General features: G+C 58.8%; 49 protein-coding genes (2 of these 49 cut by a window edge). 18 read left to right on the plus strand and 31 right to left on the minus strand.

The features are described 5' to 3' along the window. The 12 genes from AA74_RS0103105 to AA74_RS0103165 form a co-directional block, all read right to left on the minus strand. Nucleotides 1–750: the 5' portion of an alkylhydroperoxidase domain protein gene (locus AA74_RS0103105; RefSeq protein ID WP_025910985.1), read on the minus strand. It extends 342 nt beyond the left edge of the window; only the first 750 of its 1,092 coding nucleotides appear in the window; its start codon is at nt 748–750; its stop codon lies off the left edge, out of view. A 10-nt stretch (nt 751–760) separates the two neighbouring features. Next, nucleotides 761–1,750 carry a putative FMN-dependent luciferase-like monooxygenase gene (locus tag AA74_RS0103110; RefSeq protein ID WP_025910987.1) on the minus strand — a complete coding sequence of 330 codons (990 nt, stop codon included), beginning with the start codon at nt 1,748–1,750 and terminating at the stop codon, nt 761–763. After that, entirely contained in the window at nt 1,747–3,354 is a 1,608-nt protein-coding gene (locus tag AA74_RS0103115) for an ABC transporter ATP-binding protein (protein ID WP_025910989.1), read from the minus strand. The genes AA74_RS0103110 and AA74_RS0103115 overlap by 4 nt, the downstream gene beginning before the upstream one ends. Continuing rightward, nucleotides 3,351–4,202: an ABC transporter permease gene (locus AA74_RS0103120; protein ID WP_025910991.1), complete on the minus strand. Its 852-nt coding sequence runs from the start codon at nt 4,200–4,202 to the stop codon at nt 3,351–3,353. Before AA74_RS0103120 ends, AA74_RS0103115 begins: the two co-directional genes overlap by 4 nt. After that, a complete protein-coding gene (locus AA74_RS0103125; protein WP_025910993.1) occupies nt 4,199–5,143 on the minus strand; it encodes an ABC transporter permease in 945 nt (314 codons plus the stop codon). The genes AA74_RS0103120 and AA74_RS0103125 overlap by 4 nt, the downstream gene beginning before the upstream one ends. A 10-nt stretch (nt 5,144–5,153) precedes the next feature. Continuing rightward, on the minus strand, nt 5,154–6,773 hold the full coding sequence (locus tag AA74_RS0103130) for a TIGR04028 family ABC transporter substrate-binding protein (protein WP_025910995.1): 1,620 nt from the start codon (nt 6,771–6,773) through the stop codon (nt 5,154–5,156). Between the two features lie 149 nt (nt 6,774–6,922). After that, nucleotides 6,923–7,933 (minus strand): alcohol dehydrogenase AdhP, encoded by a 1,011-nt coding sequence (gene adhP / locus AA74_RS0103135; RefSeq protein ID WP_023327537.1) that lies wholly within the window; start codon nt 7,931–7,933, stop codon nt 6,923–6,925. Between the two features lie 196 nt (nt 7,934–8,129). Continuing rightward, nucleotides 8,130–9,839, minus strand: coding sequence for an ABC-F family ATP-binding cassette domain-containing protein (locus AA74_RS0103140; RefSeq protein ID WP_025910998.1), 1,710 nt, complete (start codon nt 9,837–9,839; stop codon nt 8,130–8,132). A 773-nt stretch (nt 9,840–10,612) separates the two neighbouring features. Continuing rightward, nucleotides 10,613–12,310 (minus strand): NAD-dependent malic enzyme, encoded by a 1,698-nt coding sequence (locus tag AA74_RS0103150; RefSeq protein WP_008501715.1) that lies wholly within the window; start codon nt 12,308–12,310, stop codon nt 10,613–10,615. A gap of 176 nt (nt 12,311–12,486) precedes the next feature. Further along, nucleotides 12,487–12,624 (minus strand): stationary-phase-induced ribosome-associated protein, encoded by a 138-nt coding sequence (sra, locus tag AA74_RS0103155; RefSeq protein WP_008501714.1) that lies wholly within the window; start codon nt 12,622–12,624, stop codon nt 12,487–12,489. A 95-nt stretch (nt 12,625–12,719) separates the two neighbouring features. Continuing rightward, complete coding sequence (gene bdm / locus AA74_RS0103160; RefSeq protein ID WP_013096534.1) at nt 12,720–12,935, minus strand: biofilm-dependent modulation protein; 216 nt, start codon at nt 12,933–12,935, stop codon at nt 12,720–12,722. Nucleotides 12,936–13,167: 232 nt separating this feature from the next. Continuing rightward, on the minus strand, nt 13,168–14,019 hold the full coding sequence (locus AA74_RS0103165) for a Vmh family MBL fold metallo-hydrolase (protein WP_025911005.1): 852 nt from the start codon (nt 14,017–14,019) through the stop codon (nt 13,168–13,170). Between the two features lie 110 nt (nt 14,020–14,129). On the opposite strand from AA74_RS0103165, the gene AA74_RS0103170 reads away from it, so the two are divergent. Beyond that, on the plus strand, nt 14,130–15,005 hold the full coding sequence (locus AA74_RS0103170; RefSeq protein WP_025911007.1) for a LysR family transcriptional regulator: 876 nt from the start codon (nt 14,130–14,132) through the stop codon (nt 15,003–15,005). A 19-nt stretch (nt 15,006–15,024) separates the two neighbouring features. Here AA74_RS0103170 and AA74_RS0103175 read toward each other — a convergent pair whose 3' ends face one another. Beyond that, nucleotides 15,025–15,984 carry a hypothetical protein gene (locus AA74_RS0103175; protein ID WP_025911009.1) on the minus strand — a complete coding sequence of 320 codons (960 nt, stop codon included), beginning with the start codon at nt 15,982–15,984 and terminating at the stop codon, nt 15,025–15,027. A 115-nt stretch (nt 15,985–16,099) separates the two neighbouring features. Here AA74_RS0103175 and AA74_RS0103180 point away from each other — a divergent pair, with 115 nt between their 5' ends. Continuing rightward, a complete protein-coding gene (locus AA74_RS0103180) occupies nt 16,100–16,528 on the plus strand; it encodes an OsmC family protein (protein WP_008501708.1) in 429 nt (142 codons plus the stop codon). A 23-nt stretch (nt 16,529–16,551) separates the two neighbouring features. Here the strand turns inward: AA74_RS0103180 and AA74_RS0103185 are convergent, their stop codons facing one another. After that, nucleotides 16,552–17,457 carry a LysR family transcriptional regulator gene (locus AA74_RS0103185; RefSeq protein ID WP_025911012.1) on the minus strand — a complete coding sequence of 302 codons (906 nt, stop codon included), beginning with the start codon at nt 17,455–17,457 and terminating at the stop codon, nt 16,552–16,554. Nucleotides 17,458–17,573: 116 nt separating this feature from the next. Between AA74_RS0103185 and AA74_RS0103190 the strand changes: the two genes are divergently transcribed. After that, nucleotides 17,574–18,323: an SDR family NAD(P)-dependent oxidoreductase gene (locus AA74_RS0103190; RefSeq protein ID WP_025911014.1), complete on the plus strand. Its 750-nt coding sequence runs from the start codon at nt 17,574–17,576 to the stop codon at nt 18,321–18,323. Here the strand turns inward: AA74_RS0103190 and AA74_RS0103195 are convergent. The 7 genes from AA74_RS0103195 to AA74_RS0103225 are packed head-to-tail and all read right to left on the minus strand — an operon-like array spanning nt 18,320 to nt 25,153. After that, a complete protein-coding gene (locus AA74_RS0103195) occupies nt 18,320–19,249 on the minus strand; it encodes an ABC transporter ATP-binding protein (protein WP_025911016.1) in 930 nt (309 codons plus the stop codon). The genes AA74_RS0103190 and AA74_RS0103195 overlap by 4 nt on opposite strands. Then, nucleotides 19,242–20,228, minus strand: a complete 987-nt coding sequence (locus AA74_RS0103200; RefSeq protein ID WP_023327531.1) for an ABC transporter ATP-binding protein — start codon at nt 20,226–20,228, stop codon at nt 19,242–19,244. Before AA74_RS0103200 ends, AA74_RS0103195 begins: the two co-directional genes overlap by 8 nt. Continuing rightward, nucleotides 20,228–21,121 (minus strand): D,D-dipeptide ABC transporter permease, encoded by an 894-nt coding sequence (gene ddpC / locus AA74_RS0103205; RefSeq protein ID WP_025911018.1) that lies wholly within the window; start codon nt 21,119–21,121, stop codon nt 20,228–20,230. The genes AA74_RS0103200 and ddpC overlap by 1 nt, the downstream gene beginning before the upstream one ends. Further along, nucleotides 21,118–22,140 (minus strand): ABC transporter permease, encoded by a 1,023-nt coding sequence (locus AA74_RS0103210; protein WP_025911020.1) that lies wholly within the window; start codon nt 22,138–22,140, stop codon nt 21,118–21,120. Before AA74_RS0103210 ends, ddpC begins: the two co-directional genes overlap by 4 nt. A gap of 22 nt (nt 22,141–22,162) precedes the next feature. Continuing rightward, nucleotides 22,163–23,695, minus strand: coding sequence for an ABC transporter substrate-binding protein (locus AA74_RS0103215; protein WP_025911021.1), 1,533 nt, complete (start codon nt 23,693–23,695; stop codon nt 22,163–22,165). 15 nt (nt 23,696–23,710) lie between these two features. Next, entirely contained in the window at nt 23,711–24,286 is a 576-nt protein-coding gene (gene ddpX, locus AA74_RS0103220; protein ID WP_025911023.1) for a D-alanyl-D-alanine dipeptidase, read from the minus strand. Nucleotides 24,287–24,298: 12 nt separating this feature from the next. Then, nucleotides 24,299–25,153 (minus strand): MurR/RpiR family transcriptional regulator, encoded by an 855-nt coding sequence (locus AA74_RS0103225; RefSeq protein WP_023327526.1) that lies wholly within the window; start codon nt 25,151–25,153, stop codon nt 24,299–24,301. A 266-nt stretch (nt 25,154–25,419) separates the two neighbouring features. Here AA74_RS0103225 and AA74_RS0103230 point away from each other — a divergent pair, with 266 nt between their 5' ends. The 8 genes from AA74_RS0103230 (at nt 25,420) to AA74_RS0103265 (ending at nt 36,405) form a co-directional block, all read left to right on the plus strand. Next, nucleotides 25,420–26,901: a carboxylesterase gene (locus tag AA74_RS0103230; RefSeq protein ID WP_025911026.1), complete on the plus strand. Its 1,482-nt coding sequence runs from the start codon at nt 25,420–25,422 to the stop codon at nt 26,899–26,901. A gap of 95 nt (nt 26,902–26,996) precedes the next feature. Next, a complete protein-coding gene (locus AA74_RS0103235) occupies nt 26,997–28,208 on the plus strand; it encodes a diguanylate phosphodiesterase (RefSeq protein WP_025911029.1) in 1,212 nt (403 codons plus the stop codon). Nucleotides 28,209–28,296: 88 nt separating this feature from the next. Next, nucleotides 28,297–29,187, plus strand: coding sequence for an aminoimidazole riboside kinase (locus tag AA74_RS0103240; RefSeq protein ID WP_025911030.1), 891 nt, complete (start codon nt 28,297–28,299; stop codon nt 29,185–29,187). A 172-nt stretch (nt 29,188–29,359) separates the two neighbouring features. After that, a complete protein-coding gene (locus AA74_RS0103245; RefSeq protein WP_025911032.1) occupies nt 29,360–30,877 on the plus strand; it encodes a carbohydrate porin in 1,518 nt (505 codons plus the stop codon). Between the two features lie 66 nt (nt 30,878–30,943). Then, nucleotides 30,944–32,314 carry a sucrose-specific PTS transporter subunit IIBC gene (locus tag AA74_RS0103250; protein WP_008501693.1) on the plus strand — a complete coding sequence of 457 codons (1,371 nt, stop codon included), beginning with the start codon at nt 30,944–30,946 and terminating at the stop codon, nt 32,312–32,314. After that, the gene (locus AA74_RS0103255) at nt 32,314–33,720 is read left to right on the plus strand and encodes a sucrose-6-phosphate hydrolase (protein ID WP_025911035.1); all 1,407 of its coding nucleotides are present in this window, start codon (nt 32,314–32,316) and stop codon (nt 33,718–33,720) included. The genes AA74_RS0103250 and AA74_RS0103255 overlap by 1 nt, the downstream gene beginning before the upstream one ends. Nucleotides 33,721–33,748: 28 nt before the next feature. Continuing rightward, on the plus strand, nt 33,749–34,765 hold the full coding sequence (locus AA74_RS0103260; protein WP_023344186.1) for a LacI family DNA-binding transcriptional regulator: 1,017 nt from the start codon (nt 33,749–33,751) through the stop codon (nt 34,763–34,765). Between the two features lie 89 nt (nt 34,766–34,854). Next, nucleotides 34,855–36,405 carry a methyl-accepting chemotaxis protein gene (locus tag AA74_RS0103265; protein WP_025911038.1) on the plus strand — a complete coding sequence of 517 codons (1,551 nt, stop codon included), beginning with the start codon at nt 34,855–34,857 and terminating at the stop codon, nt 36,403–36,405. 332 nt (nt 36,406–36,737) lie between these two features. On the opposite strand, the gene AA74_RS0103270 is transcribed toward AA74_RS0103265, so the two are convergent. Beyond that, nucleotides 36,738–38,327, minus strand: a complete 1,590-nt coding sequence (locus tag AA74_RS0103270) for a DUF262 domain-containing protein (protein WP_025911040.1) — start codon at nt 38,325–38,327, stop codon at nt 36,738–36,740. Nucleotides 38,328–38,877: 550 nt separating this feature from the next. Here AA74_RS0103270 and AA74_RS0103275 point away from each other — a divergent pair. The 6 genes from AA74_RS0103275 (at nt 38,878) to dsbG (ending at nt 43,814) form a co-directional block, all read left to right on the plus strand. Then, nucleotides 38,878–39,297: a hypothetical protein gene (locus AA74_RS0103275; protein ID WP_008501687.1), complete on the plus strand. Its 420-nt coding sequence runs from the start codon at nt 38,878–38,880 to the stop codon at nt 39,295–39,297. 5 nt (nt 39,298–39,302) lie between these two features. Beyond that, a complete protein-coding gene (locus AA74_RS0103280) occupies nt 39,303–39,863 on the plus strand; it encodes an RNA polymerase sigma factor (RefSeq protein ID WP_045410249.1) in 561 nt (186 codons plus the stop codon). 87 nt (nt 39,864–39,950) lie between these two features. Then, entirely contained in the window at nt 39,951–40,322 is a 372-nt protein-coding gene (locus AA74_RS0103285; protein ID WP_025911044.1) for a hypothetical protein, read from the plus strand. A gap of 48 nt (nt 40,323–40,370) precedes the next feature. Then, on the plus strand, nt 40,371–42,395 hold the full coding sequence (locus tag AA74_RS0103290; RefSeq protein ID WP_025911046.1) for a protein-disulfide reductase DsbD: 2,025 nt from the start codon (nt 40,371–40,373) through the stop codon (nt 42,393–42,395). Between the two features lie 7 nt (nt 42,396–42,402). Beyond that, entirely contained in the window at nt 42,403–43,014 is a 612-nt protein-coding gene (locus AA74_RS0103295; RefSeq protein ID WP_023292370.1) for a DsbA family protein, read from the plus strand. A 41-nt stretch (nt 43,015–43,055) separates the two neighbouring features. Then, nucleotides 43,056–43,814, plus strand: a complete 759-nt coding sequence (dsbG, locus tag AA74_RS0103300; protein WP_023292371.1) for a thiol:disulfide interchange protein DsbG — start codon at nt 43,056–43,058, stop codon at nt 43,812–43,814. A gap of 38 nt (nt 43,815–43,852) precedes the next feature. Here dsbG and AA74_RS0103305 read toward each other — a convergent pair whose 3' ends face one another. The 9 genes from AA74_RS0103305 to AA74_RS0103345 form a co-directional block, all read right to left on the minus strand. Next, entirely contained in the window at nt 43,853–45,145 is a 1,293-nt protein-coding gene (locus AA74_RS0103305; protein WP_025911049.1) for a glycoside hydrolase family 10 protein, read from the minus strand. A gap of 7 nt (nt 45,146–45,152) precedes the next feature. After that, on the minus strand, nt 45,153–45,440 hold the full coding sequence (locus AA74_RS0103310) for a VF530 family DNA-binding protein (protein ID WP_008501679.1): 288 nt from the start codon (nt 45,438–45,440) through the stop codon (nt 45,153–45,155). A gap of 94 nt (nt 45,441–45,534) precedes the next feature. Beyond that, complete coding sequence (locus AA74_RS0103315) at nt 45,535–47,709, minus strand: glycoside hydrolase family 2 TIM barrel-domain containing protein (RefSeq protein ID WP_025911051.1); 2,175 nt, start codon at nt 47,707–47,709, stop codon at nt 45,535–45,537. Continuing rightward, the gene (locus tag AA74_RS0103320; RefSeq protein ID WP_025911053.1) at nt 47,706–50,372 is read right to left on the minus strand and encodes a PAS domain-containing hybrid sensor histidine kinase/response regulator; all 2,667 of its coding nucleotides are present in this window, start codon (nt 50,370–50,372) and stop codon (nt 47,706–47,708) included. Before AA74_RS0103320 ends, AA74_RS0103315 begins: the two co-directional genes overlap by 4 nt. A gap of 10 nt (nt 50,373–50,382) precedes the next feature. Then, nucleotides 50,383–50,808 carry a hypothetical protein gene (locus tag AA74_RS0103325; protein ID WP_025911055.1) on the minus strand — a complete coding sequence of 142 codons (426 nt, stop codon included), beginning with the start codon at nt 50,806–50,808 and terminating at the stop codon, nt 50,383–50,385. After that, nucleotides 50,805–52,199, minus strand: coding sequence for a DUF3131 domain-containing protein (locus AA74_RS0103330; protein ID WP_025911057.1), 1,395 nt, complete (start codon nt 52,197–52,199; stop codon nt 50,805–50,807). Before AA74_RS0103330 ends, AA74_RS0103325 begins: the two co-directional genes overlap by 4 nt. After that, nucleotides 52,184–53,731 carry a DUF3131 domain-containing protein gene (locus tag AA74_RS0103335; RefSeq protein ID WP_025911059.1) on the minus strand — a complete coding sequence of 516 codons (1,548 nt, stop codon included), beginning with the start codon at nt 53,729–53,731 and terminating at the stop codon, nt 52,184–52,186. The genes AA74_RS0103330 and AA74_RS0103335 overlap by 16 nt, the downstream gene beginning before the upstream one ends. Then, the gene (locus AA74_RS0103340) at nt 53,728–55,047 is read right to left on the minus strand and encodes a DUF3131 domain-containing protein (protein WP_023292377.1); all 1,320 of its coding nucleotides are present in this window, start codon (nt 55,045–55,047) and stop codon (nt 53,728–53,730) included. Before AA74_RS0103340 ends, AA74_RS0103335 begins: the two co-directional genes overlap by 4 nt. After that, nucleotides 55,044–56,861 (minus strand): glycosyltransferase, encoded by a 1,818-nt coding sequence (locus tag AA74_RS0103345; protein ID WP_021240158.1) that lies wholly within the window; start codon nt 56,859–56,861, stop codon nt 55,044–55,046. Before AA74_RS0103345 ends, AA74_RS0103340 begins: the two co-directional genes overlap by 4 nt. Before the next feature lie 281 nt (nt 56,862–57,142). Between AA74_RS0103345 and opgC the strand changes: the two genes are divergently transcribed. Further along, nucleotides 57,143–57,671, plus strand: partial view of an OpgC domain-containing protein gene (gene opgC / locus AA74_RS0103350; RefSeq protein WP_025911063.1) — the beginning only. It continues 689 nt past the right edge of the window; the window shows 529 of its 1,218 coding nt (coding positions 1–529); its start codon is at nt 57,143–57,145; its stop codon lies off the right edge, out of view.

Below are 57,671 nucleotides of genomic sequence, written 5' to 3' on the forward strand. Positions count from 1 at the left end.
CAGCTCGCGCTCGGCGCGCGGCAACCCCCCCGGCGTATAAAAAATCCCCCTATCCGTTAGCGTGCGCTGTTCAAGCACCGGCAGGTTGCGCCCCAGCAGGCGGAAATAGTCGGAATCGGTGTGGCCAAACTTCGCCAGGATCGCAACCTCGTCATCACGAAAATCCGCCAGCGGTTTGGCGGCGATCCACGGCTCCCAGCCCAGCTCCTGCTGGGTGAAGGCGACGGGAGCCGCCTTCCCGGTGGCCGTGGTGGCGGTCGTGTGCCAGACGCCAGCCGCCACCGGCGCATCGCTTTTGGCGACGGGCCTGTCGTTCAGCAGCCGCAGCCCGGCAATCAGTCGGCTCTGGAAGCTGACAAAGGCGATAAGCTGCGCCAGCGTCACGATGCCTTCCTTGCTCCAACCCGCCTGGGTCAGCGCCCTTAACGATGTCGGCGTGGCTTCAACGGGCGAGAAGGTCAGCAGACGCGCGAAATTGAGCGCCGGGGTCAGACGGTCTGAGGTCGGGTCTGCCAGGCCAAACCCCGCATAGTGCGCGGCCAGCGCCTCCGCGTTGTGCCACCTGGCAACTTTTGCCGCGACGGCGAAGCGCTCGTCCAGCGCAAAATCGCTATCCTGCTGGGTAAATAAGATTTCGTAGCTGCCCTGGGCGTGGCGCGTGGCGGCGTCCCGCGTGGCGCGCGCCTCTGCCAGAGGGGAACCGGGTTTGATTTCCGCCAGCTCGGCGAGAATGTCGTGACTTAATGACATAGGTGTCTCCTCAAAGGATGTGGGGGGCAATATGTTCGGCGATCAGTTCGATGGAGCGCAGCGTGTCTCGATGGGTGGGCTCGACCGAATGGACCTGGAATGAGATGTCCGTGGCGCGCCGGAGAACGGAATCGGCCTGCAGCGAACGCAGCACCGTCTCGGGCGAACCGATGTGGGCGTCGAACTGGCGACGAAAATCGGTGACGGTGTCACCTTTAACCGCGTGTCCGGCAGCGCGATGCTGCTGGGCCTGTCTGGTGAGACCCGGCGTCGCAACCTTCAGCGCATAGTCATCGCTGTCGGCGACGAATGCCGTACGGGAGGCCAGAATGCGCGGTGCGATACCGGCAGGCAGGGCCTCAAGGTAGGCATCCACAATCGGGTTCTGGATCGCGTCGAGCGTGAGATCCAACTGGTCTGCCGGACGCGGCTGCGTGCGGGAGAGCATTAACCCGTGTCCGGCCCGCGCGGCGCGAGCGGCGCCGTCGACGGAAAAGGTGGCAATCCAGATCCTGTCAGCCAGCTGTGGCGCTGGCGGGTAGAGGTGGTTATCCGGATGGGTGAGCGAATCCCCGCGCCAGGCGCTCTGGATCACATGTAAATGGTCGGCAAAGGCCGCGCCGCGCTGTTCAAACGTCAGTCCGAACGGCAGGAAAGAGGTCGGCGTGCCGCCCGAACCAAAACCGACTTCGAGACGTCCATCGGCGAGTAAATCCAGCACCGCCGCATCTTCCGCCACGCGCAGCGGGTTTTCCATCGGCAGGGTGATGATGGCCGTGCCCAGCCGGATGGTTTCGGTATGCGCCGCAACGTGGGCCAGAAACAGCAGCGGCGACGGCAGGCCGCCTTCACTTTCGTGGAAGTGGTGCTGGGCAATCCAGGCGCTGTCAAAACCGTGGCGTTCAGCGTGGCGGATCTGTTCTGTAGCCAGTCGATAGCGCTCTTTCGGCGTGGCGTCGTCAAGCAGGCGGGTGAAAAATCCCAGGCGTTTTCGCGTCATGCGAACTCCTCCGTAGCGGGTGAAAAATGGGGAATGGCGGCAATCAGCTCGCGGGTATAGTCGTTCTGCGGTGACGTGAATAAGGTCTCGACGTCACCGTGTTCGACCACCTGACCGCTGCGCAGCACCGTGACGCTGTGGGCGATCCGGCGAACGGTAGAGAGATCGTGCGTGATGAACAGGTAGGTTAATCCCAACTGCTGCTGCAGCTGCTGAAGCAGCGCCAGAATTTGCGCCTGGACGGTGACGTCCAGCGCGGAGGTGGCTTCGTCCAGCACCAGAATGGTCGGTTCCAGGATCAGCGCCCGGGCGATGGCTACGCGCTGGCGCTGTCCGCCTGAAAGCTCTCTGGCGGTGCGGGTCAGGAGTTCGACGGGCAGGGCAACCCGCTGCGCCACGGTCTCCACCCGGGCCTTTCGCTCCGCCTTCGCGAGGCGGGAAAAGTTCTTCAGGGGCTCTTCGATGATCTCAAACAGCGTCTGACGCGGGTCGAGAGAGGCGAACGGGTTCTGGTAAACAAACTGGATCTTCTGGCGCAGCTGACGACGGGCCTCGCGGCTGAGCGCGGTGGCATCAATGTCATCAATAATGACCTGTCCGCTGTCGGCCTGTTCAAAACCCAGCAAAATACGGGCGAGGGTGGTCTTCCCGGAGCCGGATTCACCGACCAGCGCGTGCGTGCTGCCGCGTCTGACGTCAAACGTCACCCGATCCAGCGCCTGCAGCTGATGACCTTTACCCAGCGAGAACCGTTTGCTGATGGCGCGGGCGCGAATGGCCGGTGACGCGAGCGGGAGACCGGCTACCGGGGCGATGGTCAGGCGCTGGCCCTGAAGATCGCTCAGCAGCTGACGGGTGTAGGCGTGCTGCGGCGTGCGGACGATATCGGCTGTGTCGCCGTGCTCCTGAACCTCGCCGTTGCGAAACACCAGCAGCCTGTCCGCGCGCTGGGCTGCCAGGGCCAGATCGTGGGTGACAAACAGAACGGCAGTACCCGATTCCCGGCGCAGGATATCCAGCAGATCGAGAATGCGTTTTTGCACCGTCACGTCCAGCGCGCTGGTGGGCTCATCGGCAACGATCACGTCCGGGCGCAGGGCAATGGCGATGGCAATCAGCACGCGCTGTTTCATCCCGCCGGAGAGCTGATGCGGATACTGCGTCATGCGCTGTTCGGGGTGGCTCAGGCCGACCTTTCTCAGCAGGGCGAGCACCTGCTCGTCACGCTGGAGAGCCGTTACCTTTTGGTGCAGCTGAATAATTTCCCCGACCTGCACGCCGATCGTCTTCACCGGATTGAGTGAATTACCCGGATCCTGCGGAACCAGGCTGATTCGCGCCCCGCGAAGGGTATCGAGACGCTTCGCTGACCACTGGCTAATCTCCTCGCCGTTGAGAATGATTTTCCCCGCATCGCGCCGGGCGTTATCCGCCAGCAGACCGATGATTGCCTGTGCCGTGGTCGTTTTGCCGGATCCGGATTCGCCGACAAAGGCCAGCATTTCCCCTCGCCTGAGGGTAAAGCTGACGTTATGTACCACCTCGCGCCACCGGCGCGCGGTACGGTAGCTGATGGTCAGGTTTTCTACCGAGAGTACGGTCATTTCAGGCCTCCGCTGAACTGCTGGCTGATACGGTTGGTGGCAAGCACCACGGCGATGACGACCACGCCGGGGAAGGTGGTTAGCCACCATGCGGTAGAGAGATAGTTACGGCCTTCGGCGATCAATAAACCCCATTCTGGTACGGGCGGCGGGGTACCGTAGCCGAGAAAGCTCAGCGTGGAGAGGGCCAGGATAGCCTGACCAAACTGCAGCGTGGCAAAGGCGAGGACGGCGGTTAAGGCATTGGGCAGGATGTGTCGCCACAGCACCGCCAGGAACGTCCCGCCGCTGCCGAACGCTGCCTCGACATAATCCGTATGGCGGATGCGCACCACTTCACCGCGCGCGAGGCGGGCGAAGCTGGCAATGGAGGCCACGCCGACGGCAATCGCGGCATTAACGGTGCCAAATCCGAGCAGAATAATGACCGTCAGCGAGAGCAGCAGAGACGGAATGGACAACAGCACGTCGACAAAACGCATCAGGAAAGACTCGACGCGTCCGGCGAACGCCCCGGCAATGACCCCCAGGCCGGTGCCTGCCACCAGCCCCATCGTGACGGCAGCGAGCGCCGCGCTCAGGGAGTGGGACGCACCGTACACAATACGGGTGTAAACATCGCGGCCAAGCTGATCGGTGCCGAGCCAGTGGCCCGCCTGCGGCGCCAGACGTTGCGCTCCGGCGATGCCCTCAATCGGGCTGTAGTGGGTTAACAGGCCGGGCGCCACGGCGGCAAAAAGCGCAATAATAATGACCGCCCATGCCAGCCACAGTCCCGGCTGCCACGCGACGCCCTGCCAGCCGGGAACGCGTTTTCGCGCGGCGGCAGCGTAATCGACCAGGCTCATGATGCACCTCCGGTAACGGTTTGCAGACGGGGATCCAGCAGCGGCATCAGCAGATCCACCAGCAGATTGATCAGGACAAAACCGAGAGCGGAAATCATGACCACCGCCTGAAGCACGGCGATGTCCTGGTTATTCACCGCCTGCTGGGTCAGCTGCCCGAGCCCGCTGCGGCCAAAAACGGTTTCCGTGATCAGCGCCCCGGCAATCAGCTCGCCCAGCAGCAGCCCGGCAATGTTCAGGACCGGCAGCAGGGCGTTGCCGGTGACGTGACGCCATAGCACGGCGGTTTCACTCAGCCCTTTAGCCCTGGCCACGGCGACAAACGGCTGTGTCGCCACCTGGTCGAGGCTGCGCATCAGGATTTGTGCCAGCGGGGCGGAGATCGGGATCGCGACGGTCACGATCGGCAGGATCAGCCCCTGCAGCGGCGTCGGGTTAATCACCGGGATCAGCCGCAGCTGGAAAGAAAAGAGCTGGATGAGGGCAATCCCCAGCCAGAACGTCGGTAAGGAGATAAACAGGACCGGCAGAGACTGGAGGGTATTACTTAGCCAGCGCAGACCCGGCAGGCGCGACGCAAAGGCCAGCGCAAACGCCAGCAGGACCGCAAGTAAAAAGGCGGGCAGGGCGAGGCTCAGGGTATCCGGCAAATTGCTGGCAATCAGCGCGCTGACCGGCACCCCGGCCTGTAACGAGTAGCCGAAATCCCCGCGCAGCATCGCCAGCAGCGTGTGGCCGTATTGCTGCCAAAGCGGGCTGTCCGCGCCGTAGGCCACGCGCATCTCCTCGATTTGCGCCGGGCTTAAGCCCAGGTCCGGGTTCTGAAATTTAATCAGCACCGCGTCGCCCGGCAGCACCTGGAGCAACACGAACGAGAGGGTAAAGGCGGCCCACAAGACCAGCAGCCCGTGCCCAAAACGTTGAAGAAGTGCGTGGCGCATCGTCAGCTCCTCAGTGTTTCTCAAGCCACGCGCCGTAGAACGACGGGCGGCCGACCGCTTCAAAATTCACGCCTTTCAGCCATGGCGCACCGGCAAAGACCTGCGGCTCCTCGAAAATCGGAATGACGTAGGCGTTATCCAGCAGGTAGCGCTGGGCATCGCCGGTCAGCTGCAGGCGTTTTTGCGGGTCGACTTCGGCGGAGATATCCACCAGCAGCGCATTCAGCTTGTCGTCACGGAAGCTTTTGACCTTGTCGCTGGAGCCGCCTTTTTGCAGCAGCGCGTCGCGGTTAGCGGGGTAGAACATGCTTTTCACCACGTCAGGATCGGCGCGGCCCACTTCGGAGACGGTTAACGGGGTCTTCAGCGGATCAAGGTTATCCAGCGTGCGGCTGCCTGCGTCACCGGCTTTCACGCTCAGCGCCACGCCCACCTGACGCCACTGCTGGGCAACCAGCTGCAGCACCTCTTTATTTTGCGGCTGCGGCAGGGATTCATATACCGTCAGCGCCAGCCGCTGGCCGTCTTTGGCGCGGATGCCGTCGCTGCCCGCTTTCCAGCCCGCCTCGTCCAGCAGCTGGTTAGCTTTAGCCGGGTCAAAGGTCAATTTGTCGCTGAGATCGACAAAGCCAGCGGCGGAATTGGCAATCACCGACTTCGCCTGCGGATAGTTAGCCGAGAAGAGGGTCTCAACCACCTGTTTTGCATTGGTGGCATGCAGCAGCGCCTGGCGGACGCGAATATCGGAGACCAGCGGGTTATCCGGGCGGAAGCTGATGCTGTCGTTCACCCCGCGCGTTGGGGCAGCGTAGATCTTATAGCCCTGATCGGTCGCCTGCTTTTCGTCATACGCCTGCACCTGGCGAATAAAGTCGGCCTGACCGGCCAGCAGGGCGCCGACGCGCACGCTGTCTTCCTGAGTCACGATAAACTTGATGCCATCAAGATTGGCTGGCCCCTGTTGCGCCAGATTTTTGGGCCCCCACTGGTAGTCCTTTCGCGCTTCCAGCGTCACTTCGCGCCCCAGTTTCTCGTCCTTCACCACAAACGGGCCTGAGCCAATGATATGCCGGGCGTCACCCAGCTCTTCAAAATTGCGCTTGAGCGTGCTGAGCGAGACCAGGCCCGACCCGATGGTGGCGGTGCCCTGCAGGAATCCCGGTGACGGTTTTTTGAAGTAAAACTTCACGGTCAGCGGGTCGACCACTTCGCTGCGATCGTAGTTATTGATCACTTCTGACACCGGCAGGCGCTGCGCCTTGTTACCTAGGCCGTAGGTATCAAAGTTTTTCGCTACGGCGTTGGCGTCGAGCGGCGTGCCGTCGGAGAAGGTGATCCCCGGGCGAATTTTGAAGGTGTATTCGGTTTTATCGGCGTTGGTGGTCCAGCTTTCGGCCACCCACGGTTCGACCTGCAGCGTCTTTGGGTTTTGCCACGTCAGTTTGTCGGTGATCTGGTTCAGGATGCCGCCGTTCGGGTAGAAGCCGCCGGCGGGCGGATAGAGGTTAGTGTGCGCCTGTTGCTCCAGATAAATCAGCGTGCCGCCTTTGACCGGCGCATCGGCGGACCAGGCTGCGGTGGTCGTCAGAATCAGCGCCGTCAGCAGCGGCAGACGAAATGGGGTTTGCATGGTGAATTCCTTTGTTATCTTCTTGTTAGCGTCGGATTCATCATCGGGCGCGGGGGAAAACAAGGGAACAAAGGAATTAAGATAAGGATTGCCGGAAAATGGCTATAAAAAAACCGCTCCGGAGAGGAGCGGTGATGAAAGGTGGACGATTATGAACGTAAGTCGATCACCATACGGCCACGGATCTGGCCCTGTTCCATCTCTTTAAAGATGGCGTTGATGTCCTCAATAGGACGCATCGTCACTTTCGGCACCACTTTGCCCTCGGCTGCAAACTGGAAGGCCTCCTGCAGATCCTGACGGGTGCCAACCAGCGAACCCACCACCTGAATGCCGTCCAGCACCAGACGCGGAATATCGAGGCTCATCGCTTCCGGCGGCAGGCCAACCGCGACCACGCGGCCACCGGCACGCACGGCATCAACGGCAGAGTTGAATGCTGCTTTTGCGACGGCAGTGACGACGGCGGCATGCGCGCCGCCGGTTTTTTCCTGCACAATTTTAGCGGCATCTTCGCTGCGGGAGTTAATGGTGAGGTCCGCGCCCATGCTGGCCGCCAGCTTCAGCTGTTCGTCGTTAACGTCCAGGGCGATAACTTTGGCGTTAAAGACGTTTTTGGCGTACTGCAGCGCAAGGTTGCCCAGCCCGCCCAGACCGTAAATCGCAATCCACTGGCCCGGCTTAATACCCGATACCTTCACCGCTTTGTAGGTGGTCACGCCAGCGCAGGTAATGCTGCTGGCCGCCGCCGAATCCAGACCGTCCGGTACTTTTACCGCGTAATCCGCGGTGACGATGCACTCTTCCGCCATGCCGCCGTCGACGGAGTAACCGGCGTTTTTCACGTCACGGCACAGGGTTTCATTGCCGGAATTACAGTATTCGCAGTGGCCGCAGCCTTCAAAGAACCAGGCCACGCTTGCGCGGTCGCCGACTTTCAGCGACTTCACGCCAGGGCCGACTTCTTTCACGATACCAATTCCTTCATGGCCCAGGATAACCCCGGTCTTGTCGCCAAAATCACCGTTCTTCACGTGAAGATCGGTATGGCATACGCCACAGCACTCCATCTTCAGCAGGGCTTCCCCATGCTTTAGCGGGCGTAAGGTTTTTTCGGTGACGCTGACCTGGTGGTCCTGAGTGACAACAGCAGCCTTCATGTGTATCTCCTTGTTCATGATAAGAATCTGCATAGCAGGTGTAATACCCCTTAAGGATTAATACATTAGCCTGGTAATGCAAGGCTGCGGCAACATAATGTCATCATTTGATTCGATTTCAGATTAAGAATACGGCGATCCTCTAATAATTAAGGGGGAAAATGCTGGCCCGGCGAGGCGCTCGCCGGGCGCAGACTTACAGCTGGGCTTCTATCTCCTCTATCTCTTTACGCCATTGTGCCTGGAGCTGCGGCTTTTGATGCTTCGGCTTGCGCGCCAGATCGTCTTCCAGCAGCGTTTCCAGCGCGATCAGCCGCTCAAGCAGATCGTCATGCGGCGAGGGGTGAACCGTCGCGGCGACAGCGGGCGCAGTGGCTGTCACCAGCCCCGCGCGTTCACGCAGCCGCTCAAACACCGCTTCTGCATCGTGCCATTCGCTCAGCGTACCGTCCTCAATTAGCCAGAAACGGTTGCAGCTTTGGCTAATTAACTGACGGTCATGGCTGACCAGCAGGACGCCGCCTTCGAACTGCTGAAGGGTGTGCGCCAGCGCCTCTTTGCCTTCCATGTCCAGGTGGTTAGTGGGCTCATCCAGCATCAGCAGGCTGTAGCGGGCAAGCGTCAGGCCCACGAACAGCAGGCGCGAACGCTCGCCGCCGCTGAGCGTGCTGACCGTTTGTCCGTGACGCGCCCATGGGAAACCGGCGCTTATCAAGGCCATTTTGCGGTTCTGCGGATCCGGTGCAAAAGGCTCCAGCGCGTCGAGCAGCGTGGCGTTGTCCGGCAGCTGATGCAGCGTCTGGTCGTAGTAGCCTGGCGAGACGCGCGGATGGATTTTCAGCCCGCTGTCCGCCGGTTCATCCGTAAAATGTCGCCAGATAAGCTTCATCAACGACGATTTACCGCAGCCGTTACGACCGACAATCGCCACGCGATCGCCGCTTTTCAGCCGCGCCGTTTCGATGTTAAACAGCGGCGGTAGCCCAGGCGCGGGCGGGACGCCGAGGTTTTCCATCTCCAGCAGACGGTCAGCCCGCAGCGCGTCGCCGCGCAGGGTTAACGTCCACGGGCTGCCCGCCGTGAGCGCGGTCTGGCTCTCTTTGAGCCGTTCGACCTGTTTTTCCATCTGTTTGGCTTTGCGGGCCAGGTCTTCGTTATCGTAAACCTTACCCCAGGTCGCCAGACGTTTGGCGCTGGCGGTCACGCGGTCGATCTCCTTTTGCTCCGCCTTGTGGCGCTGCGCGTCGGTCTCATCTTTGGCTTCCAGCGCCTGACGTGCCGCCGTGCAGGGAAGGGCAAAGTAGTGCAGCGTTTTATCGCGCAGGATCCAGCTGCCGTTGGTGACGGCATCCAGCAGCTGTCTGTCATGCGAGACCAGCACAAAGCTGCCCGACCAGTTCTGTAGGAAGTGTTCCAGCCAGAGCATGGTCGGCAGGTCCAGGTGGTTGCTGGGTTCATCCAGCAGGAGCAGATCCGGCTCGTGAATCAGCGCCCGGGCCAGCAGCAGGCGGGTGTGCTGCCCGCCGCTCAGCGTGGCGGAGTGCAGCATCATATCCTGCGGCGTAAAGTCCATGCCTGCCAGCAGCGTTTCGGCTTTCCAGCGCAGGCTATCGCGCTCAGCAAAAGGCAGCTGTGCGAGTACGGCATCCAGCATGGTGAGCGGTAAAATAGCGTCCGGGAGATGTTGCTCCACACGCGCCATCAGGCAATGCCCGGCCAGCGCTACCGTTCCGGCAGCGGGTGAATCCGTGCCGTCCAGCACCTTCAGCAGCGTACTTTTTCCGCAGCCGTTATCGCCCAGCAGGCCAATGCGGTCGCCTTTTTTCAGCGTAAAGGAGAGTGAGTCGAAGAGCGTGCCAAACGCCGTATCAACGCGTAAAGATTGTGCAGTGAGTAAAGTGCTCATTGTTGCTTACCCAAGAGTTACAGGCATGTTTATGCCTCGTCAAACATCGCTGACGATAACTCAGTAAGCCCGAGAGAAGGGATTTCAGGGGTTGGTGTCTTCGCTCAAGCCGAAGTTATCGCAGCACGATACCGATAACGCTTGAGCGGGTGCGATCGCCAAATGTATGTGAAACATTGAAAATTTCACGATACAGCATAATTGGCCTCCTTATATATTCAGTGGGTTAATGGATGAAAGGAGTGTAGCGGGGGAAAAGGGGTTTGGCTAGGGGGTGGGACGAATGTAATTCCCTCTCCTATGGGAGAGGATTAGGGTGAGGGGAACATACGGCTCTGGTGGTCATTACGTTCACTTTATGTTCCTTGCTACTCTTTAGCGATGTGACCGGTGAACGTGCCAGGGTGGCTCAGTCGCCACCACCCTGGCGACCCGGGCTCCCGGCGGTAAATCGCCGCTTCGCGGTGCCCTCAGCTTATTCCTTCAGGCTATCGGGTCGGGCATGAGCCTGCATCCCTGCAGGCCACGCCCTCTCGGCGCATCCCTGCGCCTCGCCCCGGCCTTACGGAAACGCTTCGGCGATTTACAGCCGGACCAGGGTGTCGCTGTAAGTCATTCATTTTCATGAAGCAACATTCATCGCATCCGGTAAAAAAAATTACTGGGATTCCTGAGCACACAGGGAGAGCCCCCGTAGGCCCGGTAAGCGAAGCGCCACCGGGCGATTGGGCCGCACCGCGTCTCCCACTGGGAGAGGGAACGGTCAAAGCGGATCAAATCGACGTACGGCGATAGCTGCGGTATTCAGGCTTCCAGAAGTTGTCGTCGATGGCCTGCTGCAGCGCGTCGGCAGAGGTTTTCACCGCCACGCCCTGCTGCTGCGCCATTTTACCCACTGCAAACGCGATAGCGCGCGACACCTTGTGAATGTCCTTCAGCTCAGGCAGAACCAGACCTTCGCCGTCGTTGACCAGCGGCGAGTGGCCCGCCAGGGTCTCGCTCGCCGACATCAGCATTTCGTCGGTGATGCGGGACGCGCCGGAGGCGATAACGCCCAAACCAATGCCCGGGAAGATATAGGAGTTGTTGCACTGGGCAATCGGATAGGTTTTATCCTTCCACACCACCGGATCGAACGGGCTGCCGGTGGCAACCAGTGCGTTACCTTCGGTCCAGGCGATGATGTCTTGTGGCGTCGCCTCCACGCGGGACGTCGGGTTAGACAGCGGCATCACGATAGGGCGCTCGCAGTGCTTGTGCATCTCGCGAATAATCTCTTCGGTGAAGAGACCGGTTTGCCCGGAAACGCCGATCAGAATATCCGGCTTCACGTTGCGCACCACGTCCAGCAGGGAAAGGACTTCGTTGTCGGTATCCCAGTTTTTCAGGTTTTCGCGTTTCTGCACCAGCTTGGTCTGGAACGGCAGCAGGTTCGGCATGCCGTCGGTCAGCAGGCCGAAACGGTCCACCATAAAGACGCGGGAGCGGGCCAGCTCTTCGCTTAACCCTTCGCGCTGGGTCTGGGCGATAATCTGCTCGGCAATACCGCAGCCCGCGGAGCCTGCGCCCAGGAAGACGATTTTCTGGTAGCTCAGCTGGCTTCCCGCTGCACGGCTGGCGGCGATGAGCGTACCCACCGTCACGGCCGCGGTGCCCTGGATATCGTCGTTAAAGGAGCAGATCTCATCGCGATAGCGGTTCAGCAGCGGCATCGCGTTTTTCTGCGCGAAGTCTTCGAACTGCAGCAGCACGTCCGGCCAGCGGTGCTTCACGGCCTGAATGAAGTCGTCGACAAACTGATAGTACTCGTCGTCGGTAATACGCGGATGGCGCCAGCCCATATAGAGCGGGTCGTTGAGCAGCTGCTGGTTGTTGGTGCCGACGTCTAGCACCACCGGCAGGGTATACGCCGGGCTGATGCCGCCGCAGGCGGTGTAGAGTGAGAGCTTACCGATGGGGATCCCCATCCCGCCAATGCCCTGGTCGCCGAGGCCAAGAATACGTTCGCCGTCGGTCACCACAATTACTTTGATATTGTGGTTCGGCACGTTCTGCAGAATATCGTCCATGTTGTGACGGTTCTGATAAGAGATGAATACCCCGCGGGAGCGACGGTAGATCTCGGAGAAACGCTCGCAGGCGGCACCCACCGTCGGGGTGTAGATCACCGGCATCATCTCTTCAAGATGGTTTTGTACCAGGCGATAGAAGAGGGTTTCGTTGGTGTCCTGAATGTTACGCAGGTAGATGTGTTTGTCGATTTCCGTTTTGAAACCCTGGTACTGGATCCACGCACGCTCTGCCTGTTCTTCAATGGTTTCAACCACTTCTGGCAGCAGGCCCAGCAGGTTAAAGCTGCTGCGCTCTTCCATGCTGAAGGCGCTGCCTTTGTTGAGCAGGGGAAATTCAAGTAAAACCGGTCCGGCGTATGGGATGTATAAGGAACGATGTTTTTTCAGTTTGTTGTCCATGTCACTCACTCTTTTTATGAAGATCCGTCCCTGACACTGCTGTTTGTCATCTTTCTGGCCTGTGCGATGGGGTGCGGTCCGGCGGTATTATAAAGGAGCTAAATATTAATTACCGCAACACATAAACAAAAACACCATCGGGATTACCGATGGTGTTCTGGATCTCAGTCTGGAACTTACTTGCCGGCGTGGCGTTTTCTGCCGGTGGCGTGAGTGACTTGCGTTTCATGGTCGCCTTCAATCACCACTTTGCGCTGATTAGAAAGCTTGTAGTTCAGTCCCAGAATATGGCGTGCCTGACGGTTCGATTTCATATTAACTCCTCAATCCTGTTGATAGTTTTAAGGACCAGTTTGCTTACGCAAAAGAAATGTAACCCCTTAGGTTGCAGATCCAGCTTAGCAGGTTTTTACAAGGGTGCGTTTTGCCCGCTGACGACGTAGTTAATGGTCTGCTGGTAGATGTCACTGAGGATGTCATTATCTGTGGATTCCACCCACTTAGTGAGTTCCATCAAAATGTCATCTTCAGTCACAGCACCGTGCTCGGCGTGAAGACCCTGTGCAATCGCGTTAACGAGTTCAGGTTGTGCTGCTGCGGTATTTGCCGGGTAATAAGTAAACATGCTGCCTCCGTGTCGTTGTCTGTTTAATGGTACGGCTCGCAAAAAATTTAATTCACAAACAGAATGGCAAATATTTTCCCGGTTGTGGCTCAGATTCATCTTAGAAATAAAAATGACATAAGTGTATGCTTTTGTGTGCTTTTGAAATGCAGGGGTAAATCGACGTGGCGCTGAGAGAATATTATGACGGTGCTCCTGCTATCTCGAAAAAATAGCAGGAGCAGCGTTTAAATTACCACTTCATTTCGCCGGTATTCACCTTAGCGCTTAATTCCAGCGAGCTCTCTTCAGCCAGATTCGGATACTGTTTTTTCAGGGTGCTGATGACGCCCGCAGAATCTTTATGAACGGACAAGGCCTTTTCAAAGCGCTGGAGATAGTCACGGGTAAAATCAATCGCACCCGTCCCGGCTGGCGGGGTACCCAGATAGTGACCCGGGATCACGCGCTCGGGTTTGTGCGCCGCCATGTTCACCAGCGTTTCCTGCCACTGCTTACGGCTTTCCGCTGTCTGGGTGTCCGCCGTCCAGACGTGAATCCCCCAGGCTACGCCAGTGCCGCCGAGGATGGTCTTTGCGGACGGGATCCATACATAGGCCGCATAGCTGTCAGGCTGTTCGATGTCGATCTTCTCCCCGTCAACCATAAACGTGGTGGAGGCGAGCACCTGCGGGACGACCAGCTCCGTTGGCGCGCCGTCTTTCATCTGCGGCCCCCAGAAGGCGAGCTTGGCGTCTTTGGTAGCCTTGATGTGATCAACCACGTGCTGCGTGGCCACCACTTTGGCGTTCGGGAAGGCTTTGACCAGCGGCTGCAGGCCAAAATAGAAATCCGGATCGCCGGAGGTGATCACAATCTTGTTCAGGGTCTTACCGCTTTGACGAATTTTCTCTACCAGCGCTTCGCCATCCTTCACGCTGAACTGCGCGTCAAACAGCACCGCCTCTTTCGGGCCGGAAACCAGCGTGGAGGAGACAGCGAAAATGCCTTTCTCCTGCGGGTTATAGGTATCAATGCTTAACGGCGCGGCAAAAGCAGCCGGCGTGAAAAGGGTGGAAAGCAGGGCAAGGTGAGTGAATTTCATGCTGTTGTCTCTGTTGTTCAGGAATGTCTCTATTGTACGGAAATTCGCATTTGCCAGAATTCCTGAAACAAGACATGCTTAGTTTCATAAATCGAGCAGATGGAGTTGATATGGATCGCGTGATTGCCGCTCAGGTTTACAACCGAATATGCGAGCTGGGAAGTTTGAGCGCGGCGGCCCGGGCGCTGGGTATTTCCCGCCCAATGGTGAGCCGCTACCTTGAACAGATGGAGAAATGGGCGGGCACGCGGCTGGTAAACCGCTCCACGCGCAAGCTGACGCTGACCGTGGCAGGCGAAAAGGTGCTGCAAAAAACGCGGACGCTCTCGCAGATCTCGCAGGAAATTGAAGGCCAGTCGGAAAAAGATCTCCCGTCTGGCACCCTGCGGGTGGCCTGCGCGCACTTTACCGCCATGCACCTGATTGCACCGGTCCTGCCCGGTCTGCTCTCGCGCTACCCGCAGCTGCGCATTGAGCTGGACGTGAATAACCACCCGGTCAGCCTGGTGGGAGAGCGCATTGACGTCGCCGTACGCATTACGGATAACCCTGAACCCGGCATGATTGCCCGCCGGCTGGGGGAGTGTCGTTCGGTCCTTTGCGCCTCGCCGGACTATCTGGCGCAGCACGGCACGCCCGGCAGCCCCGAAGAACTAGCCCGGCATAACTGCCTGCACTACAGCTTTTTTGCCGGGCAGTCCTGGCACTTCCTGACGCCGGAGGGCGAAAGCCTGAGCGTGGCCGTCAGCGGCAACCTGAGCGCCAGCATCTCTTCGCTGCTGATGGACGCTGCGATTAAGCACTGCGGTATCGCCATGCTGCCGGAGCGTGAAGCGCGTGCCGCGCTGGAGCAGGGATGGCTGGTGCCGGTACTGGCGGCGCTGGAGCCGAAGCCGCTGGCCATCCATGGGATTTATCAGTCCCGGGAATACCAGCCTGCCGCGCTGCGGGCGTTCCTTGATGAGCTGGCCCGCTATCTGGCATGAGCGCGGCGTTTGCCGTCGTTTACTTAGCCTTTAGCCAGGGGGAGGCCGTGCTCCAGAAAATAATATCCGCCCCGAGATAATTTTCCGCGAACCGATCAAATTCTGCTTTGGTGAAGGGCTTGCCGGTCTCAGGGTTCTTATAGGTCAGGGTCGGTTCCTGAACCGCCATGGCGATAAGCGGCAGCGTCTGTTTATTTTTATGGAAGAAAGGATAGGCATTCTTCATATGCGCCTTGCGGTTGGGAACAATGTCCGGCCCACCGAGGCCGACACTGTTGGCGCTGGCATACGCAAAAAGACGCCCCATGTAGTTGTGGTCATTATCCCATTCGCACGGCCAGAAGTTCACGTATTGCACCACGTGTGATTTCTGAAAAGCCTTGCGCGCAAAGGCCAGGTTTTCCATTTCTCCCGCAAAATAGCTGTCGCAGGTAAATCCGGCGGGCGGATTTTTTTCGTCAAGATCGATGGCGGTTTCAGGCAGGTTTACGCCATATACCTCGCCATCAAAGCGTTTCGCGAGGGCGGCCAGCAGCGCCTGGTAGCGCTGGCGCACCGCGGGATCCCATTGACGCGCCACCCAGCCTGAACCGACCGGCTTCCCTTCGCCGGGGTTATCGAACTGCGGTGCAATCCCGCCTCCATATTGCTTATCGTGCATCAGATAGTCCGGCACGTAGCGCGCGTCCGGCTCGAAGAAACGATCCTGGATTTGAATAAAGAGCTTTTTTCGGACTGCCTTAACGCGCGCCAGATCTTGCTCAATTCGCGAGAAGTCATAGTTGTCCTTCTCGGGTTCAAGCAAGCGCCAGTTGTAAACGATCTGCACGCCGCCGATATCGCTTCGCACAACGAGCGGGAACGCCGCGTCGAGCTCGCCGGAGCTGGTATAGATAAAGTTCTCGGGCGTTTTCGCCTGCAAAGGCAACGATAGAGCGAGGGTAGCGATCGCAACGGCCATCCTGATTTTTAGCGCCATAGGTTTATCCTTTTTGTCGGTACAGCAGGTGTAAGTCCCGGAATTGTCTGTGTTCCAGGGGCAGTCAGATGCGTAGTCTATACTTAACCCTTTGTAAGCCAAAAGGAGAGCAAGAATGACTATTCATAAGCACGGTTCGGCACACTGGTCTGGCGACATTAAGCGCGGTAAAGGAACGGTTTCCACCGAGAGCGGCGTTCTCAATCAACAGCCTTATGGCTTTAATACCCGTTTTGAGGGTGAAAAGGGGACCAACCCCGAAGAGCTGATCGGCGCGGCACATGCGGCCTGCTTCTCGATGGCGCTGTCGCTGATGCTCGGCGAAGCGGGCTATACCGCCGACGCCATTGACACCACCGCGGATGTCTCCCTCGATAAAACGGACGGCGGTTTTGCCATCACCAAGGTTGCCCTGAAGAGCAAGGTGACCGTTCCCGGCATCGCCCCTCAGCAGTTCGACGGTATTATTCAGAAAGCCAAAGCGGGCTGTCCGGTTTCGCAGCTACTGAAAGCCGAAATTACGCTGGACTATACGCTTAACTAAGCCTCAGCCGGGCTGGTGCCCGGCTATCCCTTCAGCGCGGCGGGAAACACCTCCGCAAGCCAGGCAATAAACACCTTAAGACGGTGCGTCAGATGGCGGTTCTGAGGGTATACCACGTGAAACGGATAGGCGGCAGGGCGCCAGTCGCCCAGGATCGGCGCCAGCGTTCCCGCCTGTAAATACGGCTTTGCCGAATACTCAAACGTCTGCACGATCCCCAATCCTGCCACGGCCGCCGCCAGGTGGGCATTACTTTCATTTATGCCGAGATAATGGGGGATATTGATTTCCATCGCCTCGCCATGCCGCCTGAAGCGAAAGGGAAACGCCCGCCCGGTGACGGGCGAGAGGTAGCTAATGAGCTTGTGGCCGTTGCACAGCTCCTGCGGATAGGCTGGAACGCCATGGTTTTTCAGGTAGCCCGGCGTCGCGCAGGTCACCATTTCGGCGTTACCAATATGGCGAGCGATAAGGGTCGAATCGTCCAGCGGGCCGCCGCGGATCACGCAGTCTACGTTACCGCTGATCAGATCCACCGGACGATCGGCTACCCCAAGGTCGATGCGGATATCCGGGTAGCGCCGCATAAAGTCCGGCAGCAGGGGGATGAGCACGTCCCGGGCGGTGGAGCCGCCCACGTCAACCCGCAAATGCCCTTTGGGCGTCGCGCGGGAAATGCGAAACGCGGTGTCGATATCTTCGATATCTATCAAGACCCTGAGCGCTTTTTCATAGTATTCCATCCCTTCCGGCGTCGCGACCACCCGGCGAGTCGTCCGGTGCAGGAGGCGTATCTCCAGATGCGTCTCAAGCGATTTCACCAGCTTGCTCAGCGTGGCGATCGGCATGTTCAGCGAGTCCGCCGCGCGGGTAAAGCTGCCGGTTTCCACCACCCGGGTAAAGGCGCGCATCGCCATGAGCTGATCCATGAGACTCCCTCTGATTATTTCTGTATGTGAATAGTCATTTTCATTTTTGCTGGTTTTTCACTAATCCCGCAAGGGCTAAAGTTTGTCCAACGCAAACCCAACAAAAGGTAAATGACATGAACACGACTCTCTCAGGAAAAATCGCACTGGTCACCGGCGGCAGCACCGGCATCGGTCTTGCCACGGCGCAGGAGCTGGCGGCACAGGGCGCGAAGGTGTACATCACCGGACGACGTCAGGCCGAGCTGGACGCGGCGGTGGCTGAAATTGCTTCAACGGCAGTGGGCATTCGCGCTGACGTGTCAAAACTGGCGGACCTGGACGAGGTCTATGCCCGGATAGCCAAAGAAGAAGGCCGCCTCGATATTCTGTTCGCCAATGCGGGTGGCGGCGATATGCTGCCGCTGGGCGCGATCACCGAAGAGCAGTTTGACCGGATTTTCGGCACTAACGTCCGCGGGGTGCTGTTTACGGTACAGAAGGCGCTGCCGCTGCTCTCCGCCGGATCCTCGATTATTCTGACCGGCTCGACGGTGTCCATTAAGGGGACGGCAAACTTTAGCGTCTACAGCGCCAGCAAGGCCGCCGTGCGCAACTTTGCCCGCTCCTGGGCGCTGGATTTGCAGGGCCGTGGGATCCGCGTCAACGTGGTAAGCCCGGGCCCAATCAAAACGCCTGGCCTCGGCGACCTCGTGCCGGAAGGACACCGCCAGGGGCTGTACGACGCGCTGGCCGCTCAGGTGCCGCTCGGCCGTTTAGGCGCGCCGGGTGAGGTGGGTAAAGCGGTGGCGTTTCTGGCCTCCGATGCGGCCAGCTTTATTAACGCCACCGAGCTGTTCGTGGACGGCGGGATGGCGCAAATCTAACCCAGACTGCGCCAGCAGCGGACGTCACGGCCCTCGCGAGAGGGCTGTAACGGCTGAGGACGCTCGCACCCCTGCGCGGCCATCGGGCATCGGTCGCGGAAAAAACAGCCTTCGGGCAGACGGCGGTTGCCGGGAAGCTCCGTTTTGCGTAAGGCCAGCGTTTCATCCAGCGGTTCACCGGTGCGCGGAACCGAATCGAGCAGCAGGCGGGTGTAAGGATGGCGCGGCTCGCCAAGCACCTGCGCGGCGCTGCCCAGCTCCACAATCTGCCCAAGGTACATCACCGCCACGCGGTCGCTCATGTGCCGGACCACCGAGACGTTATGTGAGATCAACACGTAGGTCAGATTACGCTGCTGTTGTAGCGTCACCAGCAGGTTGAGGATCTGCGCCTGCACGGAAATATCCAGCGCGCTGGTGGGTTCATCGAGCACGATGATATCCGGATCGGACGAGAGCGCCCGGGCGATGGCAATGCGCTGGCGCTGCCCGCCGGAGAAGGCGTGCGGAAGCCGGTCGAGATATTCCGGGCGAATGCCCACCTGCAGCGCCAGGTTTTCAGCCAGCTGGCGGCGGTCGCGCTCGCTGCTGCGCTTTTGCACCCACACCGGCTCGGTGATGATTCGCCAGACCGGCAGGCGCGGGTCAAGCGAGGAGAGCGGATCCTGAAACACCATCTGCATGCCGCCCGCGTGGTGCGCCCGCTGGCAGGCGCCGGTGCTGGGCTTAAGCATGCCCATCAGCAGCTGGGCGAGCGTGCTTTTCCCACAGCCGGATTCCCCGACAATGCCAAGCGTTTCTCCCCGACGGATCTCAAGGTCGAGCCCGTTGAGCGCATGGACCCGTTCCGTCACGCGACCCAGCCAGTTTTTGCGCGCCGCAAAGTTCACGTGCAGGCTATCCAGTTCCAGCAGTACATCAGACATGGGCTTTCTCCCGTTGTGGATACCAGCAGGCGGCCTGTTGGCCCTCTGCGCCAGTGGGCGCTAAGCGCGGCGTTTCGCTGCATTTCGCCCCGGCGGCAAAGCAGCGCTCGCGGAATGCGCATCCCTGCGGAAGCTGGCTGAGGTTGGGCACCGTGCCGGGGATGGCGGGAAGCGGGGCGCGCGGCTGGCCGTTTTCCGGCGCGCACTGCAGCAGACCAATAGAGTAGGGATGCACGGGCTGGTGGATCAGCGTTTGCGTGGTGCCGCTCTCGATCACGCTGCCCGCATACATTACATACACTCTGTCGCAGAGCTGTGACACCACGGCCATATCGTGGCTGATAAACAGCACCGAGGTGCCGCTGGCCCGCGCCTTGTGCTTCAGCAGGCGCAGCACCTGCAGCTGAACGGTGACGTCCAGCGCCGTGGTTGGTTCGTCGGCGACGATCAGCTCCGGCTCGCAGGAGAAGGCAAGGGCAATCATCACCCGCTGGCGCATGCCGCCGGAGAGTTCAAACGGATAGCGCGCCATGACCGCTTTCGCGTCCGGGATTTGCATCTCTTCCAGCAGGGTAATCGCCTTCTGCTGCGCCTCACGCCGGGAAAGCGGTTGATGCTGGCGGATCACCTCTACCATCTGTTTGCCAATCCGCCGCGTCGGGTTGAGGGCGGTCATGGGCTCCTGAAAAATCATCGCGACCTTTGCGCCGCGCCACTGGCGAAGCTGTTTCTCGGACGCCGTCAGGACATTTTCGCCGAGTAATTTCACCTGACCATGATGAATGCGGTAGCTGCCTTCCGGCAGCAGACGCATGGCGAGCATGGCGGTCACGGATTTACCCGAACCGGATTCGCCCACCACGCCGACAATTTCACCCCTGCCGATCTCCAGCGAGACGTGGTTCAGCGCGTGGACCTCGCCGCGGAAAATCGGGAAGCTCAGATGCAGGTCTTCAATCTTGAGAACCGGGTCGGTCATCACTGTTTACCTCCTGACTTCGGATCCAGCAGATCGCGGATGCCATCCCCAAACAGGTTAAAGCCCACGGCGGTAATCAAAATCGCCGCTCCGGGAAACGCGCAGTACCACCACTGGTCCAGAACGTAGTTACGGCCGACGGCCACCATCGCGCCCCATTCGGCGGTCGGCTGCTGCGCCCCCAGGCCAATAAACCCCAGCGTGGCGGCCATCAGGATGGCGCTGCCGATGTCCAGCGACGCCTGCACGATCAGCGGCGGCAGGGCGTTGCGCAAGATATGCCAGCTGATCACATGCCAGCGGGATGCGCCAAAGGTGCGGGCCGCCTGCACGTAGGTAAACTGGCGCACCACCAGGGTTTGGCCGCGCGCCAGGCGGACGTAAAACGGAATGCGGACAATCGCAATCGCCAGCATGGCGTTAAACAGGCTCGGCCCGAGCGCGGCGGCCAGCGCCATGGTCAGCACCAGGGAAGGTATCGAGAGCATAATGTCCATCACCCGCATGATGACGGCGTCGCCGCGCCCGCCCAGCACGCCGGACAGACAGCCCAGCAGCGAACCGATGCCGCCCGCAATTACCACCACCGCCAGCCCGGCGGTAATGGACTGCTGGCTGCCCGCCAGCACGCGGCTGAACAGATCGCGGCCCACCTCGTCGGTACCAAACCAGTGCTGCGCGGATGGCGCCTGCAGGCGCGCGGTCAGATCCAGCGCGTTCGGGTCGTGCGGCACGATCCACGGTGCGGCCACCATAATGAAAAGCATCACCAGCATTATGACGCCGCCAACGATCGTGAGCGGACTTTGGCGCAGCATCCAGAACAGCTTTGCCCAGTTGATGCGTTGTCTGGCGGTTTTCACCGGGACGGGCGTTTCCTGCGTTAACATCATTCGGCACCTCCGCGCCCGATTCGCGGGTCAATCCACAGGTAAAGCAGATCGACCACCAGATTAACCAGCACGTAGGCCAGCGAAACAACGACGGCAAAGCCCATCACGGCGGGGAAATCGAGCGCCTGAATGGACGTCACCACCCAGGCGCCCATGCCCGGCCAGGCAAAGACGGTTTCGGTCAGCACGGCCCCGTAAAGCAGATCCCCCAGCGCCAGCCCGAGCACGGTAATTGACGGGATCATCGCATTCGGCAGGGCGTAGCGCAGGACGATATACCAGCCGGGCAGGCCGCTGGCGCGGGCCGTGCGGATGTAGTCTTCGCTAAGCTGCTCCAGCATCGCGGAACGGACCTGACGCGCCACGATACCGAGATGCACAAATGCCAGCGTCAGCGAGGGTAAAATCAGGTGCTGCAGCGCATTGAAAAAGACCTCGCCGTTGCCTTCCAGCAGCGCGTCCAGCAGATAAAAGCCGGTGACGTGCGTCGGCGGATCGAGCCAGTCGTCCAGCCTGCCGCCGCCCGGCAGGATTTGCAGGTGCCCGTAGAACAGCACAATGACGCCCAGCCCAAGCCAGAAGGCCGGGGTGGAGATCCCGGTCATCGCCATCAAACGCACCAGGTGATCCAGCCAGCGGTTGCGGTACACCGCCGATAAAATTCCCAGCGGCACGCCGATGACCAGCGCCAGCAGGAGGGAACAAAAGGCCAGCTCCAGCGTGGCGGGGAAAAAGGCCTTCAGGTCTTCCGCAACCGGGCGTCCGGTACGGATAGAGGTGCCTAAATCACCGTGGACCAGGGCGTCCACGTAGCGGCCAAACTGAACGTACAGCGGCTGATCCAGCCCCAGCTGCTGGCGAATGTTCTGCACGATGTCGTCGCTGGCGCGGTCGCCGGCCAGCAGACGGGCCGGATCGCCGGGGATCAGGTGTGAAATAATAAAAGTGATAATACAGACACCGGCCACCACCAGGAGTAACCCCCAGCAGCGCTGGCGCACGATGCTCCAGAACGTCATACACTTTCCCCCGGCGAAACGGTTACTTGCTCATGGTGGCGATGTTAAACACCTGCTCGAGCATCGGATTAAAGGTGAAGCCTTTGACCTCTTTGTTCATCGCCAGCTGGTAGTTCTTCTGGAACAGATAAACGTAGGCCGCCTCGTCGATAACCACTTTCTGCGCCTGCTGGTAATCTTTAGTGCGTTCCGCCTGGTCCGTGGTTTTCAGCGCGGCCTGCAGCAGGGAATCGACCTCTTTGTTCTCATAGAACGAACGGTTGCCCGGCAGACCTTTCTTGTCCGATTCGAACCAGTAGTTCATAAACATGTACGGGTCGGCAAAATCCGGGCTCCAGTTGCCGATGGCGATGTCGTAATCGCCTTTGCCGACGCGGTCTCGCATGGTGGCGTTGGCCAGTTTCTCCAGCTTGACGTTAATGCCGATCTTGCCGAGGCTGGCCTGAGTCGAAAGGGCGATAGGCTCCCAGTTTGGATCGTTGTCCGAGTAGAGGAAGGTCAGGCTGGCGGGCTTGTCTTTGACCTTCTCCAGGGCTGCTTTAGCTTTGGCTTCGTCGAAGCTGTACTGCATGGCCGTGGCGTCAAAGCCCCACATGCCTTCCGGGATCGGGCCGCGCATCTGCTTGCCGTTGCCGCTCAGAATGCCTTTCACCATCCCCTCATAGTCCGTCGCCCAGGAGACCGCGCGGCGTAAATCCACCTGATTGAGCGGCGCTTTGCTGTTGTTGAGGTAGAGGTAGGTCACGCGCAGAGACGGGTATTCGGCGACGGCGACTTTGCCTTCCTGCTTCAGGGCCGACAGCTGATCGACCGGCAGGGAGTCGGCAATGTCCAGATCGCCGCGGGAAAGCTGCAGACGGCGCGACGCGCTCTCACCGATAATTTTCACCGAGACGCGCTTGAAGTGCGGCTTGTCGCCCGACCAGTGCGGGTTTGGCACCAGAATCAGCTGCTGGCCTTTCTGCCAGCTCTTCAACATAAACGGCCCGGAGCCAGCGGTGTTTTGCGCCAGAAAGCCGCGCGCGTCGTCCGCGGCATTGGCCTTCAGCACCGTCGGGTTAATGATGGAGGCGCCGTCGTTCGCCAGGGTGTAGAGGAAAGGCGCGAACGGCTGGCTGAGGGTGAATTTCACCGTGTGCTCATCAACGGCATCAATTTTCAGATCTTTTGGAAAGGCTTCAGACGGCCCCTGGCTGAGCTTCAGCAGGCGTTCGAAGGAGAGTTTGACCGCCTCGGCGGTGACCGGCGTGCCGTCGGAGAATTTGGCGTTATCCGCCAGGGTGAAGGTCCACTCTTTCTGGTCGTCGGAGGCTTTCCAGCCCGTCGACAGATCGCCTTCCACCTCGGTTGAGCCGGGCTTGTACTTGACCAGACGCTGGTAGGACGGATAGGTGACGGTCCAGTCGTTGTTATCGATGGTGATGGCAGGGTCGAGTGTTTGCGGGTCGGCGGCTTTACCGATCGCCAGCATGTCTTTCGGGACGGCAGCCAGCGCCAGCGGTGCACTCAGAGCCAGCGTGGCGGCAATGACGGTCGAGAGAAGCGATGTTTTCATGGCAGTGCTCCAGGTTTAAAGAGGGGTGTGCGTCAGGGGAAAACAGGCAAAACGGTCATCAAGCAGCGGGTAGCTGGCGGCGTTCGGCAGTTCGAAGTGCCACCATTCGCTGCCGATCCCGACAAAACCGCCGCCGAACATGATGGCGTTCAACAGCAGACGGTTGCGCTGGGCGTGGGGCGGCACGGAAGGGTGATACGGATGCGAGCGGTCATGCATTTCGTCAAAACCGGCGCCCATATCCAGCACGGCGTTATGCTCGTCCATCAGGGTCACGTCGATGGCCGTGCCGCGACTGTGGTTGGAGCCAATCGCCACGTCGACAACATATTCCGGGTTCGGGCAGGCCTCCCACAGCTGGGCCTGCGCCTGCTGCGGCCGATAGGCGTCGTAAACCACCAGCTTCAGTCCGGCCAGCGTGGCAATGCTGATGGCTTTTGCCAGCGCGGTGGCCGCGTCGGTATGCAGCAGGCACAGCGCCTCCTGGTAAATTGGGCGGCCGGTAATATTGTCGGCGGTGGCGTACTTCAGATCGATATGCAGCGTGGGGAACGTCTTCGCCACATCAATCAGTTCACTCTCTACGGGCATAGCTCCGCTCCTTTAGCGTTCGAATTGACCAAACTCTTGTTGTAATTGTCGGTTTACTGCCAGGCGCGCCGGGAGCGCATCGCCCAGCGCTTCCACCACGCCCGACAGCAGCAGGTTGAACAAACAGCTCACAGGGGCAAGTGAATCCCAGAAATGACCGGTATCGGTTTTCACCTGCAGTAAATCCATCGGGTAATCCCGCGCCCACGGGCACCAGATGTCGGTGATTAAGGCCAGCGGAATGCCTTTCTCGCTCGCGACGCGGCAGTACTGGCGGGCCATCGTGGAGTAGGTGCGCGTATCGGTCAGCACGACATAAGGGTGCGCAAACCCGGAGTTAAGGGATTCCACCCAGCTGCCGGAAGCGCCTTCGGCATAGCTCACCCGCGGGCGGAGGTATTCAAGGTGGCTGAAGAAGGCGTTGGCGATCCCGCGCGTGGACTGGATCCCCAGCACAAAGACCGCGTCCGCGTGGGCCAGATGGTGCACTACCTGGCGGAAGGCGTCCGTTTGCGCCAGCTGATACACCTGCGTGATGGCGTCCACTTCCAGCGACAGGGCGTGCTGAAGGCGGTTGGGCAGGGGGCGCTGCTGCTGCCAGGAGTCGAGGCGCTCGTTCATGCCCCAGGGCTGATACGGATCGCGCAGGCTCTTTTTGGCATCTTCCAGGTTGCGATATCCCAGCTTGCGCAGGAAGCGTCCGACGGTGATCCCGCTGGTCCCGCTTGCCAGCCCGACGCTCTCCGCCGTTTCAAACGGGATTTGCGCGGCGTGCGCCAGCAGCCAGCTTCCGACCCGCTTTTCGCTGGGCGTGAGCTGGCTGAAGGTCGCCTCGATACGGCTTAACATCTCGGGTTTCGTCGTCATACCGCCTCGCTGTTAACAGGCTGTCAAAAGCTGAATATGTGTTACCGGGTTAACAATGCATGACGCGTGCCATGTTCACAGAAGGGCGAAAACCCGCTGCGCAGTAAACTTCATGCAATATTTGGTTAACCAATGATCAACATTTGTGCAGCGTAGTTCACTTTTGGTGCACTGGCTGACCTGGCAGGGATGAATTTGGTGAATACGTCAGCCCGTTCACATTTTTGATAAGATAGAAAGACAGTGAACATAAAAGGGATCCCGGCATGGCGAATTGGCCCTGGCGAGTCAGCGTGCGCCTGGTGGCGCTTGCAAAGAAAACAGGGATGGTCGTGGGGATCGTCCTAGTCGTCCTGCTGGCGGTGCGGGTCTATCTCTCGCAGCAGGGGCCGGAACTGCACCCGTGGCACACCTGGCGGGGAGATGAGATGTCCGTTCGCGAGCTGGATAACGCCGATTTTGCCGGGTACCTCGCCCGTGAAAAGGCGATTTTCACCGATCTGGATAACGCGGTGACGGCGAAAACAGCGGGCGAGGATCAAACCCCGTTAAACCGCTACTACCGCCAGAGCCTGGTGTGGCCCGGCCAGTTTGCCCCCGATGCCAACCGCTCCTTTGTGCTGATGCCAGCCGGGAAGCCGCGCGGCGCGGTGGTGCTTCTGCACGGCCTGACCGACTCGCCTTACAGCGTCAGGCACCTTGCCGTGAACTATCAGCAGCACGGCTTTGTGGCCGTGGTCCCGCGTCTTCCCGGACACGGCACCGCGCCCGGCGCGCTGACGGACGTGGACTGGGAAATGTGGCTGGCAGCGACGCGGCTTGCCGTGCGGGAAGCCACGCGTCTGACGGGGAATAACGTGCCGCTGCATCTGGTGGGCTACTCCAACGGCGGGGCGCTGGCGATGAAGTATGCCCTCGATGCGCTGGAAGACCCTGCGCTGCGTAAGCCTCAGCAGATGATCCTGCTCTCACCGATGATCGGCGTGACGTCCTTTGCGCGGTTCGCCGGATTCGCCGGGCTACCGGCGCTGTTGCCGCCGTTTGCCAAAGCGGCCTGGCTGAATATCTCCCCGGAATATAATCCGTATAAATACAACTCGTTCCCGGTGAACGCCGCCCGCCAGTCGTGGCTGCTGACAAAGGCCCTGCAGGAGCAGATTGGCCGTGAGGCGCGGGAAAACAGGCTGGCGAATTTGCCGCCGGTGCTGGCGTTCCAGTCGGTGATGGACTCCACGGTCAGTACCCGCGCGGTGGTCAGCGGCCTGTTTGACCAGCTTCCGGCAAACGGCAGCGAGCTGGTAGTGTTTGATATCAACCAGGCGGCGAGCTTCCGTCCGCTCTTTAAACCGTCGTCCTGGACGGCCACCACGGCGCTGCTACCGGTCGCGCAGAGACGTTACAGTGTCACGATTATCACCAATGCCAGCGAGCACAGTTTCTCGACGGTGGCGAAAATAACCCCGGCAGGCAGCACGCAGGAGACGGTCGTGCCGCTTGCCCAGTCCTGGCCGCAGGATGTTTATTCCCTGTCGCACGTTGCGGTGCCGTTCCCGCCGGATGACGATCTCTATGGTCGCGAACCTGGGGTGAAAAACCGCTACGGTATCAGCCTGGGGACGATTGCGCTGTGGGGAGAGACGTCCGTGTTGAGCGTCGGGAAAGAGGCGCTTATGCGGGTCACCTCGAACCCGTTCTACGACTATATGCAGGAGAGGATTAACAGCCGGATCGGGGACCAGAAAAAGTAATGTTCCCTTGTGGCGTGAATATGTTAGGTCGCATTGATTAAGTATGTTACATAGTAGCTTCAAGGCACCTCTCTTTATCACTGGAACCCCTTTTTGTGCTGACGACGCTGATCTACCGAAGCCACTTGAATTTATCCCGCCCGTCCACCGAACTGCGGGAGCTGGTGGAGCGCGCCAGGGGCCGCAACGTAAAACTGGACATTACCGGCGTCCTCCTTGCTAAAGGCAACGACGTTCTGCAGATCCTCGAAGGGTCGGAAGAGAGTGTGGTCAAACTGTTCCATAAAATCCGCGAGGACAAGCGGCACAGCGGGGTAATAGAACTGCTGCGGGACTATGGTCCGCGCAGACGCTTCGAAAACGTCGGTATGCTGCTGTTCGACCTGCAAACGCAGTCGCCGAAAGAGGTGCTGCAGTCGGTGCTGCGCTACAGCAAGCTGGACAGCTATCTGACCTCCGACGATCGGGTGTTCAAATTTATTCAGACCTTTATAACCGGTAAACGTCCGGCCCCGTCGGGGGCACGCTACACCGCGGACAAATGGACGCTCTCGACCGAAGCGCTACCCTTTGGCGAACATCTGGGCCTGATTGCCGGGCAAACCTGTCAGTTTGCGCTGCAGCCTATTGTCGAGCCCTCGGAAGGGAAAATCAGCTCCCTTGAGGCGCTTATCCGCGGCAACGACGGCGGCAGCCCGGAGCATTTCTTCAGCACCGTCGACCCGGACAACGTCTACGAAGTCGATCTCCAGACAAAAGCCTATGCCTTTGCGCTGGCGGAAAAGCTGGGCATTGGTAGCCATAAAATCGCCGTCAACCTGCTGCCCATGTCGCTGGTGAATGTCCCTGGCGCGGTGGAATTTCTGGTCGATCAGATTAAAAAACATGGCCTTCAGCCGGAGCAGGTGGTCATTGAAGTCACTGAAAACGAGATGATCTCCGGGCTCAACCAGTTTAACAGCGCCATCAAGCAGCTTCGCGGCGAGGGGATTGGCCTGGCGATCGATGATTTTGGCTCGGGCTATGCCGGGCTTTCGCTGCTGACCCGCTTCCAGCCGGACAAAATTAAAATCGACCGTGAGATTGTCAGCAACATCCACCTGAGCGGCCCAAAACAGGCGATTGTGCGCTCCATCATCAGCTGCTGCTCCGATCTTGAAATCACCCTGGTGGCCGAAGGCATCGAGAAAATTGAGGAGTGGTGCTGGCTCGAATCGGCCGGGATCCGCCGCTTTCAGGGATTCCTGTTTGCCCGGCCGCAGCTTAATGGCGTCGGCGATATCCACTGGCCGCATCTGGTGCGGTAAGCCAATTTTCCCTCCCGTTATTTCCCCTTTGCCTAGCCTGTGCTTAAATAGCTAAAACGGTTTAACATAGTTTAGCTACGAGGATCACATGAAGAAAATCTGGGTACTTGGCGATGCGGTAGTGGATTTGCTGCCGGATGGAGAAGGTCGATTACTGCAGTGTCCCGGCGGCGCGCCGGCGAACGTCGCGGTCGGTATTGCCCGGCTGGGCGGCCAGAGCGCCTTTATCGGCAGGGTTGGCGACGATCCTTTCGGGCGCTTTATGGCGAAAACGCTCTCAGACGAGCGGGTCGACGTTAAGTGGATGCGTCTTGACCCGGCACACCGCACCTCAACGGTGGTGGTCGATCTCGACGACCACGGCGAGCGCTCGTTTACCTTCATGGTGCGCCCGAGCGCCGATCTGTTTCTCGAACCCGACGACCTGCCGACGTTCAGCGCCGGGGAGTGGCTGCACGTCTGCTCCATCGCCTTAAGCGCCGAGCCGAGCCGTACTGCGACGTTTCAGGCGATGGCCGCCATTCGTGAGGCGGGCGGTTACGTCAGCTTCGACCCCAATATTCGCCCGGACCTCTGGCCGGATGAGAACGCACTGCATGGCTGCCTGGAGCAGGCCCTGCAAAGCGCCGACGTGGTGAAACTTTCGGTAGAAGAGCTGGCCTTTTTCACCGGCAGCGCGGAGGTCAACGTTGGTCTGGAGGTGCTGATGCAGCGCTGCCCGGCGCGTCTGGTGCTGGTTACCCAGGGAAAAGTGGGGGTAACCGCGTGGCATGAAGGTAGCGTAAAACACTACCCGGCAACGCCTGTGCAGTGCGTCGATACGACCGGTGCGGGCGATGCCTTTGTGGCGGGGCTGCTCTACGGGCTGGCCGCCGGACAGGACCTGACGCCGGTTATCGCGCTCGCCCAGCGCTGCGGCGCGCTGGCCACCACCGCCAAAGGGGCGATGACCGCGTTGCCCTGGCAGCACGACCTGTAATTTCTCCTCTCCTGGCCGCCATCCGGCGGCCTGAATTGTCGCCTCGATCACACTTACTAAATCGGTTTAGCAAAAAAGATTGCCGATCCAAAATTCACAGGTTTAGTATCAGCAACCTAAACCGGTTTAGCAATTTAGCACGTTTAATGACTTCTTTTAGGGATGCGACAAAATGTATAAAAAACGCAGACTTGCCGTGATGATAGGCATGCTGGCCGGAAGTACCTCTGTTTTTGCCCAGACGGATATGTCCAGTATTGAAGCGCGTCTTGCCGCGATGGAGCAGCGCCTTCAGGACGCGGAAACGCGCGCGCAGGTGGCTGAGAAGCGCGCTGCGGCAGCAGAACAAAAAACGCAGCAGCTGGTTGCCGCTCAGCAGCAGGCGCAAACGACAACCCAGGAGGTGGCGCAGCGCACCACCGCGCTGGAGAAGAAGGCGGATCAGACCGGCGGGTTTGAGTTCCACGGCTATGCCCGCTCTGGCCTGCTGATGAACGATGCCGCCTCCAGCAGCAAAAGCGGGCCTTACCTGACCCCAGCCGGTGAAACCGGCGGTGCGGTAGGGCGTCTGGGTAACGAAGCAGATACCTACGTCGAGCTGAACCTGGAGCACAAGCAAACCCTGGATAACGGGGCGACCACGCGCTTCAAGGCGATGCTGGCCGACGGTCAGAGAACCTATAACGACTGGTCAGCCGATACCAGCGATCTCAATATTCGTCAGGCCTTCGCGGAACTGGGCAACCTGCCTGATTTTACCGGCGCGCTGAAGGGCAGCACCTTCTGGGCGGGTAAACGCTTCGACCGGGACAACTTTGATATCCACTGGCTGGATTCCGACGTGGTGTTCCTGGCCGGTACCGGCGGCGGCGTTTACGACGTGAAGTGGAACGATTCGCTGCGCAGCAACTTCTCCATTTACGGCCGCAACTTCGGCAGCGTGGAGCAGACCGACAACAACGTTCAGAACTATATCCTCAGCATGAACCACTTCGCCGGCCCGTTCCAGCTGATGGTGAGCGGCCTGCGGGCGAAGGATAACGACGACCGTAAAGACACTAACGGCGATCTCATCAAAACTGACGCCGCCAATACGGGCGTTCATGCCCTGGTGGGCTTGCATAATGAGAGCTTCTACGGTCTGCGCGAAGGGACCGCCAAAACGGCGCTGCTGTACGGTCACGGGCTGGGTGCGGAAGTGAAAAGCATCGGCTCCGACGGCGCGCTGCTGTCTGAGGCGGATACCTGGCGCTTCGCAAGTTACGGTGTCACGCCGATCGGCGGTGGCTGGAGCGTTGCGCCCGCCGTTCTGGCACAGAGCAGTAAAGATCGCTACGTCAAGGGCGATAGCTATGAGTGGGTAACGCTCAATACCCGCCTGATCAAAGAGGTCACCCAGAATTTCGCGCTGGCGTTTGAGGGAAGCTACCAGTACATGGATTTAAACCCGGAGGGCTATAAGGACCGTAACGCCGTGAACGGCAGTTTCTACAAGCTGACCTTTGCGCCGACGTTAAAAGCGAGCAAAATCGGCGATTTCTTCAGCCGTCCGGAACTGCGCCTGTTTGCCACCTGGATGGACTGGAGCAGCAAACTGGATAATTACGCCAGCGATGATGCCTTTGGCAGCAGCGGCTTCAACGCCGGCGGGGAATGGAACTTTGGGGTCCAGATGGAAACCTGGTTTTAACCCATCACGCTCCCGTCTGGCGGGAGCGTTTCGCACATCATAAAAATAAGTCAGGCAGAGGTATTTATGGATTTTAATCAAATCGCCCGCGAGCTTATTCCGCTGCTCGGTGGCAAGGAAAACATCGCCAGCGCGGCGCACTGCGCAACGCGTCTTCGTCTGGTGCTGGTTGATGACGCGCTGGCGGATCAGCAGGCCATCGGCAAGGTCGACGGCGTAAAAGGTTGCTTCCGTAACGCCGGGCAGATGCAGGTGATTTTTGGCACGGGCGTGGTCAACAAGGTGTACGCCGCATTTATTCAGGCGGCGGGAATTAGCGAATCCAGCAAATCGGAAGCCGCGGATCTGGCGGCGCGCAAGCTGAACCCGTTCCAGCGCATTGCCCGCTTACTCTCCAACATCTTTGTGCCGATCATTCCCGCGATTGTGGCGTCCGGTCTGCTGATGGGCCTGCTCGGCATGGTGAAAACCTACGGCTGGGTCAATGCGGATAACGCCCTCTACATCATGCTGGACATGTGCAGCTCGGCGGCGTTTATCATTCTGCCTATTCTGATTGGCTTTACCGCCGCGCGCGAATTTGGCGGTAACCCGTACCTCGGCGCGACGCTGGGTGGGATTCTGACCCACCCGGCGCTGACCAACGCCTGGGGCGTGGCGTCGGGCTTCCACACCATGAACTTCTTCGGCCTTGAGATCGCGATGATTGGCTATCAGGGTACGGTATTCCCGGTGCTGCTGGCCGTCTGGTTTATGAGCATCGTCGAGAAAAACCTGCGCCGCGCGATCCCGGATGCGTTAGACCTGATCCTGACGCCGTTCCTCACCGTGGTTATCTCCGGCTTTATCGCCTTGCTGATTATCGGCCCAGCGGGGCGCGCTCTGGGGGACGGTATCTCCTTTATTCTGAGCACGCTGATCGCCCACGCGGGCTGGCTCGCCGGGCTGCTGTTCGGCGGACTTTACTCGGTGATTGTGATCACTGGTATTCATCACAGCTTCCACGCGATTGAAGCCGGGCTGCTGGGGAATCCGTCGATTGGCGTTAACTTCCTGCTGCCGATCTGGGCCATGGCGAACGTGGCGCAGGGCGGCGCCTGTCTGGCGGTGTGGTTCAAAACCAAAGATGCCAAAATCAAAGCCATTACCCTGCCGTCGGCGTTTTCTGCGATGCTGGGCATCACCGAAGCGGCCATTTTTGGTATCAACCTGCGCTTCGTTAAGCCGTTTATCGCTGCGCTGATTGGCGGCGCGGTGGGCGGGGCCTGGGTGGTCTCCGTGCACGTGTACATGACCGCTGTCGGGCTGACCGCGATTCCGGGCATGGCCATCGTGCAGGCCAGCTCGCTGCTGAACTATATTATCGGCATGGTGATTGCCTTCGGCGTGGCGTTTACCGTCTCACTGCTGCTGAAATATAAAACGGACTCTGAATAATGACGTTACCTTCCCGCTGGCCTGCGATCCTGCAGGCCGTTATGACAGGTCAGCCGCGGGCGCTGGCGGACAGCCATTATCCGCAATGGCACGCCGCGCCGGTGACGGGGCTGATGAACGACCCGAACGGGTTTATCTGGTTTGCTGGCCGCTATCACCTGTTCTATCAGTGGAACCCGCTGGACTGCGAGCACCGCTTTAAGTGCTGGGGGCACTGGAGTTCTGCGGACCTGGTGCACTGGCAGCATGAGCCGCTGGCGCTGACGCCCGACGAAGCGTATGACCGCAACGGCTGCTACTCCGGTAGCGCCGTCGATAACCAGGGCGTACTGACCCTGTGCTACACCGGCAACGTCAAGTTCGATGACGGCAGCCGCACCGCCTGGCAGTGCCTGGCCGTGGAGCAGCCGGACGGGACCTTTACGAAGCTGGGGCCGGTGCTGGCGCTGCCGGAAGGCTACACCGGCCACGTGCGCGACCCGAAAGTGTGGCGGCACGACGGGGACTGGTACATGGTGCTCGGCGCGCAGGATGTGCAGAAGCGCGGCAAGGTGCTGCTCTTTAAATCAGCCGATTTGCACGCCTGGACATCCTGCGGGGAGATCGCCGGTCACGGGGTTAACGGCCTGACGGACGCGGGCTATATGTGGGAGTGTCCGGACCTGTTTGATCTCGACGGGACGCACGTCCTGATCTGCTGCCCGCAGGGGCTGGCGCGCGAGCCGCATCGCTACCTCAATACCTATCCGGCTACCTGGATGAGCGGGGCGTTTGACTATGCCCGCGCGACGTTCGATCACGGCGAGCTGCACGAGCTGGACGCGGGCTTTGAATTCTACGCCCCGCAAACCACGCTGGCGGAAGATGGACGCCGCATCCTGATTGGCTGGATGGGCGTACCGGACGGGGAAGAGATGCTTCAGCCCACGCGGGCGCACGGCTGGATGCACCAGATGACCTGCCCGCGAGAATTGCGCTTCCGCGACGGCAGGCTCTGGCAGACCCCGGCGCGCGAGCAGGCGGCGCTGCGTGAAGATGAGCAGCACTGGCAGGGGCGCGCCAGCGACGCGCCCGAACTGGACGCGACGCGCCTGGAGTTTGAGCTGAGCGCATCGCAGGTGAATGTCGATTTTGGCGGCGCGCTGCGTCTCATGGTCGATGAGCAGGGTATACGTCTTGAACGCGCGAGCCTGAAAACCGGTGAAACGCTGACCCGCTACTGGCAGGGCGACGTCCGTCATTTGCGCGTCCTGTGCGACCGCTCCAGCGTCGAAATCTTCATTAACCACGGCGAAGGGGTGATGAGCAGCCGCTATTTTCCTGACCATCCGGCTCGGGTGCGATTCGAAGGTGCGTCCGATATCACATTACGCTACTGGTCGCTGCGCGCCTGCATGATAGAATGAGGGTTTTGGCAGCCGGATCTAAGTCGTTGTGAGAAAAACAAAACGCGTCACCATTAAAGACATCGCGGAGCTGGCGGGGGTGTCAAAAGCCACCGCCAGCCTGGTTCTGAACGGCCGCAGCAAAGAGCTTCGCGTGGCGGAAGAGACGCGCGAGCGCGTGCTGGCAATTGCAAAAGAGCACCACTATCAGCCCAGCATTCACGCCCGGTCGCTGCGCGATAACCGCAGCCACACCATTGGTCTGGTGGTCCCGGAGATCACCAACTACGGTTTTGCCGTCTTTTCGCACGAGCTGGAAACGCTGTGCCGCGAGGCGGGCGTGCAGCTGCTGATCTCCTGCAGCGATGAAAACCCGGGGCAGGAGACGGTGGTGGTGAACAACATGGTGGCGCGTCAGGTGGACGGGCTGATTGTGGCCTCCAGCATGCTCAACGACGCGGACTACCATAAGCTGAGCGAGCAGCTGCCGGTGGTTCTGTTTGACCGTCACATCAACGACAGCGCGCTGCCGCTGGTGATCACCGATTCCATCACCCCGACGACCGAACTGGTGGCGGATATTGCGCGCCAGCATCCGGATGAATTCTACTTCCTCGGCGGCCAGCCCCGTTTATCCCCGACGCGCGATCGTCTTGAAGGCTTTAAGCAAGGCCTGCGAGAGGCCGGCGTGGCGCTGCGCCCCGAGTGGATCATTCACGGCAACTATCACCCGAGCTCCGGTTACGAGATGTTTGCTGAACTCTGCGCCCGCCTGGGGCGTCCGCCGAAAGCGCTCTTCGCCGCCGCCTGCGGGCTGCTGGAAGGGGTGCTGCGCTACATGGGCCAACATAACCTGCTGCAGAGCGATATCAGGTTAGCCAGTTTTGACGATCACTATCTCTACGATTCGCTGACGATCCCGGTGGATACCATTCGTCAGGATAACCGCCAACTGGCGTGGCACTGCTTTGATTTGATTAGCAAATTAATCGAGGGCGAGACGCCGCAGCCGTTGCAGCGCAAGCTCAATGCCACCCTGCAGCGACGCTATAAGTCAGCGAAATAGCCCGGTTCGATACTTCAATAACTTTAATTAATTTAAGTTTTGGAATGGCCGATAACCATAAGGAATAATTCTCCTTGAGGTATTGGTTTATGTCGTTGAAAAAGTCGTCCCTGATTGTCCTGTTCTCGCTGCTTTTCTTCTTTGTTATCAGCACCGTCACCAGCGTTGGCATCATCATTAAAAGTAATAATTCCCTGGATAACGTCAACAAAGAGATCCAGGTTGTGCTGTCCATTATTGACCCCATCAACCACAGCCGTACGCTGCGCGTGCGGGTGATGGAGTATGTGAAGATGGTGGAAGCGGGCAACGCGGCGGACGGCGCTGCAAAGCTTACCGCCGTGAAAGAGGCGCTGACCAAAGCGGACCACGCCTTTGCAGCCTTTATGGCGTCGCCGCGCCTGAGCGATGAAGCGTCGCTGGTCACTGCCTATCAGGACGCCTGGCAGAACTACCGCAACCAGGGGCTGGCGCCGCTGATCGATGCCGCCGAGGCGCACGATGTCGCCAAATTTAACGCGCTCATCCCGGAAGTCTCCCGCCTCGACCGCCAGTACGAGATCGTTCTCGACCAGGTGCTTTCCGTCCACCAGAAATACGCCAAAAGCCTGAACGAAGATGCGAGCAGTAGCTTCGTCTCCGGCCTGGCGATCGTTGCTGCTATCGCCAGCCTGTTTGTGGTGGTGATTATCGCCGTTAGTCTGCTGATGAAGCGCTTTGTCTTTGCGCCGATCAACCTGGCGCGCGAGCACTGCAGCCAGATTGCGGCAGGCAAGCTGGACATTCCGGTGCCGGTGAAGGGGGGGGCAGGTAACGAAATCGACCATCTGATGGGCTCGATGGAGCAGATGCGTCAGGCGCTGCTGGCGACCATCGCCCAGGTGCGCGATGCGAGTCATACCGTGACGCACGCCGCCCAGGAGATTGCCTCCGGGAATATCGACCTGGCGTCACGCACCGAGCAGCAGGCTTCGGCGTTAACCCAGACGGCGGCCAGCATGGAAGAGCTGAGCGCGACGGTGGCGAACAATACCGATAATGTGTATCAGGCCGGGAAGCTGGTGCAGGACGCGGTGAAAAATGCCCACACCGGTGAAGCGGTAACCCGTGAAGTCATCGACACGATGAATACCATCGCGGCGAACTCGAAGCGCATTGAAGACATCACCAGCGTGATTAACAGCATTGCCTTCCAGACCAACATCCTGGCACTGAACGCGGCGGTTGAAGCGGCGCGCGCCGGTACCCAGGGCCGCGGCTTTGCGGTCGTGGCCAGCGAAGTACGCACCCTCGCGCAGAAAAGCGCAGTGGCGGCCAAGGACATCGAAAGCCTGATCGCGCAGTCGGTCTCCAGCGTGAAAAACGGTGCGGAGCTGGTCAGCCGCTCGGGCGAGGTGATTGACGCGATCATTTCGTCGGTGAATAAAGTGAATACGCTGATGGAGCAGATCTCCGTCGCCTCTGAAGAGCAGAGCCGCGGGATCGGCCAGGTCGGGCAGGCGGTGACCGAGATGGATGGCGTCACCCAGCAGAACGCCGCGCTGGTGCAGCAGTCCGCCGCGGCAGCGGCCTCGCTGGAAGAGCAGGCGCAGCAGCTTTCGCGGAGTATTTCGAGTTTTAGGTTGCCGGTGCAGGCTTGATTTTATGATGGAGGCTCCTGAGGGGGCCTTTTAACTCGCGCTTTTGAATGGATGTCTCCGCTAAATAAAACTTTATGTTTTAGTAGAAGTCGTCAAATGCCATCAAAGACGGTGCTGCAATGTCTCGGGGCTCGGTCCAAAACTATGGATTGAAGGATGCATGTAATGACATTAGTTTAAAAATTCAGCGTGTAAGTAAGTTTTATTATTGGATTGGTATGAGCACTAGGGATGAGGGTATCGAACACAAGTAAAATGATTATCGGAATGGGCCGTATTAGAAAGGTTAGTACTATTTAATCCCCGGCCATAGAATGACCGAGGAGGGTTAGTTAATTTGAGAGTCTATTCGCTTCATCAGCGAGTAGTTTAGCTCTCTCTAACACAAAATCTTTATAATCCAACTTTAACCCATTATTAGGAATGAAATGTGTTCCGAGAATTGCATTTTTCATACCTGCATTGATTCTTGACTCATATATGTTAGGTGCTGAGTTTTGAATTGAAGCATTGTCAGTTTTGGTTAAAAAAGCGAAGTTGGCAAGCGGGAAGATGTCAGTTTTATCTGTGTAATTATAAGTTTTTTCGAGATAGTCTTTTGGGAATATATGATGATACTCTCTTTTATTACAAGAAATCAGCACTGAGTTTAAGTCAACGTTAGCTCCAGATATAAATGATTTTGGTCTCTTGTTAGCAAGCATTAGTACAAATGTCTTTGTATTAACGGAATTAATTGAGAATGTGTTTTCAATAAAAAAATCTGGGGTAACGTTAATTAAACGATTCGCAAAATCGCTTAAGTCGTTGTTGAGGAGGTTTTTAACTGCAGTTATATCATTTTTTACAGCCGTATCAACGCTGTTTGAATACCTTCTTGAGAAACAACTATGCCAGAACCATTTCACTAGAGCAGATCTTTGCGCCGCATTAGGGTGGAAACCAGCAGGCTTGGCTGTAGCAAAGCATTTGGTCAAGGGAATTAACATAGATTTATATGGTAAGTTTTTAAATGAAACGACCAAACAGTCTCGTTTAAGGAAATCAACAGCACCTAACAATCCTCGTTTAAAAATTTCGAACTGGGTACGTACCTCTGTACCATTTAGTTCAACAATTGATTTTGCAGAAGCATCGTCTTTTATCACAGCAGCACAGCATTTCAGCAGTAAGTCAGGTTCTTCAGCCAGTTCTTTATATCCATGATCGTCTAAATCATCACCTAACTCGTCAAATTTAGCACGCAGATCAAAATCCCCACTCCAAGTCCATGCTGACAATAGTTGATAAGTATCTAATGGAACTCCGCCTCGATTGACTCGTTCAAAAATTATGGCAATGCTGGAATGGTCTGTTATTTCTACTATTTCAGTCGGAAGTTGAACCTCTTGAAATGCGGCTTGTAATCTATCTATTTCCGCAATCCTTTCTTGCTTCGGGTAATTACGAACAAATGTTCCGTAATTTTTTACGTCAAATAATATATTGAGTGGTATATGATTATCTTTTACTTCTTGGGGTTGCAAGGCAATGAATTGGGAATCTTGGACATCTTTATTTGCATCAATGTCAAAATATATATCTAGCCAATTGATGTTATTGTTAGGCTCTTTTACTAATTCTGTTTGAAAGACAGAGAAGATTGATGTAATTCGTTGTTGCCCATCAAGAACATACTCGATAGGATAATCTTTTTTCGGGTCAGGGAGTTTATAAGGGCCTAGCATTCTATCGTGTTCGAGTTTCTCTTTGGTACGCCATAGCAAAAGCGTCCCAACTGGATATTTTTTATAAAGGCTATCCATTAGAAACTGAACTCTATCTGGTTCCCAGACGAAATCACGTTGAAAAGCAGGTATTCGGATTTCTCCCTCAGCTACTGCTTGGATCAATTTTCGAATTGTCATTGTTCCTACAGCCATGGCCATCTCCTTAAAGAGTTATAATCATGTTTGTGATGAATCTCGTTAATTTACCAAGAAAAACATTAGCAAAAAACGCCCAAAAACTATAGTTCCATTGTTTAAAGTGCATGTGGTGACGCTAGTCACAAAAAATGGTTTCTATTGTGCCAATCGCTATAATACGCATCTATTAAAACCTCCCCATCAAGTGCGCAAAATAGGCTGGGAGAACAATTTTCAGTTTTTGTGTCTTTGTACCCCTCCGTGGGGCTTTTAGTTGTGTGGTTAAAGCTGAAATCTTAAGATGGATCACCGCAATCCAAGCTTTAAACCGCCCCAGCAGCAGCGTCAGTTCTTTCGCACAATCCCCCGAGTCATCTTCTCAGTATTTCCATCGAGCCATCCTCCTCAGGCTTTCCGTACATGAGCTGAAACGGTTAGCAGTGCGCATCGAGTATGCCAATAGAGATCACGCAAAATTTTGTCATTCACCCAAGCAATATTTCCCTCCCTCATCCGTCTACCTCATCACACGCCATAATCAATTACTGTAAACGAGGTAAACACCATGAGAGATTTTGAACTGCACGGCAGAGGTCACGGGCGCGGATTTGGTCGCCACCGTATGGGCAAAGGTTTAATCATCGGCGCGGTGATTTTCATCGTGCTCGGCCTGCTGGTGATGTCCCTGTGGAACGCCTTGCTCCCGGCGATCCTGGGCGTGAAGGCCATCGGATTCTGGCAGGCGCTGGGCATTCTGGTGCTGAGCCGCATTCTGTTTGGCGGGCTGGGTTTCCGCCCCGGAATGTTTGGCGCGCACCGCCGGATGCACGAGCGCTGGATGAATATGACGCCCGAACAGCGTGAGGCGTTTATTCAGCAGCGCCGTGAAGGATTCGGTCGCCATGGACGCGGCCACTGCGGCTGGCACGGTCATCGTGACGATAAGCGCGATGAAGCCACGCCAAAAGCGCCGGAAGCAGAGTGAGCGAGATGAAAGCCGGGGAGGCGGGCGGATCCATGCTGATGTCGGCGCTAAACGCCTGTCGCGCCCGGCTGAAAGCCTTCATTCGCGGACGGACGTCCGTGCGCGATGATGCCGACGACATTTTGCAGGAAGTGACGTATCAGCTGATGAAAGTGGAGCAGCCGGTCGAAAACGTCGCCGCCTGGCTGTTCCGCGCGGCGCGTAACGAAATGACCGACCGGGCGCGTAAAAAGCGCGAGGTGTCGCTCTCCGGCTATTTTACGGGCGAAGATGACGACGGTTATCCGGAAGACGAGCTGGCCGAAACCCTGTTCGGCGTACCGCACACGCCGGAGGAGGAGTACCTCAAAACGCTGCTGTGGGAAGAGCTGGGCCAGGCGCTGTCTGAACTTCCACCGCCGCAGCGGGAGGCGTTTGAAAAGACCGAGCTCCACGGCTACAGCATTAAAATGCTGGCAGAGGAGACCGGCGCCAGCGAACAGGCGCTGCTATCCCGCAAGCACAAGGCAGTGCTGTTTCTCCGCACGCGGCTGCGGGACGTCTATGACGCGCTGACGGGCGAATAGCGGCGGCAGACAAAACCTTACACTTCCGGCACTTGTAGATTCATCACTATCGTTTATGATCGGGGCGTCTTGTCACTCTGGAATGTTATGCGCAACCGTCAGCTCCTCGGAAAATGGCTTTTGATTATCACCTGTCTCGCGATGGCGCTTTGCCTCGTGCAGCGTGCGGTGATGCTCAACCATTTTTTACAGGGACTGGATCCGCAGATTTCGCTGAGTGCAGATGCCCCGGTTCAAACCAGCAACACTGAACAACCCGGCCCGTCGCCGTGTCAGCTCGGCGCGCACTCGCTGCTTTGCGCCCAGCCGCTGTTCTTCGACGGTGCATTACCGGCCATTATTATCTTCTTCGCGCTGCTGCAGCTGTTTACGCAAGGGCGGGCACTGGCTCCGGCGGAACAGCCCGTTCAGGCACCGCCTCCCCGAATACATCTGAAAAACTGCGTTTTCCGTGAATGAAAAACATCGTCACCGCACGATAATTTTTCACTGTTCACGGAGTACAACATGGTTAACCTCTTCAGGGGATTCGTCTTCCTGTGGCTGTCCTGCATCGGCATTGTCCATGCGGCGGACACTGGCTGGCTGGTCTCCCCACAAAACGATCACGCCCGCATCCGCTTTCAGGCGGAGAGGGAACAAACGCACGTTAAAGGCCTGCTCACCGTTGAGCTAAAGCCCGGCTGGAAAACCTACTGGCGATCGCCGGGCGAGGGCGGCGTGGCCCCGAAAATCAGCTGGCCGGACGGCGTAACGGACAGCTGGTCCTGGCCGGTACCGTCGCGTTTCGATATCTCCGGCATGACGACGCAGGGCTATCACGATAAGGTCACTATCCCGATCGTTCTCGACGGGGTGAAGGGCGACACGCTCGACGGGACGCTCACGCTCTCCACGTGCAGCAACGTCTGCCTGCTGACGGACTACCCGCTGCATCTCGATTTTACCCAGCCGGTGGATCAGGATTTCCGCAGCGCCTTCGAGCAAGCGATGCGCGCCGTGCCGGACTCATCAGGTGTGTCGTCGGATCTTTCCGCCTGGCTTTCTGACGGTAACCTGGTTGTGACGGGGACGACGGACGGAAAATGGGATAATCCGGGGATCTACTTTGACCCGCTGGAGGGCGATATTCTGCCCGGCGAGCCGGTCATTAAACACGACGGCACTGCGCTTCGGGTGGCGGTGCCCGTGACCGACGAATGGGGCGATAAACCCGCTTCGCTGGCAGGCAAAAGGCTGTCGTTTGTGCTGACCAACGGCGATCGGGCGCAGCAAACCACCATGATCGTTGGGGCAACGCCCGAAGAGACCTCCGTGCCGGACGGGACGGGAAAAATGGTGCTCTTTGCGTTATTAGGCGGGCTGATCCTCAACCTGATGCCCTGCGTGCTGCCGGTAATGGGCATGAAGCTTAACAGCATCCTGCAGGCGGGATCGGACAGGCGCGCCATCCGGCTGCGCTTCCTCGCCACCAGCGCCGGGATCCTCTCCTCCTTTATGCTGCTGGCCGGGATGGTCACCGCGCTGAAGCTGGCCGGAGCGTCGCTGGGGTGGGGCATTCAGTTCCAGAACCCGTGGTTTATCGGCCTGATGGTTGCCGTGACCTTCCTGTTTGCGCTGAACCTGTTTGGGGCGTTTGAGATGCTGCTCCCTTCTGCCGCCGCAGGACGGCTGGCGACGGCAGGGGGATCGGGGATTGGCGGCAGCTTCTGCGAAGGGATGTTCGCCACGCTGCTGGCAACGCCGTGCTCCGCGCCGTTCCTCGGTACGGCGGTCGCCTTTGCCCTTGGCGCGCCGCTGCACGCCCTGTGGCTGATCTTCCTGATGCTCGGCGTGGGCATGAGCCTGCCGTGGCTGTTCGTTGCCCTGGTGCCGAAAGCGGCCATGCTGCTGCCGAAACCCGGCCGCTGGATGAACACGCTCAGGGTCATCCTTGGCCTGATGATGCTGACCTCCAGCCTCTGGCTGGCGACGCTGTTGAGCGTGCATCTGGGCGAGGCGGTCAGCCAGATCGTGATGCTGGGGCTGACTGCCGTCGCGCTGGTGCTGTTTGCGCTAAAGGGGCAAAAATCTTCGCCGCTGTTCTGGGTGGTGGTCATCGCGCTGTCGGCGTTCGGCGGGTATCAGGTGCGCGGTCTGCTTAACGCGCCGCCTGACGCTCCGGCACAAAGCGTTGCGCAGACTATCCCGTGGCAGCCGCTCAGTGAAGAGGCTATCGAGAACGCGCTGGCGCAGGGGAAACGGGTGTTTGTGGATATCTCCGCGGACTGGTGCGTGACGTGCAAAGTTAACGAGCACCGCGTACTCAGTCAGCCGGACGTGATTGCCGCGCTGCGCCAGCCGGACGTGGTGGCCCTGCGCGGGGACTGGAGCCAGCCGTCCGCGTTTATCGCGGATTTTCTGGCGAAGCGAAACCGCTACGCCATTCCGTTTAACGCGGTGTATGGCCCCGGCCTGCCTGATGGCGAGATCCTCTCGCCGCTGCTGGACAAGCGCACCCTGGTCACCACCCTGAACAACGCAAAAGGCTAACTGTGTCATGAAAAAATTCCTTATTACGCTTCTGCTCCTGCTGGCCCCGCTTCAGGTATTCGCCGCGCAGCCGCTGACGCCGGACCAGGAGCAGCGCGCGCAGAAGACGATCGCTGATTTCCTGTTTAACGATCCAAACTCCCCGCGCATCGGCGCGAAAAACCCAAAGCTCACCCTGGTGGTGTTTACCGACTACAACTGCCCGTACTGTAAAAAATTCGATCCGTACCTGGAGAAGATTGTCGAAAAACATCCGGACGTGGCGGTGGTCTTTAAGTTTTTACCTTTCCGCTCGGAAAGTTCGCTGACCGCCGCACGAGACGCGTTAACCGTCTGGCGTGCGCATCCTGAGCAGTTTATGAAGCTGAACCACACCCTGATGGCGAAAAAGGGGTACCACGATGACGCCAGCATTCAGGAGGCGCAAAAGCGGGCGGGCGTGAGCGTGACGACGCCGGACGAGGAGAGTTTTCTGACGATCAGGCGCAGCCTCATTGTGGCGGAAAAAATGGGGATCCAGGGCACGCCCGCCACGCTTATCGGCGAGGGGCTGCTTCCCGGCTGGGTGCCGTTCGAACAATTCGACGAAATGGTCAGTGAAGCACTGAAAAACCGCTAACCTGAAGGGGGCGTAATGCCCCCGATAAACCGGAGAGGGAAATGAAAAAATTACTGTTACTTTCGGCGCTGGCGACGTCAGGGCTGGTACAGGCGGCTGAAGCCATACCGGATGTGGTGAAGCAGTTCAGCGAGCAGCAGCAGATCAACATCATCAAGAAGCTGGATGCGCCGGGCGGGGCGCCAGCCTGGCTGGGGCAGTATCAGGATATGGGCGTGACGCTCTTTCTCACGCCGGACGGCAAGCACGTGATCTCAGGTTATCTTTATGATGACAAAGGGAAGAACCTCAGCGAGGGCTACTTCCAGAAAGAGATCTACGCCCCGATGGGACGCGAGATGTGGAAGAACCTCAACGCGGCGCATCCCCTGAAGGAAGGGGCGGATAGCGCCCCGCGCAAGGTCTTTGTCTTTGCCGATCCGTTCTGTCCGTACTGCAAGCAGTTCTGGTCCGAGGCGCAGCCTTGGGTCAAGGCCGGTAAGGTGCAGCTCAATACGCTGCTGGTGGCGTTCCTCAACCCCAACAGCGGGCGCAACGCCGCCGCCATACTGAATGCGAAAGATCCGGTTTCGGCCTGGCGCGAATACGAGCTTTCCGGCGGCAAAAAACTGCCCAAGCCTGAAGGCGAGGCTTCCCGCGAAACGGTTGCGATCCTACAGAAAAATCAGGCGCTGATGGACAGCCTGGGCGCTAACGCCACGCCCGCAATTTACTATCTGAATGCGGAAAACGAGCTGCAGCAGGTGGTGGGGATGCCGGATGCGCAGCAGCTCGAGGCGATGTTCGGGCCGAAGCCGTAAAAAACCGGCAGAAACGGGCGTTTCTGCCTGCTCGTGACTTAGCTACCCCAGCGTCCACGGAGATAGTTTACCGCCTGCTGGGTCTGCGGCTGGTTCAGGTAATCTTCCCGGAACAGGATGGTGCCGTTGACGTTGGGCAGCGAATCGTTGAGATCGAGCTGCTTTTTCAGCTCCGGCACGCCGCCCTGAACCGTCCAGTCCGGCTCTTTTTTCGACGGCTCGCCAACCTTGTAGAACGCAATGCCGATATACAGGCGAGTGTGGGTCGGCTTCACCACGTCGGCCCACCATCTGGTCAGCACGTCGTAGCGCGCGGCATCCCGCGAGAAGGGCCAGTAAATCTGCGGCGCGATGTAGTCCAGCAGGCCCTGCTGCACCCACTGACGCGTATCGGCGTAGGATTCATCATAGGCCGCGGCGCCGCGGGTGTCGGAGCCTGCCGGGTCAAAGGAGCGGTTGCGCCACACGCCCGCCGGGCTGACGCCAAACTCCACGTTGGGTTTTGTCTGCTTGATCGCGCGGGAGACCTGGACAATCAGCTGCTGCGTGTTGTGTCTTCGCCAGTCGGCTTTTGAGGCAAACCCCTGGCCGTACTGCCGCCAGCTCTGCGCGTCATTGAGCGCGGATCCCGGCGATTCGGCATAGAAGTAATCATCAAACTGCACGCCGTCTACCGGGTAGTTCGCCACCACTTCGGTGACCACTTTGGTTATCCAGTCGCGCACCTCCGGAATGCCCGGGTCGAGCACAAAGCGGTCACCCGAGATGCGGACCCATTCCGGATGCTGGACATAAACGCTGGACGGCGTCTGGTATGACGTCCGGTTCAGGGCGGCGATGGTGGACGGTTTGGTGTTGGTCGATACGCGATAGGGGTTAAACCAGGCATGGACCTTCATGCCGCGCTTGTGCGCTTCATCGAGCATAAACTGCAGCGGATCGTACCCCGGATACTCACCGATGTTGCCGGTCAGCATATCTGACCACGGTAGAATCTTTGATGACCAGAGGGCCGTGCTGTCCGGCTTCACCTGGAAAAATACCGTGTTGATGCCGAGCTGCTTAAGGTTGTCGAGCTTTGCGATCAGCGCCTGCTTTTGCATCGCGATGCGCTGGTCCGCGCTGCGGCCATTCACCGAGGCCACCGGCGGCCAGTCGAGACGCGAGACGGTCGCCAGCCAGATGCCGCGCATCGGGGCGTTTGCCTGCGGCGTCGGTTTACTGACGGTGGGAAGAGGGGTAACCAGTGATTTGGGTGGTGTTGAGGAGCAGCTTACAAGTAAAAGCGCGCAGGCAGCCAGCGCACCAATCCGTTTTACGTGTCGCGTCATTTGCGTATTAGCTCTTGATAATCCTGCTGTTGGCCCAGGGATTAAAGGCGGGCGCCGCCTGCGCTGTATTTCCCTCATCGCTGAGAGAGTCCAGATACAGGGCTTCAACTTCCGCGCGCGCCCACGGGGTGCGGCGCAGAAATTTCAGGCTCGATTTAACGCTGGGGTCTTTTCTGAAACAGTTAATTTTGATGCGGTCACCCAACTCGCTCCAGCCATATTTCGCCACCAGGGCGTTGACCATCATCTCCAGCGTTACGCCATGCAAAGGATCTTTGGAAATATGTGCAGTCATAGGCGTCCGGATGTCTCGATTTTTAGGGGATTGGGGTAAACGCTGAAAGGGTACAAGAAAGCAGGGGAAGCGGCAATTTTCCTTTTCCCCTCGCTCACTTTATGACGGACTCCGTGCGCTGATTTTCGCCGACAATTTTTCCCGCGCTGTTTTCAATCGTAAACCGAATCGACACGTCGTCCTGGCCCACGGGCGTGGCCGTGACCGCTTTTATCATCGTTCCCGAGTCTGCAGCGATCGTCATCGTCGTCGTGCCTTTTGCCAGCACCTTATCGCGCTGGGTGATGCGCCAGCTCAGACGGCATTCGCGGCACGGTTTCCAGGTGTCGTTGATGGCCCACAGACGCACGGTCGCCGCCGCCCCGGATTGCCACTGCGCCGTGACGGGTTCAATGGACGGCAAAACAGGCTGGTAGGCGCGTTTTAAGGCGTAAAACCCGGCTTTAGGCTTACGCAGGTAGTCCACCACGCCCCAGTTGATGGAGGGCCAGGTTTCCACAAACATGAAGTGGAACAGGGCCGTCACCGGCTGGTAGCGCTGTCGACGGTAGCTCTCTGCCGCCGTGGCCACCAGCTGCGACTGGTACGCCTGAGTATTGCGGATCATCGCCTGAATGTTGTCCCCACGCGAAATACCGGCAAACTTAAAGGTCTGGAAGGGCTGAAAATTATGGTATTTCCAGACGGTCCAGCCGGGATCGTCAGCGGCGGTCGTTTTGGGCCAGAGCGACGCCGCCGGGATGATGGTTTTTAGCGTCGATAAGCGGGGAAGCGCCTGCGCGCCGAACTCGGTGATGATCCCCGTTTTGGCCGGAGCAAGCAGGTCGCGTACGGTACCAAAGTACCAGCCAGCCCAGTAATGCTCCTCAACGGCGGAAAAGCGGTGCACGATGCGCGAGGTATCTTCGGCAAGCGTATCCGCCACCTTTTGCGTGAGCTCGCGATTCAGATTTTTATTCCAGTCCGGGAAGCGTTTTTCCATCCACGGCGAGTTCCACGGCGGTTCGTTATGCCCGCCCCAGACGATGATGGCGGGGGAATTGCCAAACTGTTCGATCATCTCCCGCGTCTGTCGAACCGCATTTTCCGTGAAAGCCGCACTGTTGTTGTAGCCCCACTGCAGCGGAACATCCTGCCAGATCATCATGCCCATCTCATCGGCCACGTCATACAACGCACGTCCTGCAACGTGTCCGTGCACGCGTATGGCGTTGGCATTCATGGCTTCCACCAGACGAAGATCGCGACGGTATTTTTCTCGCGTCATGGTGCTGAGCCAGGGGGAACCGATGTAATTACTGCCCTTAATGAAAAGGCGTTTGTCGTTAATGAGCCAGCCCTTATTGTCGGGCTGCTCGACGATCTTGCGCAGCCCGGTGCGGGTGACCGCCGTATCCATCAGGCCGTTTTCATCCCGCAATGCCACGCGAATGGTATACAGGTGCGGTTTCCCCGTGCCGACGGGCCACCACAGTTTTGCCTTCGGCATGGGCAGCGTCAGCTGCACGGAATGGGCGCCGCTTTCGAGGGTAACCGGAAAGTCAGCCTGATAGGGCCTGCCGCTGAAGTTGGCGGGCGTGGCGGTGAGCCGCACGGTCGCCGTGCCCTGACCGAGCGCGCGATAGCGAATATCTGCTTTCAGCGCGGGGTGCATCAGCCCCTGTGACCAGTCTGGCCGCAGAATGGTCTCATCAAGGGTAGCGCCCCGGCTAAGATGCAGCCTCACCGGCGCCCAGATGCCGCCCGAGTTGGCGTCCTGTCCTTGCGGCGACCAGGCCCCGCCGGGACGCGTGTCATGCTGGTTAAGGATCCCCTTCATGACCGTTTTATGCAGCGGCCAGACCTTAGTGGGATCTTCGTAAGGGCTGTCCACCCTGACCACGAGCTGGTTGTGACGTTGTAACGCTTGACCGGCATCCAGCGAAAAGCGCTGAAAATAGCCCTCATGCTGGCCCAGCGGCTGGCCGTTCAGGGTGACCTCGGCCAGGTAATCGACGCCGTCAAACACCAGGGTGCTCATTACGTCGGGCGGCTGCACGGGCAGGGAAAACGCGTGCTTGTACCACAGCGCGCCCTGGTGATCGTACCCGGCGCTGTACCAGTTGGCGGGGACCTGAAGCGGGCGCCAGCCTGATGCGGCAGGATGCGCGCTATCATTGGCATCCTGAACCTGCCATTCTCCGGCCAGAGACCAGCTGACCGGCGCAGCGTTCGCCACCGTGTGGGTGGTCAACAGGGCAACGAGCAGCGCGCAGTTGCGAGTCATCATGCGTTTACCCCGCGCGCGTTGAGCCACGCCATCAGGCGCAGCGATTCCTTTTGTAGCTGCTGGTTTAGCGCCGCAAGCTGTTGTCCCTCCAGCGTGTGCGCCTCGCTCTCGAGCGCCTGCAGCTGACGGGCGAGTCGCCCGAAATCCAGCGTGACGGCTTCTCCTCGCAGCTTGTGGGCGGCGCGGCGCAGCGCTTCACGATCGTCGCTGTCTATAGCCAGGGTGATGGCCTTCATGGCCTCCTCCAGCCCTTCGCCAAAGAGGGCCAGCAGTTCCTGGACCAGAGCAGGGTCGTCAGCGCACTGCTTCAGCAGGCGTGCTTCATCCGGGAAGGCGGAAGGGTCATCGTGGCGCGGGAGCACGCGAGCAATCTCCTCAGCGAGACGCTCCTGGCTGATGGGTTTGGCAATGTAGCCGTCGAAACCCATCTGAAGACAGCGCTCTTTATCCCCCTGCATGGCGTGTGCCGTCATGGCGACGGTGGGCTGCGCCGGTCCGGGCCGGGCGCGTTCTTCTTCACGCAGCAGGCGAATGGCGGTCTCACCGTCCATCTCTGGCATCTGAAGATCGATCAGCAAAACGTCCCACACGCCCGCGCGCCAGCGTTCCAGCAGCGCGACGCCATTATCGACGATCTGACAGGTGTGCCCGAGCCGCTCAAGCAGGCGCGCGGCGACCTTCTGGTTGACCAGATTATCTTCCGCAAGCAGGACCCTGAGCCCGGCCGTGTCCGGCGCGACGGTGGGCGCGGGCGCGCTTTCACTCACCGTCTTTGGTGCACGTTCAAACGCCGCGGCAATCGCCTGATGCAATTCATTCTGGGCGATAGGTTTGTGCAGGTAGTTCTGGATACCGATCCGCTTCAGCATATTGATATCAAAATGTCGGCTCATGGAGCTCAGCATGATGATATGGCTTTCAGCAACCTGCGGCAGCACCGAAAGTTCGAGAGCCAGCGACACGCCGTCCATATCCGGCATCTGTGCGTCCAGCAGGATCAGGGGCCATGCCGTTCCGGTTTTAACCCGGTTGATGGCCTCGCTGGCGTTATTAACGCAGGTGGGTTTAAGCCCCATCTGGCTAAGCATGGCGGCCAATAGCCGCAGGTTGGTCGCGTTATCATCAACCACCAGCACGGGTTCCCCGTTAAAGCGATGGCTATGCCGGCGTTCCTCCGGGCCGGGCGCCTGGGCCGCAAGCGGCAGCACGAAGGAAAATTCGCTGCCTTTCCCCGGCTCGCTGGAGACCGTTAATTCGCCGCCCATCGCCGCGACCAGTCGCGCAGAGATGGTTAGCCCGAGCCCCGTACCACCATAGCGTCGGGTGGTTGAGTTATCCGCCTGGCTGAAGGCTTCAAAAATGGCTTTCTGCTTATCTGCCGGTATGCCAATGCCGCTGTCGCACACCCGGAAACGCCATCGATCCGCGCTATCCGCGGGCTCAACAATCAGGATAACTTCCCCCTGATGGGTAAATTTCAGCGCGTTACCCAGCAGATTGGTCAGGATCTGGCGCAGCCGCGCGCCGTCGACCAGCAGCACGTCGGGAACGTCGGGCGCAATATCGACCAGCAGCTCAATGCCTTTTTCGCTCGCCCCCGGCATGTGGGGGCGAATAAGCGACTGAATGAAGGGGCGGACCGGGACGGGCTCCGCCTCCAGCTCCACTTTGCCGGCTTCAATCCGGGAAAAGTCGAGAATGTCGTTGATGATATGCAGCAAAGACTGGGCAGAACTCATCACCAGCGTCAGGTAATCGCGCTGATCGGCACTGAGAGAGGTATCGAGGCACAGCTGGGTCATGCCGATAATGCCGTTCATGGGGGTACGAATTTCATGGCTCATATTCGCCAGGAACGCGCTTTTTGCCTCATTGGCTTTTTGTGCCTCAATGGCCGAGGCGAACGCCTGAATTTCAGCCTCCTTGCGGCGCGTAATATCCTGCAGCGTGCCAATCACGCGCTCGGCGTTTCCCTCAATGGAGAGCGTGACCACCTGGCCGGAGAGCAGCATCCAGCGCAGACCTTCGGTAGGGTGATGCACGCGAATTTCACATTCAAAGACCGGACGATGATCCTGCTTCGACGCGTGCAGCGCCTTGCGCAGCGCAGCGCGATCGTTCTCGTGGACCTGATTGAGCAGAAAACGCACCGGATATCGCCACTGGGTGCGCGACTGGCCCAGCATGGCAAGCAGGGTATCGTTGACCTGGAGCGTGTCGCCAGACACCTGCCAGTCCCAGATTCCGATATGGATGGATTCTGCCGTCAGCAGAAAATCGACATGCAGCTGATGACGCGCCCGCTGCGCTTCATCCAGCTCCGTGACATCGCTGTGCAGGCTGACAATGCCGCCGTCCGCAAGGCGCTGGTGCTGGACGAAGATCCGCCGCTGGCCTGCCTGCCGCACTTCGCAGTGTTTATCCTGCCGACAGTTGCGCACGATCGACTCGCGCAGCGTCTGGCGAAGGCCAGGGTCGACGTTGTAAACGGCGTCGATAAAGCGTTCCGCCAGCGACTCCAGCGTTGTGCCCACCTTCAGCCACGGGGTGATGACCGGATAAAAAAGGGCCACGTTGTGATTCCAGGCCTGCAGGCGTTCCTCGCGGTCATAAATCATGACGGCGGCCGGCAGCGCGTTAAGATCGTACGTGAATGCGCTCATCGTGATCCTCCTACGCGCGGTAGTGCAGTTCTGCCTGTCGGCGCAGGTATTCCAGCCCGGGCGCGATCGCCATGGCCCAGGCCGTCAGGATCTCATCGTCGCACTGCGGATCGCGCAGGCTCACGGTGTTCAACATCGCTTCGCGCCACAGGGCGAAAAAACGCGGCGGGAGGTGGAGACCGTCGTCGCTTTGCTCCCGCGCCAGGCGCTCGAGAAAATCAGGCACGATTAACGCGCCGTCTACCGCAAGCATGGCGAAGAAACTCTTAAACAGAGTCTGCTGACCCTCGCTATCCGGCAGGCAAGAAAAATGCTGCTCCGTCTCGGGTGACATATGGACGAAGGCGTCATAAAACGTCTGAAAAAACGCCGTTTTATCATTATCCGGAAAGACGCGGTTCAGACTGGATTCAAACAGATCGCGGTAAAATTTCACGGCGTCCTCCTTACGGCGTTTTCGCCCGGTAGACAGTGCCCGACGGGCGTATAGTCATCTGCCACACGGCGCGTAAAGTAGCTCTCTTTTTTAGCCCGGCGGGCGTCAAACAGGGGGCCCGCGTTGTGTTTAAAGAACAGGGCTTCCAGCACCGTGGCATTGGTGGAAAGGGTGAGCGCAGCGTTAGTATCGCCCGTGGCTTCCTGGCGGCCTTCGTACCAGCCTTTTTGCGGATCGTTAAGATGCTTTGTCACTGCCATCAGCACGTCGGTGTACGGGGTGTCCCACAGGGCCCACAGGGCAAAGACCGCCTTGGTCGATACCTGCGCGAAACGGGTGTAGTCCCGGCCATCGTCACCGACAGAGTTCCAGGCATAGCCATTTCCCCAGACCGTATCCTGGATATGCCAGGGCGCCTGCGGGAGCGAGAAATCTGCCCTGGCCGTCAGGATCTTATCGGTCTCCCAGCGGCTCTTCTGGCTCAGCCAGACGTTTTCGGCCTGCTTGCGCAGGTGCTTTTGCCGATCGGCCGCAACGCCTTCGGGCTCCCAGCCAAACTCCAGGCCCGGCAGCATATAGGGAAGGGTAGTAATCAGAGAGGGCTGCCACGTGGTGCGCGGATCCCGGGCATCGACGGCCAGACGCCGCTGGGCGATGATGACGTGGTGCGCCGGGGGCGTAAACGCTTTCTCCGGGGAAAACCCCCACAGCTGAAACGCCGTTGCGGCATATTCGCTCTCGCCCAGGCGCAGCTCCTCGCGCACCACCGGCTGGCCGTTTTGCAGGGAAGATGACCACAGTTCGCCTTCTCCGTCGATGACCGGACAGAAATTCCAGCGCAGGATGATTTTATCGAGGTATTCGCTGTACTGCGGTTCCCGCTCTGCGGTGAGGCGCAGGGCGAGCATCAGACGCGCCATATCGCGCGCGGACCAGCCATTTTTAACGGGCTTGCCGCTAAAGTCGATCGGCGTCGCCGTCTGGCTGGAATAGAGTCGCCCGGGCGTCCGGGCCTCGGTCAGCATCAGGCGGTTGAGGGTGCCCATCAGCCGCGTCAGGCGAGCGTCATACTCGGCCTCCTCAATCAGCCCCAGCTCTTTGGCCGCCAGCAGGGCGATAAGCGTATCGCCCATTTGCCAGAGCGTGACGCGGGGCTGTTTGTCGCTGCCGTTGACCAGCCCGGTTTGCGGCTGGGTATTATTGACGAAATAGCGCCAGGCGATCGCCGCCCACGTCTGCTCTTCCGGCGTCAGGGCGGCAATGCGCGCGCTGGAGTGCCAGCCGCCACTGATGAGCCAGCGCCAGCCTGCGCCCTGATGGGCAAACAGCGCAAAGACGATCGCGCCTGCAAGGAGTAATCCCGCAAGCCCTCTGGCTATGGTTTTAAGCATTGCGCAGTCACCGGAGGCAGTTTAACGGGCTCGTCCGCGCTGCATGACGCGCACTGACAGGCCTGGCAGGCGGGTTTGGTGCGCTGCGTGACGCCGGTCCGGTCGCACCAGCTTTTTACGGCCGGGGTGCTGGCAAGGAACGGGCGGCTGCGCAGCGCGTTGTTCTCTTCAAACTGATCGAGCAGCTTTCGATCCCACAGAGACGGGGCAAAATCTTTGCTCTTCGGGTTGTCGGTATTGAAGGCCAGCAGTTTCCCCTCTTTTTTGAACAACAGGGCCTCCAGCATGATGCCGTTATTGTTCGCGGTGAACTCTTTGATCGGGCCGTCGCCGTTTTCATACAGCCCTTCGTAGTAGCCTTTTCCCTCTTCGTTGGCGTTCTCAATGGTGTTCAGCAGGCGGTCGGTATAGGGGGAGTTCCACAGCACCCACATGCCCAGCGCCGCCTTCAGCGATATCGCGGCAGCGTTAGGGACGAACTGGCCTTTATCGGTAATGGTGTTCCAGTTGTACCCGTCGCTGAAGACGGTGTCATAGACGAAGTAAGGGGCCTTATCGAGCTGGTGCTCGGAGCGCGCGGTCAGGACGCCGGTAATGGTATAGCGGTTCTCCTGAGCCTGATAAACGCGGTCGGCAAAGTTTTTCATCCACGTCAGGGAGTAGTCGCGCGGGGCGTTATCCCGGTCGGTCGGTTTATCAAAGCCGAACTCCAGCCCGTAGAGCAGGTAGGATTCCGTCACCACGTAGTTATGCTGCGACGTGTTGCGCGGGTCGCGCGTATCGTACGGGACCAGCACGCAGTAGATCTCGGCCAGCTCGTAAGGCTGCGGACGGCTGGCTTTGCAGGTATTGAACCCCCACAGCTGGAAACCGGCCGCGCCGTACTCTTCATAGCCCAGTCGACCTTCCTGAACGTACTTCGGCTGGCCGTTCTCCAGATAGGCTCCGTACAGCGTGCCGCAGGGGTCGATCGCGTGGCTGAAATCCCAGCTGAGCACCACGTTATCAATGCTGTTGCCGTATTCCGGGTAACGCTCCTTGATGATTTTCAGCCAGACCAGCATTCGCCCGATATCCAGCGCCGAGAAGCCAATTTCGCCGGGCTTGTTGGTGTAGTCCACCTTCTGGCCGCTGATGGTGTTATAGGCCTTGTTGGGCAGCTCGTTGCGGAACAGTACCAGGGTGTTTAACGTGGCGAGAAACTTCAGCATCCGGCGGTCAAATTCCGCTTTATCAATGATCCCCAGCTCGCGCGCCGCCGTCAGGGCGGCCAGATAGGAGGCGCTGTCCCACATGGTGGTGGAGGGATATTTGTTGACCGCATTCACCAGGCCCGTCGTGGGCTGATAGTTGGTGACGAAATACTGCCAGGCGTTTTTGGCGATGGTCATCTCTCGGGCCGTCAGCTCGCCGCTGCGCGGGGAGTAACCTGATGCAGGAAGCTCGGTGTCCGCACGCACGGTCGATAGCGCCAGCCAGCAGATCGTTATTCCCGTGAGCAGGTGGAAAAGGATCGGGGATCGTGGCTTCATGGCGTTGCTCCTGCTGAGGGGGATGTGTAGAGGCAGGCCAGACAGAGCATCTGGCCATGCGCGATGTAAGACAGACTTTCCAGCACAATGGCATTGGTATCGGCGTCCACGACGGCATTGACGCTGTTGTTGAGATTTAACCCGCGCTGCCAGCCTTTACCCGGCACCTGAAGCGGCAGAACCTGCTGGCGCAGCGCTTCGCTCCAGCTGTTGCGGAACAGGGCATACCAGGCAAACGCGGTGCGGGTGGAGGTCATCGCCACTTTCTCCGGCACCTCGTCGCGCAGGTTACGCGCCTGAACCGGCTGCCTGTCCGGCAGATCGTTAACGTAATCCGGCGCGGGTTCGGCATAATCCGTGCTGACGGGGGGTTTTGGCGCGCGCAGGCCGTGGCGCCGCTGCTGGATCTGCATAATCCGCCACGCAATTTCAGCGCTCTGCGCATCAAAGCCCAGCTCAAGACCGGTTAACAGATAGGGGAGGCTGATCAGCGAGGTTTGCTTGCCCCAGGGCGTGCGAAGCCCTTCATCGGGCACCATTACGCCATCCAGATCGATCATCTTTTGCCCTTCAGGCGGGTTGGTCACCGCGAGTCCTGCCGCGCTGTCAATCAGGCGCAGCGTATGGCTGGCATAGAGACGGTAGCCAAAAGTGTCCCGCTGTTCATCGTCGGCCAGCGTCCAGTGGTGGAGCGGCACCGCAGCCTGGCTTTGGGTGTTATTTTCAATCAGCGCCGCGGTGCGCCACACGCTCAACAAATCGCGGATGGCCGCCGCGTGCTGGGGATAGCGCCACAGCAGGGTCTGTAATGCCGTCAGCAGCCGGCTCAGACCGATTGCGGAGGCGTCAGGTTTGCCCAGGATCTTGAGCGTGTCCGCATGGTAATAGGCGGCGGGGAGACCTTTGTCATTGAGCGGCAGTTGCCCCAGCGTGAACACGGCGGTGCTGACCCTCTCGTCAAACTCATCGGCGGATATGATATTGAGCTGCTCTGCGGCAGCGGTCGCAAAGAGGTAGCTTCCCACGCTCCAGAGGCTCAGCCAGGGTTCACCGTCGCTGGCGTTCGCCAGCCCGTTTGGCTGGGTATTATTCACGTAGTATTGCCAGGCGACCCGCGCCCAGATGGCTTCGTCATAGGTCAGCGCCCGTGTTGTGGGCAGCGGCGGGAAGTCTTTACTGAGCGCGATGCCGCCGCTGCTTTCCACGCGCGTGGGCATCTGTTTCTCCACCCAGACCACAATGGCAAAGCCGATCAGGAAGCCGAGCAAAATGGTGAGGTAGCTGCGCGCGGGCAGCAGGGCATCACGTATCCTCATTGGGTGACCTCGTCCTCTTCAGCGGGCGTCCACATGGCCGCGAAAATCAGCGGCAGCATGGCGGCGATGTTCACCCCTCCCCAGAAAATATTGATGACGTAGCCGGAGGGGTCGTCCACCTGTCCACGCGCCACCTGGATACCGCCCCAGATAAGCCCTGCGAGGGTCAGCACCACGATGGCAATCTGCGGCTTCACCAGGTAGAGAAAACGGCCCGTCTGCCGCTCTTTTGGCGTGACGTGAAATTTGATCTGCTCGCCCCGCAGCACCGTATTGAGCGCGCGCAGGTTCATGGAAAAGAAGGAGAGGTATGAGGCCCTGCCGTCCCAGGCCGAGATCCCCCAGGTGCCGAACATAAACGCCAGTTCAGAGAAGATAAAAAACGGGAGAAAGTGGAGATAGAACGGCGTCGACCAGGCGGACACCGGCGGAATGCCGGTGAACAGATAGATAATGGGCGAAATCAAAAACACCGTGTTCCACACGCAGGCCATGTATGACCAGAAGGTGGTGGCATACATCAGCGTCTGGGGGAGTGAAAGCCTGAAGCGGCGACGGCTGAAGATGTTGTCATGAAACAAAATATCCAGCGAGCCGGCGGCGTACTTAAAGCGCTGGATCATCCAGGTGAGCATATCCTGCGGAGAGAGCATCTTCGACTCAACCCGCGGATGCATAACCGAGCGCCAGCGCCGTGCGGCGTCACCGTGCAGCAGCACCGAGGTGTAAATATCTTCCGAGACGTGGAATTTGTAGGGGGTAAGCTCGGTGTCAAACGCCACGTGCGGACGCATTGCATTCTGCAGCGCGTCCCGGGTCTCCTCATCGCGAATGTCGCGCGTATGACGATGGATCTCCTCTTCGACGGACCAGACATAGCTTCTTAGCGCGGCCTGCATGACCGCCTCGCGACGATGAATGGACGCTGCGCCGCAGCAGAAAGCCGCGTTCGCCCAGTTGCGCCGCCGCAGGATCACGTCATAGAACATGCGCGGATCGTTAAAAAACGGGTCGCGGCCAATCGTGATCGGGCCAACACACTTTTGAATCAGCCAGCCCAGACCGTAGCCCACTTTTCCGGCTTTTCGCTGGCCCCAGCGCGACAGGTTTTCTCCTTCCGGAAGATCGAAGAACCACTGCGGCGTCTGTACCCAGGCCACGTCCGGATCGCGAAAATAGCCCAGCGTATGGCTGAGCAGGGTGGGAAATACCCGGGTGTCGGCGTCGCAGATAACAATAAAATCGCCGTCGGTTTGCTCAAGGCCGTTGCGCAGGTTGCCGGCCTTAAAGCCGATGTTGGTCTGGCGAGTGATATAGTTAACGCCTTCCTCTTCGCAAACGGCTTTCATCTCGGGGCGGCGGCCGTCATCAAGCACGTGGATGCGGTAGTCAATCGGGAACGGGTACGCCATCTTCAGGGCGTCGCGAATGGACAGCCTGACCAGCTCGGTGTCTTCCGAGTAGGTGGCAATGAACAGATCCACCTTGACGGGACGGGGCTCTACGGCCTCCTCAGGCGACAGGCATTCGTTAATTTCGCCGGGCGGCGGACTCTGAGGAGGATCCTGTTCTTTCCACAAATTGATGGTAAACAGCACGGTGCCAATCCACGCCAGGGTTTCGGCGAGGACCAGCGGAATGGCATACCATAATGCGTCAGTATTCAGGGAGGCGGTCCAGCGCCAGTAAATATAATTGGCACCCAGAATAAGCGCCGCGACCGCTAATACCTGCCAGGTGAACATGACCCAGCGCGGTGTTGTTAACGGTTCCGGAGGACGACGATGTTCAAAACGGGAAAAATAAAAATCCATAGTTCCGGCGTTCCTGATTCCGTGAAAATGCAGACCCATTCTGCTGCGCAGACAGTTGCCCAAAAGCGAAAGAAAATAGCGATTAAACAAGATTTAAGATAAGTGTAGAACGCCGAATAAAAGTGTCCAGCCACGTTTTTATTAATATTTAGCGGTGGTTAATTCAGCTTAAATTCTGCTTAATGATGTTTCATCTGCCGTCGATAAATTGCGGTTACTATTCCTTTAGGCTATCTACTTTATTTAGACCTTAATTTTCGTTTTCAGGCAAAGGACACCCTATGAGCCATGTTGCGCCGTCGGTAGCGCAAGAAGATGACGCTAAATCAACAGCATGGCGGTATGCCGTTGCAGGTGCCAGGGACCTGAGAATCGACTTTATGCGCGGCATTGCCCTCGTCATGATGGTCGTGGCGCATACGGAGGTGATGTCGGTATTTAATATATTCTCCTGGGAGCGTTTTGGGTTAACAACCGGTGCAGAAGGTTTTGTTATTCTCTCGGGGTTTATGCTTGGCATGCTGAACCGCGCGCGTCTGCAAAAAGTGGTTTTGCTCACGGTTTCCTGGGGGCTTTATCTCAGGGCATGGAAAATATATCGTGTAAATATCATTATCATAGTGTCGTTTATTCTTCTGGCCTATATCCCACATATTAATGTTTTCGAGGTCACCCATTTTACCGACCGTTTTTCGGGTGAAAGCTGGTCGCTTTATCCGGTTACGCCGCAAATAAAAGAGACCTGGTTCAACATTATCCTCTATTTGCAGATTGGCCCTCATCAGACGCAAATTCTGGGGCTGTATATCT

This window comes from Enterobacter sp. 5-4, from assembly GCF_000612205.1.
Lineage (GTDB): Bacteria > Pseudomonadota > Gammaproteobacteria > Enterobacterales > Enterobacteriaceae > Enterobacter > Enterobacter roggenkampii.

Coding starts and splice junctions, on each gene's coding strand:
- AA74_RS0103340 (WP_023292377.1), bottom strand. CDS start 55,047: ATGAGGATACGTGATGCCCTGCTGCCCGCGCGCAGCTACCTCACCATT.
- sra (WP_008501714.1), bottom strand. CDS start 12,624: ATGAAATCGAACCGTCAGGCACGCCATATTCTGGGACTGAACTACAAG.
- AA74_RS0103270 (WP_025911040.1), bottom strand. CDS start 38,327: ATGGCTGTAGGAACAATGACAATTCGAAAATTGATCCAAGCAGTAGCT.
- AA74_RS0103320 (WP_025911053.1), bottom strand. CDS start 50,372: ATGAGCGCATTCACGTACGATCTTAACGCGCTGCCGGCCGCCGTCATG.
- AA74_RS0103230 (WP_025911026.1), top strand. CDS start 25,420: ATGGCGAATTGGCCCTGGCGAGTCAGCGTGCGCCTGGTGGCGCTTGCA.
- AA74_RS0103245 (WP_025911032.1), top strand. CDS start 29,360: ATGTATAAAAAACGCAGACTTGCCGTGATGATAGGCATGCTGGCCGGA.
- AA74_RS0103280 (WP_045410249.1), top strand. CDS start 39,303: ATGAAAGCCGGGGAGGCGGGCGGATCCATGCTGATGTCGGCGCTAAAC.
- AA74_RS0103115 (WP_025910989.1), bottom strand. CDS start 3,354: ATGACCGTACTCTCGGTAGAAAACCTGACCATCAGCTACCGTACCGCG.
- AA74_RS0103210 (WP_025911020.1), bottom strand. CDS start 22,140: ATGACGTTCTGGAGCATCGTGCGCCAGCGCTGCTGGGGGTTACTCCTG.
- AA74_RS0103215 (WP_025911021.1), bottom strand. CDS start 23,695: ATGAAAACATCGCTTCTCTCGACCGTCATTGCCGCCACGCTGGCTCTG.
- AA74_RS0103275 (WP_008501687.1), top strand. CDS start 38,878: ATGAGAGATTTTGAACTGCACGGCAGAGGTCACGGGCGCGGATTTGGT.
- AA74_RS0103140 (WP_025910998.1), bottom strand. CDS start 9,839: ATGAGCACTTTACTCACTGCACAATCTTTACGCGTTGATACGGCGTTT.
- AA74_RS0103150 (WP_008501715.1), bottom strand. CDS start 12,310: ATGGACAACAAACTGAAAAAACATCGTTCCTTATACATCCCATACGCC.
- ddpC (WP_025911018.1), bottom strand. CDS start 21,121: ATGATGTTAACGCAGGAAACGCCCGTCCCGGTGAAAACCGCCAGACAA.
- AA74_RS0103200 (WP_023327531.1), bottom strand. CDS start 20,228: ATGACCGACCCGGTTCTCAAGATTGAAGACCTGCATCTGAGCTTCCCG.
- AA74_RS0103240 (WP_025911030.1), top strand. CDS start 28,297: ATGAAGAAAATCTGGGTACTTGGCGATGCGGTAGTGGATTTGCTGCCG.
- AA74_RS0103335 (WP_025911059.1), bottom strand. CDS start 53,731: ATGAAGCCACGATCCCCGATCCTTTTCCACCTGCTCACGGGAATAACG.
- AA74_RS0103295 (WP_023292370.1), top strand. CDS start 42,403: ATGAAAAAATTCCTTATTACGCTTCTGCTCCTGCTGGCCCCGCTTCAG.
- AA74_RS0103120 (WP_025910991.1), bottom strand. CDS start 4,202: ATGAGCCTGGTCGATTACGCTGCCGCCGCGCGAAAACGCGTTCCCGGC.
- AA74_RS0103185 (WP_025911012.1), bottom strand. CDS start 17,457: ATGGATCAGCTCATGGCGATGCGCGCCTTTACCCGGGTGGTGGAAACC.
- AA74_RS0103110 (WP_025910987.1), bottom strand. CDS start 1,750: ATGACGCGAAAACGCCTGGGATTTTTCACCCGCCTGCTTGACGACGCC.
- adhP (WP_023327537.1), bottom strand. CDS start 7,933: ATGAAGGCTGCTGTTGTCACTCAGGACCACCAGGTCAGCGTCACCGAA.
- AA74_RS0103330 (WP_025911057.1), bottom strand. CDS start 52,199: ATGCTTAAAACCATAGCCAGAGGGCTTGCGGGATTACTCCTTGCAGGC.
- AA74_RS0103305 (WP_025911049.1), bottom strand. CDS start 45,145: ATGACGCGACACGTAAAACGGATTGGTGCGCTGGCTGCCTGCGCGCTT.
- AA74_RS0103310 (WP_008501679.1), bottom strand. CDS start 45,440: ATGACTGCACATATTTCCAAAGATCCTTTGCATGGCGTAACGCTGGAG.
- AA74_RS0103255 (WP_025911035.1), top strand. CDS start 32,314: ATGACGTTACCTTCCCGCTGGCCTGCGATCCTGCAGGCCGTTATGACA.
- ddpX (WP_025911023.1), bottom strand. CDS start 24,286: ATGCCCGTAGAGAGTGAACTGATTGATGTGGCGAAGACGTTCCCCACG.
- bdm (WP_013096534.1), bottom strand. CDS start 12,935: ATGTTTACTTATTACCCGGCAAATACCGCAGCAGCACAACCTGAACTC.
- AA74_RS0103165 (WP_025911005.1), bottom strand. CDS start 14,019: ATGAAATTCACTCACCTTGCCCTGCTTTCCACCCTTTTCACGCCGGCT.
- AA74_RS0103315 (WP_025911051.1), bottom strand. CDS start 47,709: ATGATGACTCGCAACTGCGCGCTGCTCGTTGCCCTGTTGACCACCCAC.
- AA74_RS0103190 (WP_025911014.1), top strand. CDS start 17,574: ATGAACACGACTCTCTCAGGAAAAATCGCACTGGTCACCGGCGGCAGC.
- AA74_RS0103225 (WP_023327526.1), bottom strand. CDS start 25,153: ATGACGACGAAACCCGAGATGTTAAGCCGTATCGAGGCGACCTTCAGC.
- AA74_RS0103265 (WP_025911038.1), top strand. CDS start 34,855: ATGTCGTTGAAAAAGTCGTCCCTGATTGTCCTGTTCTCGCTGCTTTTC.
- AA74_RS0103290 (WP_025911046.1), top strand. CDS start 40,371: ATGGTTAACCTCTTCAGGGGATTCGTCTTCCTGTGGCTGTCCTGCATC.
- AA74_RS0103170 (WP_025911007.1), top strand. CDS start 14,130: ATGGATCGCGTGATTGCCGCTCAGGTTTACAACCGAATATGCGAGCTG.
- AA74_RS0103250 (WP_008501693.1), top strand. CDS start 30,944: ATGGATTTTAATCAAATCGCCCGCGAGCTTATTCCGCTGCTCGGTGGC.
- AA74_RS0103130 (WP_025910995.1), bottom strand. CDS start 6,773: ATGCAAACCCCATTTCGTCTGCCGCTGCTGACGGCGCTGATTCTGACG.
- AA74_RS0103345 (WP_021240158.1), bottom strand. CDS start 56,861: ATGGATTTTTATTTTTCCCGTTTTGAACATCGTCGTCCTCCGGAACCG.
- dsbG (WP_023292371.1), top strand. CDS start 43,056: ATGAAAAAATTACTGTTACTTTCGGCGCTGGCGACGTCAGGGCTGGTA.
- AA74_RS0103175 (WP_025911009.1), bottom strand. CDS start 15,984: ATGGCGCTAAAAATCAGGATGGCCGTTGCGATCGCTACCCTCGCTCTA.
- AA74_RS0103180 (WP_008501708.1), top strand. CDS start 16,100: ATGACTATTCATAAGCACGGTTCGGCACACTGGTCTGGCGACATTAAG.
- AA74_RS0103195 (WP_025911016.1), bottom strand. CDS start 19,249: ATGTCTGATGTACTGCTGGAACTGGATAGCCTGCACGTGAACTTTGCG.
- AA74_RS0103125 (WP_025910993.1), bottom strand. CDS start 5,143: ATGCGCCACGCACTTCTTCAACGTTTTGGGCACGGGCTGCTGGTCTTG.
- AA74_RS0103285 (WP_025911044.1), top strand. CDS start 39,951: ATGCGCAACCGTCAGCTCCTCGGAAAATGGCTTTTGATTATCACCTGT.